We start from the raw sequence: 49,321 nt of genomic DNA on the forward strand, positions 1-49,321 counted from the left end.
ATACCACGCCGGCGCGTTCGATCGCCGGCATGGGCGATCATCCCTGCGCCATGGCGCTGTATGGCGCCATCGTCACCGCGCTGTACCAGCGCGAACGCACCGGCAAGGGCTGCCAGGTCAAATCGAACCTGATGGCGAACGGCGTCTGGGCCTCCAGCGTGCTCGGGCAGGCAAAGCTGGTCGGCGCCACATTCGAAAAGCGCCGGCCGCGCGAGCGCGCGCTGAACGCCATGACCAATCACTACAAGTGCCGCGATGGCCGCTGGATCATGCTGTCGCTGCTCGCCGAGGAGCGGCAATGGCCGGCCTTCACCAAATGCATCGGCCGCGACGACCTGCGCGACGACCCGCGCTTCGCCACAAAGCCGGACCGCCACGCCCGTTCAATGGAGTTGATCGGCATTCTCGACGAGGTGTTCGCGACCCGCGACTTCGCGGAATGGCGTGCGCGGCTCGACGGCAACGGTCTGGTGTTTGGCTTTGTCGGCATTCTCGACGACATTCCGAACGACCAGCAGATGAAGGACAACGACGTGCTGATCCCGTTCGAGGACAGCGACCTCATGACCATCAACAGCCCGATCTGGGTCGGCGATGGCGCCAAGAAAAAGCCGCGCCTGCCGCCGGGCATCGGCCAGCACAGCGACGAGATTCTTCGCGACGCCGGGTTCGACGCCGCGGCCATCGCGACGCTGCGGGCATCCGGCACGGTGGCGTAGCGAGCATATACGACGGCCGTATCAAAGAGTTTCAGTTGCCAAAAATATGGTAATGGCCGGCACCATCGGTCATGATTCTGAAACCGTTCTTCCGAGATTGCGTAGCTGGTCCTGACAACGCGAAACGCATTTTCCGATGCGCGTTGCCGAGGGATCAGAATGCCCACGAATTATCGCTGGGCGTGCGAACATCAAACGGGAGACGATCAGATGTCCAAACGTATTGCACTGCTCTCATTCGCGGCTTTCAGCACGCTGATGATTTCCGCAAGCTTCCTGGAGCCCGCCACCGCCAAGATGATGAAGGGCGAGAGCACCGTGATGGTCGGCGGCGCGGCGATGTATCCGTCGAAGAATATCGTCGAGAACGCCGTCAACTCCAAGGATCACACCACGCTGGTCGCTGCCGTGAAGGCCGCCGGCCTCGTCGATACCTTGGCAAGCTCGGGTCCGTTCACCGTGTTCGCGCCGACCAACGCCGCGTTCGGCAAGCTGCCAAAGGGCACCGTCGCCACGCTGGTGAAGCCGGAAAACAAGGCGACCCTGACCAAAATCCTTACCTATCATGTAGTGCCCGGCAGGCTGGAAGCCGCCGACCTCACCGATGGCAAGCAGTTGACTACCGTCGAAGGCGAACAACTGACGGTCAAGCGTTCCGGCGGCAGGGTCATGATCGTCGATACCAAGGGCGGCATGTCGACGGTCACGATTCCGAACGTCAATCAGTCCAACGGCGTAATCCACGTGGTTAACACCGTGCTGATGCCCGGCTAGCGATCTTCATTCGCAAGGTAACAATGGCGCGCCCCCGTTAAGGGCGCGCCCTTTAGCGCGCCAGCATCCAGCCGAACACCGCGAGGCCGATCAGCACCGCGGCTGCGATGGCCCAGGTGCTGACGCGGATATCGCCCGTGGTCTGCCGCTCGCTTTCGTTCTCCGCGATGGTGCGGTCGCGTTCCTTGAGGTCCTTGTCAGCTTCGCTCATGCATGGTCCCCGTCATTTCACAAAACACATGCCGATGCGCGACGCCTTGTCAGCATCGACCGGCTGGCACGAGAGCCCCTCCGCGCAGTTCCACGACGCAAAACTCCTGTCCGCCATCTTCGCTGGTGTCCGATAGCAGGTCGCGCCCCAGCCATCGAGATATCCGGTGCCGGCGAGTGCAGCACTGCCGCGCATCTGCGGCCGATCGGAAAAACCGCGGGAATAGTCCGCTGCCACAGCATCGCGCATCGCCGCGACAATAGCGCGACGGCGCGGCTGATCGCCAACAAAATGCGGCGAGGCCGGCACCGTCGTCGTATTCGAGGGTTTCTCCGCTATCCAGTCCACACCGGGAAAATGGAAGCCGCCGATACCGCGGACCTGATGGCAGCCGCCGCAGGTGATGTCGTTAAGCCGCCGCGCAAAGCCGGCGGGCGTGCGGACGTTTTGCAGCACGACGCCGTTCGCCATCGCGGCTTTCAGGGCGGACACCACGTCGCCGTCGGTGAACACTGCCTTGCCGCCGGCGTGGTCGGACTGCATCAGGCCGTATTCAGGCTGTAGCACCGAGCGTTCAAAACCCGCCGGCGTCGCGGCGACCGAGCTCGTCGCCAGAAACTTTTCTGGGATCAGGATAGTACCGCGATCGAACTCACCGAGATGGGCGGGATCGAGCAGCCACGACTTGAAATCGCGCGCGAGACCGGCATCGGCCAGCAGCCGATCGCGGTCGATCTGGTTCTCCATCGGCGCCTCGATGAACGTCTTCGACGCGGCGTCGTAGCGAAACACCTTTTGCAGATAGTCGGTGCGGAAATCGCGGGTCGCCGATTTCGGCGCATGCGCGATCTGCAGGTTGGTCTCGATGCGATCGATGTTGTCAGGCTTGATGGAGCTGAACGCGCCATCCGACGCGAGCAGGCGTTCCGTCAGCTCTGCGCCGGTCTGCGGCAGATCCGAGGCGGCAAGCCAGCGCCGCGCAAGCTCCGCGCAGGTGATCGTGCTGTCCGACGGCTCCTTTGCCCGTAACACAAGATTCAGTGTCATCGGCAGCCGCGGCCGCGCGGCATCCTCGCCGATCCGCGTCAGCCGGTAGATCAGCCTGATCTCGCCACAGGTCTCGGGCGCCACATAGGCGCGGTCCATGCGGTTGACGATCCCCACCAGCACGAAGCGGGTATCGCCGGACCAGAGCAGGCCTTGCTCGAACAACTGAAAGTCATGGGGCGGGCCGACGCCGATGGTCTCGCGTGGCAGCAGCATCTTGTGCCGCGACACATAGCGCTCGAACTCGGCCTCGAACACCTGCCGCACCGGAGCGATCGCCGGCAGCGCGAACAGTTCGGCATTGTTGAGCGAAGTGCTGCGCGCGGGATCGAGCATCCGGCCAAGGCCGAATCCGGTCGATCCCGCGCGATCGATTTCGCGCAACGCCAGTGGATCGATGACCGCCAGGCTGCGCTGCAAGGCATCACCACGCGCCGCGTTCACCACGAGGCTGCACAGCAAGACGATGAGGACAGAGCGAATCCGCACAACGGGTTCCCGGCGCGTACCGAAAAAGCCGGCACGTCACGCGGAATCTAGCGGAAAAGCGCGGCCGCTGCACCAGCGGCCGCGCGAAGAGATCAGCGGGCGACGATCAGGCCCTTGCTGGTGACCACGGTCCAGCGGCCGTCCTGCTTGCGGATCGCATCGACGCGACCGAGCCCCGGGACCGGATCGCCGGCATAGACCTCGAAGATGCCCTGACGGCCCTCGATGGTGGCGCCGCCATTGGCGACGTCATGCAGCACCCAGCCATCCAGCGTCGGCAGCCGGGCGATTTCCGGCTTTGGTGCGGGCATAGGTGTCGGCGCTGGCGCGTTGATGGAACCGGTGACTTCCTTGGCGGGCACGGAAGCTACGGGCGTCACCACCGGCGCCGGCGCGGGAGCCGGCGTGGCGCGCATCTTCTCGACAGTCTCGCTGAGTTTGGCGAGTTTCGCGGCCGGCTCGGCCTGCGCTTTTTCGAGCTTGTCGAAGCGATCGGTGCTCTTCGCCGACAGCGATGCGATCTGCTTGCCGGCGCGCTCCGCAGTGACCTTCAGCGCCGCAATGTCGGCGTCGATGCGCATGACCGATTCTTCCAGCGCGCGGGCCTGGCTGACCGTGGTCCGGCTGTCGTCGCCGCCGAACAGATGGCCGATGCCGGCAGTGGCCAGCGACCCGCCGATGGCGCCGGTGACGGCGGCCAGCGCGATCACCGCGGCGACCATGGAAATCCGGCGCTGGCGCGGCACTTCGGCGTGGGCCTCCGCCTCGGCATGCTGCTCGGCATCCACATAGTCTTCCCAAGTCCGCTCGCGCTGCGGCGACATGATCATGATCTTGCCGGCGGGCGGCTTGACCTTGGGAGCCTCGACCTTCGGAGTATCGTTCTGCCCCGGCGCCAGATCGGGCGAGTCGACCCGAACGGCCGCAGCATCGTCGGACGCGCCGGCCGATGCGGTCGATCCGGTCTCGCCGGCGTCGGCTTTGAGGTCACTGTTGAGGTCAGCCTTGGGCTCGGTCACGACAATTCTCCGGGTAAGATGAACTATTTGGTAACTTTCATTGCTTGCCAAATCCTTACCGGCCGCCGTGGTTACGAAAATTTCACCTCTGTTCCTCGCCGCGCCGCACGCCTTGACGCCCGCACTGCGTTCCCGCCAAAAGGCAACAAACAAGATCCCGGGGAGCGACCATGAAGCTGTACGATTCGATCGGCCCGAACCCCCGCGTCATCAGAATGTTTCTCGCCGAGAAGGGCCTCGGCCTGCCCGTACAGACCGTCGATCTCGCCGCCGGCGAAAACCGCGAGCCGCCGCACCTAGCGCGCAATCCGCACGGCCAGATGCCGACGCTGGAACTCGATGATGGCAGCCATATCTCCGAGACCGTCGCGATCTGCGAATATATCGAGGAGACCCACCCGACCCCGGCGCTGATCGGCACCACTCCGCAAGAGCGCGCGGAATCCCGGATGTGGCGGCAACGCATCGATCTCAATATCTGCCAGCACATCGCCAACGCCTATCGCTTCGGCCGGGGCCTCAAGCGATTCGAGACCCGGATCGTGTGCGTCCCGGAAGCGGTCGACGGCTTGAAGAAGATCGTCGCCGATCGGCTGCACTGGCTCGACGACCAGATCGCCGGCAAGGCGTTCATCTGCGGCGAGCGTTTTACGCTGGCAGATATCAAGCTGTACTGCTGGCTGGATTTCGCCGGCCAGGTCGGCCAGCCCTGGGATCAGGCAAATACAAACATCGTGGCGTGGTTCGCGCGGGTGACGGCGAGAGAATCCACGAAGGCGTAGTTCCGTTCTCGTGTCCCGCCGTCAGCTACATCACCACCGGTGCATCAGGCAGCTCGTTGATCGCCGCGCCATGCTTCGGAAAGTGGGTCGCCAGATGCTGCGTCACGGCGTTGATGCCCGCGATCACGCCGCGCTCGAAATGGCCGGCGCGGAACTCGGCTTCCATCGCCTGGCAGATCGTCTCCCAGCCTTGGGTGCCGACGTGGGCGTCGATGCCGCGATCGACGACGATCTCGACGTCGCGGTCGGCTAGCAGCAGATAGATCAGCACGCCGTTGTTGTGCTGGGTGTCCCAGATCCGGAGTTGCGAAAACACGTCGATGGCGCGTTGCCGCGCCGATTGGCCGCGAAACAACGGTGCACCGTCGAGTGCGCCTTCGACCACGAAGCGGATTTGCCCGGCGTGGCTGGCCTCGGAAGCCTTGATCGCCTGCTCGATGGCGGCGAGCGCCTGCGGCGGAAACGCCTTGCGGACCCGCGACTGGTTGCCGAGCAGATGCTTGCCGATCCGTGCGATGCCCATCACCAACTCCCCGACGCGCCGCCGCCACCAAAATTGCCGCCGCCGCCGCTGAAACCGCCGCTATCGCTGGATGAACTGCCAGACGACCACGATCCGCCGCTGCCGCCGATATAGCCCCCGCTGCGCCGGCCGCCGCCGCCGGACGTGAAGGCGTCGCCGATCAGCGTCACGACAAAACCGATCACGCCGGCTAGGCCCGCCAGCAACGCCGTGCCGACGATCAGCCAGACCGCCACGGCGGCTAGCCCGCCAGTGGCCAGCGAGCCGAACAGACGGCCGAACATCCCCCGCAGGATGCCGCCGCCGATGATGACGCCGAACAGCAGGAAGGGCGCGAACTGCTCGAGCTGGTCGGCGAAATTGGAGCTTGGCTCGCGTTCTGCCGGTGCCGGCAGCGGCTCGCCGTCGATCACCTTCAGAATCCGCTCGATTCCGGCCGTGATACCCCCGGCGAAATCGCCGGCCTTGAAGCGCGGCGTGATGACCTCGTCGATGATGCGCTTGGTTGTCACGTCGGTAAGCGCGCCTTCGAGGCCGTAGCCGACTTCGATGCGCAGCTTGCGGTCGTCCTTGGCGATGACGAGGATGGCGCCGTCGTCAACCTTGCTGCGGCCGATCTTCCAGGCTTCCGCCACCCGGATGGAAAACTGTTCGATGGATTCCGGCGCCGTTGTCGGGACGATCAGCACCGCGACCTGACTGCCCTTGCGCGCCTCGAAATCTTTCAGCGTGCCATCGAGTGCGGCCTGCTGATCCTGGCTCAGGGTCATGGTCTGATCGACCACACGGCCGCTGAGCCGGGGCACCGCGACGTCCGCCAGGGCGGCGACGCCCCAGCACAGCAACAATGCGACAAGACAGGCCCTGGCGGCCTTCACGGCAAACACCGGCGGACGCCGGCTACTTGGCCGGAGCCGCGGGCGCCGGCGCGTTGAAATCGACCTTCGGCGCGGTGGAGATCTCGCCCTCGTTCGCCACCGAGAAGTTCGGCTTTTCCTTGTAGCCGAACAGCATCGCAGTCAGGTTGTTCGGGAAGGTGCGCACCCCGACGTTGTAGTCCTGCACCGTCTTGATGTAACGATTGCGCGCGACGGTGATGCGGTTTTCGGTGCCTTCGAGCTGCGCCATCAGGTTGGTGAACAGCGCATCCGATTTTAGCTGCGGATAATTCTCGGTGACCACCAGCAGGCGCGACAGCGCGCCGGACAGTTCGCCCTGTGCGGCTTGGAATTTTTGGAAGGCCGCCGGATCGTTCAGCACTTCCGGCGTGGCCTGGATGCCGCCGACCTTCGCGCGCGCGTTGGTGACGCCGAGCAGCACGTCCTTCTCCTGCTGCGCGAAGCCCTTCACCGAATTCACCAGGTTCGGCACCAGATCGGCGCGACGCTGATACTGGTTGACGACCTCGGACCAAGCAGACTTGACCTGCTCGTCCGTGCTCTGGATCGCGTTGTAGCCGCAATTGGTCAGGCTGAGGGTCGCCAGCGCTGCCAGCACGGTCCAAAGTTTACGCATGAAAGTCTCCTGTGACGCGGCCCATCGACTGGCCCGCTTCTAGCACACAGGAACTCGGGAAACGCCAAGAAGTTCAATTTAGGGAACCCGCTATCTTCTGTCGGCCCTTGGCGCCAGCACGCAGCGGGTAAGATTCAGATGAGCCCCAGTCGTCGCCACAGCGGCAGGCTTTCCGCTATTATGTACTGCATCGGCGCGGCCAGAAAATCAGTTGCCTCGGTGTCGTCCGCGATGGCCACGCCATCGCGGATCGGACGCCGGCCCAGCGCGGCGATGATGGCCAGGCTTCGCTGCGCCAGGCTTGCAGGATCGAGCGCCACGCCGTCCGCGGCGGCGGCCAGCGCGAGCAGGTCGACATCGCTGACCGCAAGGCCGGTGCCACTGACCGGCGAGGCCAGATGGCTGTAGACCACGCCACGCCGCGCCGCTTCCACGACCATCGTGTTGAAGCGCCGGGCCGGCGCGACATCGATATGGTGAGATGGCGGCACCGCATGAACCTGCCGCGAGTCGACCAGCAGCACCAGGCAGTGCAACAGCCGTTCCAGCGGCGCGCCAGCGAAGGCCGGCAACCGAGCGAGGTCCTGAAAGCCCGCGCCTTCCGCCAGGCGATCCGCCAAAGGACCGTACAGATCGGCCGCGCCGGTCAACGGGCCGGCGGGCCCGTGAAAGTCGAGGCGGAGCTGCGTCCTCGGCACCGCGAGCATGAAACGGAATTTTTCCAAAGCCTCGCGCTGCTGGTCCGGCGTCAAGAGCTGGATATCGCGCGAAAACAGGTCGCGACGAAAGAAGCGGTTCGCGGCAAAATCGCGCAGCGTCTCGCGCAGCACTGGATCGTTGGTCTGTGCCAGCAACGGCAGTGCAGCGGCGGGCACGCCGAGGGCGTCGAAGTTCTCGATGGGGTTCGCCGATGCGGCAAAGCGAAGCCCGGCGCCGTCGAGTAGCGACGCGGTCTCGGCAAAATTCAGTGGCCGTGCGGCGCCGGCAAGATATTCATGGGCGAGATAGGCCGGGTCCAGCGCCAGCATGTCATCGAGATGCTGCGCCGCGGCGGGATTCCTGGCGAACAGCGGCGCATTGGCGCGGCGCAGCCGCTGCAGCCAGTCCAGTGCCATCGCCATCTGCGCCTGCGATCCGCCCGGCCCAAGGCGCTTGATCTCCAGGATGAGGTCGCGGATTGGCGACAGCGCGGCCCACGCCACCGCGGAATTGTAGGAGACATACAATACGCCGTCGTCGCGCAGCCGTCGCTTCAGAAACGCGACGATCTGGTGCTGCACGTCGGGTGCGACCCAGCTTACGATGCCATGCGCCAGGACGATATCGATATCCGGGTCACCAGCCAGCTGCGCAGCGGCAGCGAAGTCCATCTCGTGGACGGCAGCATTCTGCAGTCCCGCATCGGCGATGAATCGCCGCGCCTGTGCTACATGCTCGGAATTGAAGTCGCAGCCTTCGAAGTACACGTCGGGATTGGCCGCGGCCAGCAAAGCGATGCCGAAGCCCTGTCCCGCACCGAGTTCGAAGACGCGCTTCGGCTGCAGCGCACCACCTGCCGCGCACCCCGCCGCCAATGCGCTAAACGCCATCCAGTGCGGCGCCGTCTGCGGATAGAAGCCAGCCGTGTAGCCGACGTCACAAATGTAGTTGCCCTGCCGCACGACGTCTCACCATATTCCACATTGTAGTTGGCGTCGGGCGGCGCTGCGGCATCAAACTTTGGCAGCCAGACGTCTTGCCTTTGTTATTATTATCAACGTAAGATTGCATCAGCAATCGTCGTGACTTCATTGCGAGGGTGGAATGGCGCAGCCTTATATCGGCCAGATACTGACGTTCGCCGGCAATTTTGCACCCCTGGGATACTTGCTCTGTAACGGCCAATCGCTGTCTATCTCGCAAAATGACGTGCTCTTTCAATTGATCGGCACGACCTATGGCGGCGATGGCGTCAACACTTTCAACCTCCCCAACCTTCAGGGACGAACGCCAATCCACATGGGCCAGGGGCCCGGCTTGGGTAATTACGTTATCGGACAGATCGCGGGCACCGAGGGCGTTACCCTGATCAGCCAGCAACTCCCCCAGCACAATCATTTCGTCGCGGTTGTCACCGGCATACGATCCAGCAGCGCGCAACCCGCCACGAATGCGGTGCTCGGTGACATGGGGCCTTCCCAGACGACCTCGACGAACACCTATTTGCCATATGCCGCCAGTGGTCAGACCGCGTTGGCGCCGCAGAGCATCACGATAACGGGACAGGGTAACGCGCACGAAAATCGCCAGCCTTACCTAGCCATTACCTATGCCATTGCGGTCCAGGGAATGTATCCGGCACAGCAATGAAGTCGGTAGAGAGCGGCGGGCGCGGCATCATATTCTGGGGAGACAAGCATGACCGAGTCATATGTCGGACAAATCCAGCCTTTCGGATTTGCCTTCGCGCCGAGAAACTGGGCCACGTGTGCGGGCCAGATTTTGCCTATCCAGCAGAACACAGCGCTCTTTTCCATCCTTGGCGTCAACTATGGCGGCAACGGCTCGAGCAATTTTGGGCTGCCTAATTTGCTGGGTAGCGTGGCGATCGGCGCCGGTCAGGGCGCCGGGCTCTCGAATTACGTTATCGGAGAGACTGGGGGCACGCCTCAAGTCACTCTCACCATCAACGACCTTGCACCCCATACGCATGCATTGAATGCCACCACTTCGTCTGCACAGAGTTTCACCGCAGCGGCCAATCAACTAGCCAGCGGTGGCGGCGGCAAAGGCGGCGGCGACAAGGCGTTGATCTACAGCACGAACGTCAACAAGGCGACCACGGGACTGGCCCCATCGACGATCGGCCCGGCGGGCAGGAGCACCCCCCATAACAACATGCAACCTTATCTTGCGGTCAATTTCTGCATTTGCCTGGCCGGCAACTTCCCACCCCGAGGCTAGGCTCCCGGAGCGCATCCCATGTCCGAATATTTTATTGGTACCATTCAATTGTTCGCCTTCGGTTACCCCCCGAAAAACTGGGCGCTCTGCAATGGCCAGATCATGGCTATCAATACCAATCAGGCGCTGTTTTCGCTGCTAGGCACGGCGTATGGCGGCGACGGCGTCAGAACGTTTGCCTTGCCGGACCTGCGTGGCAGAACGCTGACCAGTGCGCAGCTGAGTGCGATCGGCCAGCGCGGCGGCGAAGAAATGCACACGCTGTCGCTCGACGAGATGGCCGGCCATAACCATACGCTGATGACCGACTCGACGACGCCTGGCTCCGCCAACAACAATACGCCGTCGTCCGCTTCGGTGCTCGGGGCCAGCGCCGGGACGGGAAGCGCAGCCACCGTTTACATCTACAACCCCGGCGGCACGCCGAATAACGCATTGGCGACACAGAGCCTCGGCAACGCCGGGAATTCCCAGGCGCACGACAACCGCATGCCGTATCTGGTGATGAATTACTGCATAGCGCTCAACGGCGTATTTCCGTCGCGCAGTTGACGCTGCAGTTCAATTGAAAACGGCTTGGTAGTCCTGAAACTCCGGTTCCAGCGTCTGGATCGGCGCCACATAGATCGAGTAGGTCGGACCGTCCTCAATGCTGCAGCGATAGGATCCTTCCGCCAGCCATTCGCGTTGACGCGCATCGCGGAAGATCAGCGTGAACGGCCGTCGCTTGACACGTTCGGGAAGCGGCCGGTCGTCGCTGACGATCGTCAGCAATGGCAGCACGTAGGCGGTGTCCTGGAAACGAAAGGCTTTTCCCACATGCGGCAGGAAGTGTTCGATCAGCAGGAATTCGGGCGGCGCTCCGGTGGGGACATCTGCTTGCAGTCTCATCGCACCTGCGCTCCCTGTTTGTGTAGCAGCACAATGCCCGATGCCGCGACGGATTTCCAGAGCCGGGCATCATGAGCAAGGAAGTTCGTCACATCGACGCGGCGGGCAGCCGGATATCGGTGCGCGAACAGACCCCGGAAGACGAAGCATTCCTCTATTCACTGTTTCGTGCCAACAACCTGCGTACGCTCGAACTCTCCGGGCTGCCGCTGGCGTTTCTCGACGATCTCGTCGCCATGCAGCATCGTTCGCGGATGCAGACCTATCAGAAGATGTTTCCGTCGGCCGCCTGGTCGGTGATGGAGCGCGAGGGCAAGCCGGTCGGCGAGATCGTCGAGCACGACGAAGACGACTGCATCTATGTGGTCGATATCGCGCTGCTGCCGGAGTGGCAGGCGAAAGGCATCGGCACGGCGCTGATGCGCGAGGTGATGGATCGCTGCGCGGCGCGCGGCATCGGCGTCCGCGCCAAGGTCATGATCGCCAACGAGCCCTCGCTCGAGATGTTTCGCAAGCTCGGCTTCGTAGCCTCTCCGCCCGACGACATGTCCTTCATCGAATGGCGCCTTCCGGCCCCAGCCCGCTGATTTCGCATACCAGAACATCAGTCACTTTGGGTCGCTACACGGTCTAGTGACTTGCATCATAATAGTCACTTCATTACGCTTTGTTGATGCAGCGCAAAAGCTTTGGAAATATGGAGTGTCCGATCGCCCGCAGCCTTGAGCGCGTCGGCGAGTGGTGGAGCATTTTGGTCCTGCGCGACGCCATCTACGGCTTGACGCGGTTCGATCAGTTTCAGAAGAACCTGAATATCGCGCCGAATATCCTGACCCGGCGCCTTGCGGCCCTGGTCGAGGCCGGGCTTCTGGAGCGGCGGCTGTATTGCGAGAAGCCGCCCCGTTACGAATACATCCTTACCCCCCGAGGGAGAGATTTTCGTCCTATCTTGTTCTCGCTGCAGGCCTGGGGCAACAGATATTTCGCCCCTGAAGGCGCCAGCGTCGTGCTGATCGACAAGAGCACCGGCAAGGCCGCCGACCCCATTCTCGTCGATCGCCTGACCGGCAAGCCCATCACCGACGCGACCCACGCCAACGCCGCGGGCCCGGCCGCCGGCCCTCGGGTGCAGAAGCGCCTCGCCAAATCCGGCAAGATTGCTACCCCCTCTCAGGACGCGCCATGAAACTCGATCCGCCGCAGGCCATCATCGCCGCTACCGCCGTTCACGAGATGAATCCGCGCACCCGCATCCTGCTGCATGCGCCGATCGTGCCGACGCTGCTGAAGATGGCATGGCCGAACCTGCTGGTGATGCTCGCGCAGGCTTCCACCGGCCTGATCGAGACCTGGTGGGTATCGCATCTCGGCGCCGACGCGCTGACCGGCATGGCCGTGGTGTTTCCCGGCTTCATGATGATGCAGATGCTGTCGGCCGGCGCGATGGGCGGCGGCATTTCCTCGGCGATCGCGCGTGCGCTGGGCGCCCGTCGCCATCATGACGCCGAGGCGCTCGTGATGCACGCCGCCGGGCTCAATATCGCGATCGGCCTGTTCGGCGCCGCGATCTTCCTGATCTGGGGCCGCCCCCTCTATCACGCCATGGGCGTCGAAGGCGGCGCGCTCGAAGCCGCCATGGCGTATTCCAACGTCGTATTCGGCGGCAGCGTGCTGGTCTGGCTGATGAACGCGCTGGCCAGCATCATCCGCGGCACCGGCAACATGCTGGTGCCGTCGCTCGCAGTCTGCATCGGCGTGGTGCTGCTGATTCCGCTGTCGCCGCTGCTGATCTTCGGCTGGGGCCCGATCCCGGCGCTGGGCATCGCCGGCGGAGGCTGGGCCGTCGTGATCACGACGGCTATCGTGACCGCGGTCCTTGGAGGCTACATTCTGGCGGGCCTCAGTGTCGTGCGCTTCAAGCTGGCGCGGCCGCGCTGGGACCTGACCGCGGACATTTTGCGCGTCGGCGCCATTGCTGCCGTGGTCTCGTTGCAGACCAGCCTGACGGTGCTGTTGACGACCGCGCTGGTCGGCGCCGCCGCCGGCGGCGATGCCGTGGCCGGCTTCGGCACCGGCGTCCGGCTGGAATATCTGATGGTGCCGCTGGCATTCGGCTTCGGCGGACCTTTGGTCGCCCTGGTCGGCACCAACATCGGCGCCGGCCAGGAGGCCCGCGCGCTGCGGGTCGCGCTGATCGGCGGCGCCATGGTGTTCGTATTGACCGAAAGCGTCGGACTTGCCGCCGCGATCTGGCCGGCGGCCTGGCTCGGCCTGTTCGGGACAGACCCGCAGATGATCGAAACCGGCAGCGCCTATCTGCGCATCGTTGGTCCGGCCTACGGCTTCTTCGGCCTCGGCCTGTCGCTGTATTTCGCCTCGCAAGGCGCCGGAAAAATGATCTGGCCGCTGATGGCCGGCGTGCTTCGGCTGATCATTTCGATCGGCGGCGGCTGGCTGGCGCTGCGGCTGACGGGATCGCTGACTTGGCTCTTTGTCGCGCTGGCTGTAGCGCTGGTCGTCTACGGCACGATCATCGCCACCGCGGTGGCATCCGGTGTCTGGTTCAAGCCGGCCAGGTCCGCAAAGGTCATCTGATCCCTGGGATTGCTTGTCGCGACGGGTGACGGCATGCATATGCCTCATGCACATCGACGCCTGCAGGGCGCCGGCGATCTGTCCTAGAAGGCAGGCTCTGGCGGCCATCTTGGGCGCCGTCCGAGGAATTCCCCGATGGCCGATGGACTTGCGATGCCCGAACCCTCGCCTGCTGACGGACTGTCCGGCGAGCAACGGCGCTGGGCCACGCTGGCGATCTTCACCGCGCTCGCCATGGCCTCGCTCGACACCGCGATCGCCAATATCGCGCTGCCCGCCATCGCCGCCGACCTGCACGCCACGCCGGCCGACGTGATCTGGGTCGTCAACGTCTACCAGATCGCCATGGTGGCGACGCTGCTGCCGCTGGCCGCGCTCGGCGAGATCGTCGGTCACCAGCGCATCTATCTCGGCGGACTGCTGCTGTTCACCATCGCCTCAGTGGCCTGCGCGCTGGCCTGGTCGCTGCCGACCTTGCTGATTGCCCGCGTCCTGCAAGGCCTCGGCGCGGCCGGCATCATGAGCGTGAACACCGCGCTCGTCCGTTTCGTCTATCCGCAACGCATGCTCGGCCGCGGCTTCGGCCACAATGCGCTGGTGGTCGCCATTTCGTTTACGCTCGGGCCGACCATCGCGTCGGCCATACTGTCGGTGGCGACTTGGCCTTGGCTGTTCGCCATCAACCTGCCGTTCGGCCTGCTGGCGATCGCCATCGGCATGAAGACGCTGCCGAAGACCTCGCGCGCGACCCATGCCTTCGACTTTCCCGGCGCCGCGCTGGCGGCGGGCTGTCTCGGCCTGCTGATCCTCGGCATCGGCAGCGCCGCGCATCACACGGCGCCGTCGGTGGTTGTCGGCGAACTCGTCGCCGGCGTCCTGTTCGGCTGGCTGCTGATCCGCCGTCAGGCCGACCATCCGGCGCCGATGCTGCCGATCGACCTGTTCCGCCGGCCGGTGTTCGCGCTCTCCGCCGCCACTGCGGTGTGCTCATTCTCGGTGCAGGGCCTCGCCTTCGTCTCGCTGCCGTTCTACTTCGAGGACATCCTGCACCGCTCGCAAGTGGAAACCGGATTTTTGCTGACGCCGTGGCCGCTCGTCGTCGCCGTCATGGCGCCGATCGCCGGTGGATTGTCGGACCGCTATCCCGCCGGCATTCTTGGCGGCATCGGCCTGGCGATTCTCGGTGTCGGGATGGCGTTGCTGGCGATGCTGCCGGCGGAACCGAGTATCGCCGATATCGTCTGGCGCATGGTGATCTGTGGCGCCGGCTTCGGCTTCTTCCAGGCGCCGAACATGAAGGCGCTGATGGCAAGCGCGCCGGCGGGCCGCAGCGGCGGCGCGAGCGGTATCGTCGCCACCGCCCGGCTGACTGGCCAAACCACCGGCGCCGCGCTTGCTGCGTTCTGCTTTGGCCTGGCTGGGCAAGAAGGCGCCACCCTGGCGCTGGCGCTCGGCGCCGGATTTGCCGCCATCGGCTGCATCATGAGCTTCCTGCGCCTGATCGTCCGGCCCTCGCCCGCCGTGTAGCTTTTGTGAAAGAATCTTCGGACTTACGTTTCTATTTCGCAATGCTGTATTAAGTGATGTGCTATACTGCAGTGCAGAGAGAGCTTTTCTGCACTGCAAGTATCAAACCGAGGTTCCCGTTTTTCAACCCCGGTTCCATTGCTGGCTGAACGTGGAACTATTTCGTATATTTGCAGTAGCCGCTGCTACGAGGGCACTTCTTGAGGGTTCTATTCGTCACCCCAGAGATTGACGACTTCATTCGGGTGGGAGGCCTAGCAGCCGTCTCCGCCGCCCTGCCCCGGGCATTGCGCATCTGGACCGACGTCAGGGTGATGCTGCCCGGCTACCGCGGCGTGGTCGCCCAGTTTGAAACCATCGACGTGGTGGGCCACTGCCCGGCGCTGGCCGAGATGCCGGCCTGCCAGTTGGGACTGGCTTCGACCAAGGACGGCATGCCGGTCTACATCCTGCTCTGCCCGGAACTCTACGACCGCCCCGGCAATCCCTATGGCGACGATTGCGGTCGCGACTGGCCGGACAACGACATCCGTTTCGCACGCTTTGCCTCCGCCGCCGCCCTGCTGGCGGCCGGCAGACTGGACAGCAACTGGGCTGCCGATCTGGTCCATGCCAATGACTGGCAATCCGCCATGGTGCCGGCCTATCTGGCCTGGAGCGGCGTCAAGATCCCGACCATCCTGACCATTCACAACCTTGCCTATCAGGGCCTGTTTCCCAAGGAGTCGCTGCGCCGGATCGGCGCGCCGGTGGAATCCTTCCACATCGACGGGCTCGAATTCTACGACAAGCTGTCCTTTCTCAAGGGCGGGCTGATCTATTCCTCGCACCTGACCACGGTCAGCGAGACCTACGCCCAGGAGATTACCACGCCGGAACTTGGCTGTGGCCTGGAGGGCCTGCTGCGTACCCGCTCCAACAAGGCGCAACTCACCGGCATCCTCAACGGCATCGACGAGAGTTGGGATCCGCGCGTCTGCGCGGAACTGATGCGACCATTCGGCGCCGGCGACTGGGAAGCCAAACGCGCCAATGCCGATGGCGTTCGTCAGCAATTCGGGCTCGCGCTATCACGCGGGCCTATTTTCGGTCTGGTCGCCCGCCTCGTGCACCAGAAGGGCGTCGATCTCGTGCTGTCGGCCGCCGACGCCATCGTCTCGGCGGGCGGACAGATCGTCGTCACCGGCACCGGCGAGCCGGAAATCGAGCAGGCCCTGATGGCCGCGCATCGCCGCCGCCCCGACGCCATCGGCGTCGCGATCGGCTTCAACGACCGCGAAGCGCGGCGAATCTTCGCCGGCAGCGACTTCACTCTGATGCCGTCGCGGTTCGAGCCCTGCGGGCTGAGCCAGATGTATGCGCAGCGTTTCGGCTCGCTGCCGATCGGGCATCAGACCGGCGGCCTCGCCGAAACCATCGTCGATGGCGAGACCGGCTTCCTGTTCAGCAAGCCTTCCACGGAATCGCTGCTCGGGGGCATTTTGCGCGCGTTCGCGACGTTCGGCTCGAAAGACCGGCTCAACTCGATGCGCCGCAGCGCGATGTCGAAATCGTTTAGCTGGAATATCTCGGCGGCGAGCTACAGCGCGCTATACCGCAAGACGGTGCTCGCCGGCGTGTGAACCTCGTCCCCCGGACGCGCGATTGGTGCTCCAGCTTCTCCACGTCATGGCCGGGTCTTTCCCGGCCATCCACGGCAACATGCGCATCCGCGCGTGGGAACGTGGATACCCGGCATGCGCCGGGCATGACGGAGTCTGTGGGACGGCCTGTCGCCGAACATTCTGGATCGATGAGGAATGCTGCCAGAGATGACAAGAGATCAATTTGAGACATAGGCACGGTGGCGCGACTGCATCTTCCCTTCTCCTCGCGCGCGACGAGCAGCGACTGGCAAAAACATTGCCATGGCTATTGCCCCCGAAAGGGCGCACCGTGAAATTCACCCAAAGGAAATTGCATGCAGAACCTGTTGTCGCGCCACGTCCAGACCGAAGAATCGCTCCGTCTCGGCGTCGCCTCGGGCTGGTACAGCACCAAGGTCAGCGGTACTTTCGTCACCGGCCCGCATGCCTCCGAAAAAGAATGCCTGAGCAAGATCGCCGAGCTCAACCCGCCCGTGAAGCGCAAATAAGCGGAACGGGAGATTTTCGATGGCGCTGACCGACGCAGGCTTCACCGATTACGATATCGACCGCTCGGTCGTGCTGTTCACGATGATGGACGACACGACCCGCGTCCCCTGTGCCATCAGCACCGATGCGATGGACCAGCTTGAGGGCGCCAAGCGGACGCCGCCGGGACAGCGCGAGCAGCAGTTTCTGCGGCTGCGCGACAAGATCGGCGAACGCGCGTCGCAAAAATTCATCGCGGTCGAGCTGGAAGGCAAGCCGCCCGGCATCATTCTGCGGGCGATCGATTTTCGCGGGTAGCGGTTCTTACCTCTCCCCGCAAGCGGGGAGAGGTAAGAAAAGCTTCACCCACAAATCGTCTGGGCCAGCGCGCGAAACCGCGTGAGCTGGTCCTGCTTCAAGGCCCGCGTCTCGTCGCGGCCGACGAACACCTTGAACATCACGCCACCATCGACGTTGAGAAATGCCGCGAAGGCCGACGACTTGCCCATGAACGGGCGCTCGACAAAGGCGATGCCGGCGCAGCGTTCATGGCGCAGATGGCCGTGCAGGCCGGTTGGATGGCTCAGATTAAAGTAACCACGGCCGATTGAGCCCGGCGCCACCGGATCGGTGATCTCGAAGATCCCGTCGTCGGTATGCACGATCAAGGTCACCACGCCCCAGGTGGCGATGTCCTGCATCGCCGCCACGAAGGCATCGGCGCCGCCGCCGATCTTCACCATCTCTGCGGGCAATGCCTCGATCACGGCGCGCGGCGTGACTTTTCGATCCCGCGCCACGTCTTCGATGACAGCCCCCGGGTTGTCACGCATATAAGTGGTGAGATCGTCGAGCATGGCGGTAGTCATGATGAAATCCTTGAAGTCCGGTGCGACATTCTGCAATTGGCCCCTCCTCCTTCATTGCGAGGAGCCGTTGCGACGAAGCAATCCAGTTCTTTCGGTGCCGGACTGCTGGATTGCTTCGCTGCGCTCGAAATGACGAACGAGACGCCTGCGTTTCAGGCTGCGGCGCTGGTCTTGCGCTCGGACTGGATCACTTCAAAACCCTCGAACTTCGGATGACCGAGATACAGGCTCTCTCCGGTCTTGTTGTCGGCGCGGGCGTGGGCCTTTCGGAACTGCTCGGACTTGGTCCAGGCCTCGAAATCGGCCTTGCTGGCCCAGGTGGTGTGCGACGAATACAGCGTGTGGTCTTCGGCGACGGGGCCCTTCAGCAGATGGAATTCGACGAAGCCCGACAGTTCGCTGAGGTAGGATTCACGGGTCGCCCAGACGGTTTCGAACGCCTGCTCGGAGCCGGTCTTGACCTGAAAACGGTTCATCGCGATGAACATGGAATATCTCCTGTTGAGTGTTGGCAGTCACCATAATGGAAATCGCGCCCGGACATGAGCGCGATTTCTTGACGTGTGGGTCGTTTTCAGGACGCGATCATGCGCCGCCGAAATGGATCTTCAGGCCGCCCTTGTAGACGATACCCGGGCCGGCGCTGGTCCACAGCGCGTCGTTCTGGGTAGTGCCGTCCACGGAGTTACCGGGAATGGCATAGGGACGATAATACTGGTTGAGCAGGTTATCGACCGAGAAGTTCAGCGTGACGTCCCGGGTCGGCTGGTAGGCGACGTTGAGGTTGACCAGGTCATAGGCCGTCGAGGGCGAATAGCCGACCGGGATGTCGTTGTTCGCTGCCACCGAGGCCCACTGCGCCGAGATCGTCAGCTTGCGATCCAGCAGGCGGACGCCGCCGGTGGTCGTCACCTTGCGCGGCTGCACGGTGGCGAGGCCAATCCCGGTATCGGTGTTCTTGCCGCGCTGAACCGTGGCGCCGACGCCAGCGAACCACAGGCCGGCGTCGTAAGACGTTTCCGCTTCGAAGCCTTCGATCTTCGCCGACGCGATGTTCTGGTACTGATAGTTGCGGCTGAAGGGTCCGAATGGTGTCGCCTCCGGCGTGGAAGCGACCAGATCGATGTAGTCGGTGACGTCGTTACGGAAGAAGTTGAACTTGGCGCGGAAGCTGTCGCCCGACGCGAAGATGTCGTTGTACTTCAGGTTGACGCCGATTTCCTTGGTCTTGCCGACCTCCGCCCGCAGGTTCGGATTGGGCAGGAAGCAGAACAGGCCGCCAGTGCCGTCGGCACAGGTGAAGAAGTTCGGGCCGCCACCGGCTGCATGGCTGCCGGCGATCAGCGTCTCGGTGATCGACGGCGCACGGTAGCCCTCGGCATAGCTCACATAGGGCGTGAACCCTGCGACCGGCGTGACGCCAACCGTGATCTTCGGCGACAGCCGGTCGCCGCTGGACGAGGTGTTGCCGCCCGCCAGGCCGCTGGAGTTGAGTTCGTAATGGTCATAACGCAGCGCGCTGACGACTTCGAGCCAGGACGAATAATTGTTCTTCAACTGGATAAAGCCGCCCGAAACCGTGCGCTCACCGCCCGGCGTGGTGATGTTGGAGTTGCCGCGCGTATCGAAGGTGGTGACCTTGTCGTTGAAGGCGTCGAAGCCATAGGTCACGGCGTTGCGCCAGTCACCGATATTGAAGCGCGAGGTATTGTTGACGTCGATGCCGATGGTGTCGATCAGATAACCGCGCGGATCGCCGACACAGCCGGAAATGTTGTTGCCGGCGCTCCCGGCGCCGCACAGCGCCGCGCCCGAAGTGGAATAATGGTACGTCTTGGTCTGGTCGTTATCGGTGCGGTTGCCGTACAGCGACACGTTGAAGTCGAACAGCATGTCGTCCGGCCGCGAATATTTCCAGCTCACCGTACCCGTGTAGTTCTTGGCATTCGAATCGTAGACCGACGAGCCCTGGTTCAGCGCCTGCTGGGCGCGGGTGACGACCGGCCCCCGATTGAGCTGGCCGATGGTGTACTGATAGTCCTGAAACACGCCGCCGAACTTGACCTCGTGGCCGTCCGCGGGCCGCACGGTGAGCTTCATCAGGCCGGCTGCGATCTCGTTGCCGGTATTGCCGATCGTGGTGCCGGCGCCGTCCTGGTAGTTGCCCTGGGTGCGGTACACGGCGCCACCGAACACATCGACGGTCGGATCGACACGGACGCCGCCAAACACCGAGCCGAGGCCGCGATTGTTGTTGGAGCCGTAGGAGCCGCTCATATCGACGCCCCAGCGTTCGCCGGGCCGCAGCACGTCCTGGATGTCCTTGGTGCGGAACGAGGCCACGCCGCCGATCGCGCCGGAGCCGTAGATGTTGGCGGTCGGGCCGCGCACCACATCGACGCTGCCAATCAACTCGGGATCGAGGAAGAACGAGCCGTTGGCATTGTGGCCGGTGCGCTGATAGTTCTGCCGCGCGCCATCGACGATCACAGCGACGCGGCCGAAATCCTGCAGGCCGCGGATATTGACCGCGGTCGAGGCGTCGTCGCCGCGATCCTGCATCCAGACGCCGGGCATGTTGTAGAACAGGTCACTGAGCCGCTTGGGCTGCTGCAACTGGATCTGTTCCAGCGTCACAACGCTGACCGGAGCCAGCGCATCGATCGCGCGCTCTTCGGTCTTGGTCGCGGAAACGGTAATGGTATCAAGCGACTGGGCGCCGTTGGCGCGACCGATCTGGGCATTGGCCTGACGCACCTGCGCGGGGACGTCGGCCTGCGCGGCGCGCTTCTTCTTGGTGGGTTTGGGCTTCTGCGGCTGCACGGCAGCGGCTGCATCTTGCGCCTGCGCCTGCGCCAAACCGGACTGGGCGAGCAACATCGCCATCGACAGGATCGACGCCCCCAGCAACGACGCACGCGTATTCAAAGCCCCAAAAGCCATTCTAGTCCCCAGCTCACTATTTGATCAATGCGTGGCTGGCTGGCGCTGCGCGGGGGCAGTTGGCTTGCTGGCTCCTGTATCAATACGTGGTGATGCCACCGTATCGCCATTTTCGATTACGTCGCCGGCGCGAGGGGGTCAAGCAGCGCCGGCGCTCTTTATACCAATTGTAGACTGCGACGCTTGGCGATTTCGCCTGAGCAAAACTATAACGGCGACAGAGACTTTCATGGACGGGACTTTTTAAAACGCAATGGACACAGGCCCTAACGACGCAGCCGGCGATGCTGCCGCAGCGTCTCACGCCAAATCTGCACCGGAGCGCAACGTCGTTGTCGCCGGCAATCGGATCAACAGCCGCGAATTGTTCGCGGACGAGCGTGAGCTGCTGATCACCCACGGCGAGGACACCTACCGTCTCAGGCTGACATTCCAGAACAAGTTGATCCTCACCAAATGAGCCTGGCCATGCCCTCTTGCCGCCGTATCGCGATTCGGCTTGCTGCCGCGACCTGCTGTCTCGCGATGACGGCGGTCGCGAGCGCCGAAGATATCATCGTGCATGACGCCCGCGGTCACGACGTCACCATCGGCCGTCCGACGCGCATCGTCTCGGTGGGCGGTGCAGTGACCGAGATCCTCTATGCACTCGGCGTCGAGGATCGCATCGTCGCGGTCGATACCACCAGCCTGTATCCACCCAGCGCAATGGCCGACAAGCCCAATGTCGGCTACATGCGCCAGCTCTCGGCGGAAGGCGTGCTCGGCCTCCATCCACAGCTGGTGCTGGTGATCGCCGGTTCCGGCCCGAAGGAGACCATCGACGTCATCGATGCCGCCAAGGTGCCGCTGATCATGGTGCCCGAGACTTTTACCGAAGACGGCATGCTCGCGAAGATCCGGCTGGTGGCGCGGGTCGCCGGCGTCGAAGCGCGCGGCGAATGCCTGGCTGCCGCCGTATCGAGCGACTTGACGTGGCTGCGCGACCTGCGCGGCAAGGTGAAGACCCCGCCACGGGTGATGTTCGTGATGTCGTTCCTCGATGGCCGCGCCATGGTCGCCGGGCAGAAGACCGCCGCCAACGAGATCATCCAGATGGCCGGCGGCGTCAACGTGGCCGATAGCTTCGACGGTTACAAGATCATGAATGACGAGGCGATCGTCGCGGCGCGGCCCGACCATGTGCTGTCGATGGACCGCGGCAAGGAATCGATCAAGGCCGCCGACGTGTTCGCCAGCCCGACTTTCGCGCTGACCCCGGCGGCGCAGAGCAAGAGCTTCATCGCCATGGACGGGCTCTATCTGCTCGGCTTCGGCCCGCGCACCGCCGCGGCGGCGCGCGACCTCGCCGCAAGGCTCGATCCGGCGCTGGCCGCGGAAGCGGCGAACTTCAAGCCGGCGTCGCTGACCGTCAACTGCCGTTCATGAGATGAGCGGCACCGACGTCAAGGTGAATGCATTCGTCAGGACGATCGGCCGAGTGCGACGGCCGCCCGCGCCGGTCGTGCTGTGCGGCCTGCTGCTGGCGCTGCTACTGACGGTGCTGCTGGCGGCGACAGTGGGCGCCGCCGGGATTCCGCTGGCGCGGCTGCCCGCGGCATTGGGGCTGGTCGCGTCCGAGCCCGGCCAGGCCATGGCGTCGCGCGACCAGTTGATCCTGTGGTCGATCCGGATCCCGCGCATTGCGGTAGCGGCGATGATCGGCGGGCTGCTCGGCGCATCCGGCGCGATCATGCAGGGGTTATTCCGCAACCCGCTGGCCGATCCCGCTTTGGTCGGCGTCTCCAGCGGCGGCGCATTGGCAGCCGCCGGCGCCATCGTGATCAGCGACAGCCGGTTCGCGACGCACCTTCAGTTTCTGCAGCCATGGCTGCTGCCGCTCGCCGCCTTCGCCGGATCGCTGGCGACCACCATGCTGCTGTACCGCATCTCCAGCCGCAGCGGGCGGACCTCGATCGCAATCTTCCTGCTCGCCGGCATCGCCATTGCGGCCATCGCCAATGCCGGCATCGGCCTGCTGGTGTTCATCGCCGACGACCGGCAGCTGCGCGACATCACCTTCTGGCTGCTGGGCTCGCTGAGCGGCGCGACCTGGAGCAAGGCCGCCACCCTGACGCCGGTGCTAGGATTGTCGCTGGCCGCGATGGTGTTCGTTCACCGCGGACTGGATGTGCTGATCCTCGGCGAATCCGAAGCGTTTCATTCCGGCGTCGATGTCGAGCGGCTGAAGCGTATCTGCATCGTGCTGGTTTCCGCGATGACCGGAGCCGCGGTGTCGGTATGCGGCGTGGTGGGATTCGTCGGCATCGTGGTGCCGCATCTGCTGCGGCTGGTGATCGGCCCCGGCCACCGGCTGCTGCTGCCGGCCTCGGTCGGGCTCGGCGCGGTGCTGCTGGTCGGCGCCGATACGCTGGCGCGTACCATCGTGTCGCCGGCGGAAATGCCGATCGGCATCCTCACCGCCGCCGTCGGCGCCCCGGTGTTCCTGCTGATCCTGCTGCGCCAGCGCGGGCTGGTGGGGCTGTGAACGCCGTGCTCGAAGCCGCCGGCGTCCATGTCAGCATCGGCCAGACGACACTGATCGATGGCATCGACCTGCGCATCGACGACGGCGAGATGGTTGCCATTGTCGGCCCCAACGGCGCCGGCAAATCGACGCTGCTGCGGCTGCTGTCCGCCGACCTGCGCGCCAGCCATGGCGTGGTACGATTGAAGGACCAGGACATTCACGCCTATGCACCGCATGCGCTGGCGCTGCGCCGCGCGATGCTGTCGCAGCATGTCAGCGTCAGCTTTCCCTTCACGGTGGAGGAGATCGTGCGGATGGGCCGCGGCAGCCAGGCCGTCGCGGCGGCGCAGCCGCTCATAGATGCCGCCATCGACGAAGTCGGCCTCAACGACTTCCGCCACCGCGAACTGCCGACGTTGTCCGGCGGCGAACAGCAGCGCGCGCATTTCGCGCGGGTGCTGGTGCAGCTCGCCTGCGGCGAGGCGGTGCAGGGTCCCGGCGTTCTGCTCCTCGACGAGCCGACCTCGAGCCTCGATCTGAAGCACCAGATCGCGCTGGTCGAGATCGCGCGCCGGCGCGCACGCCGCGGCACCGCCGTCGTCGCGGTGCTGCACGATCTCAACCTCGCGGTCCGCTTCGCCGACCGCATCATCGTGCTGCGCCACGGCGCCATTGCCGCAGAAGGCACGCCGGCGGAGACGATCACCAGCGAGGTAATCCGGCAGGTGTTCGAGATCGACGTCGCGGTGGAACGTAGCAGCGACGGCTCCCCGTTCCTGCTGCCGCAAGCGATGCGACAGATTTTAGGCGAATAGTTCCGTCGTAGCGAGAGTTCCGCGTTCAACGTTGCAATATCATTGTGCGAGGGAATCTCACATTTATATGAACCCTCGATGAACTGCCGCATTGCCTCTATGTCGCAACATCACGGAGGTTCCGCATGGGATATGCGCACAGGTCGACCGCTCTGGTTGTCGAGAATGATGAAATGCAGCGCACGCTGGTCAGCCTGCTACTGGAAGAAAGCGAGATGAATGTCATCGAGTGCGACAGCGCCGAGGCGGCTGTGCTGGTACTCGAAGAGTCCGGCGACACCGTCTCGATGGTCTTTACCGACGTGGAACTGGCGGGGAATATGGACGGCATCGAACTGGCCTACCTCGCCAAGGAGCGCTACCCTCAGATGCATGTGGTCGTCACTTCCGGCGCACCGCGGGTACGCCGCCTGCCCGACGGCACGCTGTTCATGGCCAAGCCGTGGAGCCCGATCGATTTGCTGCGCGTGGCGCAACGGCCGCACTGATTGCCATGCCTATCGTTTCCCGAAAGCGACGCAGCGTTCTTACGCTGCTCCGCAGATCCGGGGAACAATCCTGGCACATCGACAAACTACCGGCGCGGTTCTTGCACGTCCTTTTTCGGACGATAGCAAGCGAGGTCCGCGGTGCGTTACAAACTGGGTTGCAGCCTGTCCTACCAACTGGCGTTCGACACCACCTTCATCTTCAATCTGGAAGTTGCCCAAATTCCCAGCCAGACCATCGTGAGTGAAGCCCTCAGCTTCACGCCGGCGGTGCAGCCGCGGGTCTATGCCGATCCGATGGCGGCCAACCGCTATTTCGGGATTGAAGTTCCCGCCGGCGACTTCGCGCTGGAATACAATGCCGAGGTGGACCTCCACGCTTTCCATGCCGATCCGGCGACGATCGATGAAATACCGGTCAATCAGATCCCGCTCGACATCCTGCCCTATCTGTTGCCGAGCCGCTTCGTGTCGTCCGACCGGCTGGCGCCCTATGCGCTGGCGGAATTCGGCGCGTTGCCGCGCGGACATCAGCGCGTCAATGCTATCTGCGGCTGGATCAACGAGCATCTCGTGTACCAGCCCGGCGCCAGCAACGAGCAGACCACCGCCGACGAGACGCTGATGAAGCGCGCCGGAGTCTGCCGCGACTTCGCACATCTCGGGATCGCGTTCTGCCGCGCGCTTGGCATCCCCGCGCGCTTCGTCAGTTGCTACGCCTATGGGCTGGTGCCGAGCGATTTTCACGCCGTGTTCGAGGCCTATCTGGGCGGTCGTTGGTGGCTGTTCGACGCCACACGGCAGGCGCAGCTCGATGGGCTAGTGCGAATCGGCATCGGCCGCGACGCCGCCGAAATCGCGTTCTCGACGCCATTCGGCAACTTTGCCGCCACCGGCATGGAGGTCCGCATCGCCCGCGCCGACGGCGTGCAGGATCCGGGACCGCGAACGGTGGATGCGATTTCGACAGATGACGGGCGGGCGCTGTAGTTTTCACCTCTCCTCGCCCTTTTGCGGGGAGAGGTCGGAGCCGAGCGTGAGCTCGGCTCCGGGTGAGGGGCTGCCAGAGTTCTACTCGCTAACTCCCCTCACCCGGCTCGAACGACCTGCGGTCCTTCGAGCCACCCTCTCCCGCCTAGCGAAGCTTCGCTTCGCCGGGCGGGGCGAGGGAAGAAGGCCCCACCTTGCATTGCCGCACCGCAGCGTCGATAATTCGGCTTCACGATTTAAAGGGCCGCATGCCGTTCGATCTGCTCATTCGCAATGCCAACCTGCCGGACGGCCGCCGCGGCCAGGATATTGCCATCGCCGACGGCCGCATCGTCGCGGTGCAGCCGCAGCTCGAAGGCGAAGCCGGCCGCGTGATCGACGCCGCCGGCCAATTGGTGTCGCCGCCGTTCATCGACATCCATTTCCACATGGACGCGACCCTGTCGCTCGGCCTTCCCCGCCTCAATATCTCCGGCACGCTGCTGGAAGGCATCGCGCTGTGGGGCGAATTGAAGCCGCTGCTGACCTATGAGGCGCTCGTCGAGCGCGCGCTGGCCTATTGCGACCTCGCGGTGTCGCAGGGCGTGCTGGCGGTGCGCAGCCATGTCGATATCTGCGACGACCGGCTGCTCGCGGTCGATGCGCTGCTCGACGTTAAGAAGCAGGTGGCGCCGTATCTCGATCTTGAACTGGTGGCGTTTCCGCAGGACGGCTATTTCCGATCGCCAACCGCGGCGGCCAATCTGGCGCGTGCGCTCGACAAGGGCGTCAGCATCGTCGGCGGTATCCCGCATTTCGAACGCACCATGGCCGATGGCGCCGCCTCGGTGAAGGCGCTATGCGAAATCGCAGCGCAACGCGGCCTGCGCGTCGATATGCATTGCGACGAGAGCGACGACCCCCTCTCGCGGCACATCGAGACGCTGGCCTGCGAGACGCAGCGGCTCGGCCTGCAAAACCGCGTCGCCGGCTCACACCTCACCTCGATGCATTCGATGGACAATTACTACGTTTCCAAGCTGCTGCCACTGATGGCTGAAGCCGGGGTCGCGGCCATCGCCAATCCGCTGATCAACATCGTGCTGCAGGGCCGCCACGACGCCTATCCGAAACGCCGCGGCATGACGCGCGTACCGGAAATGCGGCCGCATGGCATCAACGTCGCGTTCGGCCAGGATTGCTGCATGGACCCGTGGTATTCGATGGGCTCCGCCGACATGCTGGAAGTCGCGCATATGGGACTGCACGTGGCGCAGATGACCAGCCGCGAGGCGATGCGCTACTGCTTCGACACGGTCACCGCCAATCCGGCCAAGATCATGGGACTCGAAGGCTACGGGCTCGACGTCGGCAGCAACGGCGATCTGGTGCTGCTGCAGGCGCGCGATCCGATCGAGGCAATCCGGTTGAAGGCGACACGGCTGGCGGTGGTCCGGCGCGGTCGCGTCATCTGCGAGACGCCGGCGCGGATTGGCCGGCTGGCACTAGAGGGACGGCCGGGCTCGGTCGATCCCGCCGCCTACGCGCCGCCGGAATGACCGGCCCGCTTTCAGAATTCATCCCCGCATGACATCGCACATCCCAACACCCCTCACCGTCGCCATCATCGGCGGCGGCGCCGCCGGTACGCTGGCGACGGTGATCCTTGCGAAGCTGTCGAACATCGGCCGCATCACGCTGCTCGACCGCGACGGCCGCTTCGGCCGCGGCCTGGCCTATTCGGCCAAAGAAAAATGGCACCGCATCAACGTGCCGGCCTTCAAGATGGGCGGCGTCGGCGCCGACGATCAAGAAGCCTTTGTCGATTGGCTGGCGGCCAACAACCATGTCACCGGCCCTGACTATTCGACATCGTTCGTGCCGCGCTTCGTTTATGGCGATTTCCTGTGTGCGCAACTCGCCGACGTCGAGGCCGGCGGCCGGCTGGACAAACGCCACGACAGCGCGCTGGGCGTCGAGAGATGCGGCGCCTCCTATCGCGTGGCCACGGTATCGGGCGACGTCATCGAGGCCGATCTGGTCTTCCTGTGCATCGGCAACCATCCGCCGTCGGGGTTTGCTGGCGTCGAGCCCTCCTTGCGTTCGATCTCCAATGTCTGGGCGGCCGGCGCGCTCGATCCGATCGGCGCCGACGACCGCGTGCTGGTGATCGGCACCGGCGCGACCGCCGTGGACGTGGTGATCGACCTCGTGCATCGCGGCGTCCGCAGCGAAATCACCATGGTGTCGCGGCGCGGGCTGCTGCCGCAGGTGGACGTCGTGACACCGGTCGACCCCGATCCGGTCACGGTGTGGCCGGTGCGGACGGTGCGCGGGCTGTTTCGTTCGCTGCGCGAAGACATCCGCCGCAAGGCCGCCGCCGGGATTCCGTGGCAGACGGCGATCGACAGCTTCCGGCTGCAGACCAAGGCGTTCTGGACCGGCTTTTCGCAGGCCGAACAGGCGCGGTTCTCGCGGCACATGCGCTCGATCTGGCTGGCACACCGGCATCGGCTGGCACCGGACGTGGCCGAACGGCTGGCACGATGGCAGCGCGACGGGCAGGTGCGCGTGATTCCTGGCCGCATCCTGTCCGCAGCAGCGACGTCGTCCGGCTATGACCTCACGATCCGGGCGCGCGGCAACAAGACCATCGCGCTGGCGCCCAACTGGGTCCTGAACTGCACCGGTCCCGAAGAGCGCTACGATCGGCTCGACGATCCCCTGGTGAAATCGCTGCTGGCGACCGGGCGCGTGCGACCGGGGCCGCAGGGCCTCGGACTCGACGTCGATCCCGGCTGCCGGCTGATCGACGCTTCCGGCCATCCGCAGCCCGGCTTCTTTGCGATCGGCCCGGCGACCCGCGGCACGTTCTGGGAAGTCACTTCGGCAACCAATATCCGGCAGCAGCTGGTGGGTGTGGCGGAGACGCTGGTGAAGCCCGCATCGCGGGATAGTTGAGCGCGACGGCGCCTTCAGCTCGCCGGCAGGTTTCCAAGAATCCCGTTGCAAACCATTTTTCTCAATTGCTGAGAACATCGTCTTATTTTATACAACCTACGGGCGGCCCTTCCCGTTCTCGTGAAATCGATGTCCCGTCGCCGCTCTGTCGGACGGCGCTGGTCCTGCCGGAGGTTGCGTTGGCTTACAAGAGAACCGCACTGGCACTGGGGCACAAGGCAGAACCGCCGCGGGCCGTAGCCGCCGATGGCAGCTCGCGAAAAATCCTGCGCGCTTTGCTGGCCTTCTCGGTCGATAAGCCCCGACATTCGGCCGAAAGCCTGGCCGACCAGATCGGCCTGCCGCTATCGTCGACCTATCGCTACATCGGCATTCTGCGCGAAGCCGAACTGATCGACGAGGACGGCCGCGGCTCGTTCGTGCTGGCGCCCCGCGTCATCGGCCTGGCACAAGCCGCCCGCGCTGGCACCGACCTTGCCTCAATCGCACGCCCGCATATGAAGCGGGCCGCGCAGGAAGCTGGGGAGACAGTGATCCTGGTCCGACGATCCGGCGACCGCGCGGTGTGCATCGAACGCGTCGAATCCTCGTCGCGGATCCGGCTAACCTTCGAGGTCGGCACCGCCCTGCCGCTGCATCGCGGCGCCGGGCCGAAGCTGCTGCTCGCCCATCTGCCGGCCGAGGAATGCGACACCGTGCTGGACGATGCGCTCGCACGCGATCCGGCCCTGGCGGGGCAGCGCAAGAGCCTGCAGCGCGAACTTGCCGTGATCCGCGAACAAGGCTGGTCGGAATCCCGCGGCGAAATCACCCCGCATGTCTATTCCGCCGCGGTCGGCATCCGCGACGCCAATGGCGTCGTAGCCGCGGTTTCCTTCGTCGCGCCGGCGTTCCGGATGCCGAAGGCCAGCCAGATCAAGCTGCGCGAGCATTTGCAGCAAACCGCGGTCGATATCACGCGCGCCTATGCGGCGGTGACGTTCTGATCGCTACGGCCGCTATCGCAGCACCCGCAACATGTACGTCTCGTCGCCGCTGAGGCCTTTGACGATGGCCTTGCCGCCGCTGACGGCGATCTCGCGGCGCTTGCCGTCCCAGGCCCAGAGTTCGGCCTCGCGCGCCCAGGGCGGCAGTTGCACTTCCCAGACCGCGCCCGGCGTCCCGGTCCAGCCTGGAAGATTTTGCCAGACCAGCACCTGGCCGGCCTCGCCTTCCAGCGTGTACTTGCCGGCCTTCGGATCGAGCGCGGTCAGCTTCATGTCGCCGGCGATCTGCAGCACGCTGCGTAGCGTCCGGGCGCGCAGGTCCGGCCGCCACGGCGCTTCCGAAACCGCCATCGCATAGGCAGGCCCATCAACGCGGTCGGTGTCGCCGAGATTCCACGGAAATGCCAGCACCGTCGCCGGGCGGCCGTCGGCATGAACGACGCCGAGATTGTCCCACAGCGCCGTCAGAAACAGCTTTGCAGCGAGCTTCGGATCTTCCCAGGCGCTCTCGCGCGCGACGTTGAATTCGGTGGCATAGAAACGGATGTCGCGCTTCACGCCCATCACCGCCTTGACGCGATCGAAGCAGGTCTGCACCGAGAACTCGCGACCTTTCGTCAGCGGGTACCATCTGGCATTGTAGTAGGTATGCAGGTCGATGCCGTCGAGGCGGCCATCCTCCAGCAGTCCGGCGATCGCCGGACCGTAACCGCGCAAGGTGGCATCGCCGTGGGAATTGCAGGTGGCAAACCCGCCCGGCACCACTCGCAAGGCGCGGTCGACGCTGTGAACGCCATCCGCCAGCCCCGCCAATGCGTCCCTGTATACGTCACGCGGAATGGTCGCCTGCACGTCCGGCTCGTTGATGGCGGTATATACTTCCGCGCCCCAGTTCTTGATCCCGTTAGCAAGCGCCCATTCACCATTCGGCCGAAAACGTCTGGCAAATGCCTGTCCCGCCGCAAACCAATCGTCGTACGATCCGGTAGGCTGTGGCGGCTGCAGGTTTTGATAGCTGCCTTCATACTCGAGCAGAATGACCGGGGTGATGCCTTGCTGGTAAGCTTCCAGCATGGCGGCATCGAAATTGTCGGGGATCGGCTTGCGGTCGAGATCGCGCCAGCCATAGGAGTCCATGCGTCCCAGCTTCGCGCCGACGCCACGAAGCGCGGAGTACAATTGAGCGGCGGGCGCGCCCGTCAAATGTGTCACGATGTTTCCGCCGCCGATGCGGTACCGCAAGGTTGCATCGGCCGATATTGTTTCGGCCTTCGAAGCCTGCGATAGCAAAGCAGACATTAAGACCGCGGTTACCATTAGATTGCGAAATTGTTTCATTCACCTCTTATATAGCGTTCGGCCATGACAATCGAGATCGTCCAAATTGTCCAGGAGTTGAGTACGACCGGCGGCGTCGAAAGCGTTGCCTACGAGTTGGCGCGCGCCTTCAGCCGCGCCAAGATCGTCAACACCGTGCTGGCCAGCGCGGTCGGCGGGCCGGTCAGCCCGGGCACCGCTATCGAGCGTATCGGCCCCTGGCTGTCGCGCGTTCCGACCCGCGGCATCTTTCGCTATCTCGGCCGTTTCCTGGTGGTTCCGACCTTCACGATTCTGGCGACGCGAGCCGTGCTGCGCTACCCCAAGGCGGTGGTCATCAGCCACGGCGACAGCCTGAAGGGCGACGTGCTGATAGTGCACGCGGTCAATGCGCAGAGCCTCGCAGAGAAGCGGAGCGCTCATCTGTGGTTGTGGCTGCTCAACCCTATGCACCTGTGGGTCGGCTTGCGCGATCGCTGGATGATCGGCGGCTTGCGCTATCGCATGTATGTCGCGGTTTCGCCGCGCGTCGCCACCGAATTGCAGGAAATCTACCACGTGCCGCCGACGCGAATCCGCGTAATTCCGAACGGTATCGACCTCGACCGCTTTGCCCGCGACACTGCGGCCGGTTTGGCTATCCGCAGGGAGTTCGGCATTCCAGCCGATGCCAAGTTGCTGCTGTTCGCCGGCCACGAATTCCGCCGCAAGGGGCTGGCTCATGCGATCGGCGCGCTGGAGCGCCTCGGCCCCGACGTATGGCTGCTAGTGGTCGGCTCCGACAATCCCGCGCCGTACCGCAAGATGGCGGCGACCTCCGCCGGCCGGCTGGTGTTCGCGGGATCGCGCACCGATATGCCTGCGTTGTACGCGGCTGCCGATGGCCTCGTGCTGCCGACGTCCTATGAGACATTTTCGCTGGTGTGCATGGAAGCGATGGCGTGTTCGCTACCCGTATTCGCCACGCCGGTCGGCGGCATCGAGGACTATCTGGTGAACGATGTGAACGGCTACCAGATCAGGCCCGACGCCGACGATATCGCCAGCAGGGTCGCGCAAGCTTTTGCCGATCCCGAGCTGACCATCCGCCTGCGCGAGGGCGCGCGCGCCACCGCGCTGAACTACGGCTGGGACCATGTCGGCTCGCGCTATATCGAACTACTTGAGCAGGTGCAGGCATCGAAGGATGAATTTGCCCACGGCGCGATGACCGTCGGCGCCTGAACGACAGCATTCAGGCGTTGCGGCTTTGTACCGCTGCCATACAGGCCGCCAGCAGATCGTCGGCTACAGCACCATAGGTGAAACGGTTCTTGACGTTGGACTGCGCGGCGAATCCGTGGGCCTGCAACGACTGCGGCTGGGACATGATGACGTCGAGCTGTTTCGCCAGCGCCGCTGGATCGCGCTCCGGGACTATCCAACCGCCGTCGCCGACCACGTCGGGAATGGCGCCGCTCTGCGACCCGATCACCGGCACGCCACAGGCCTGGGATTCCACGATGACGCGGCCGAACTGCTCGCGCACCGATCTGGTGGTGCGGGTCAGCAACACCGTGGCATCGAGGCTGCGCAGGAACGCCGCGACGTCGGCCGGCGTGCCCCAACCGCGGAAGCTTACCCGATCGGATAGCCCAAGCTCGGCCACGCGCTGCCGCAGGCGCTCTGCGTAGGGCCCCTCGCCCATAATGGCGAGCGATACCGGCATCGCCGTCAGCATCATCGCCTCGAGCGCATCGTCAAGGCCCTTTTCCTCGACCAGCCGTCCGACATATCCGATGCGAAAATCTGGCCAAGTGGTGCGCGGGATCGCCGGCTCGACGCCGGGATGAAAGTTCGACAGATCGACGCCGTAACCGATCCGGCTAACCGGTCCGAGATAACCTCTGGCGCGCACCACCGCCGTGGCATCCGGGCTGCGCGACAGCACGTGATCGGTGTTGCGCAACACCTGTTTGCGGATCCATTCGAACGGTGGCGGCAGCCGCTTCAGAATATTCTGGTCGACCTCCATCACCAGCGCTGCTCTGCCTTTCAGCACCCGAGCCTGCAACGCCACCACGCCCCAAGGCTCTTCCCAGAGATGAATGACGTCGGGCTGCAGCTCGCGAATGAGCCGACCCAGCCCGGGATAGAAATGCAGATACCAGCTCAGCGGGCCGGCGCGCGCCAACCGGATCGGCAGCACGTGCAGCGTCAACCGCGGGTCGCTGGACGGCGCGGCCACCATGGTCCGGCCGAACTCGTGCCAGACCGCGGGTATGACAAGATGCACGTCGACGTCGTCGCGCGCGGCCATCTGGTAATAGCGAAGCCGGCCGCCATCGCTACTGACCGCCGGATGCGCTATCGACAGCAGCTTCAATCGTCGTGGGTCAGACACGCCCCATCATCCTCGCCGCGGCACCGGTCACCCCCGTGAGATGCAGTTCCATGGCCGCGAGGCTGCGGTGCGCGCCGTTGATGGTGTTGCGCGGCAGGCTGTAGTCTTGGTGGTCTCGCCGCACCAGACCCTTGCGGGTGGTCGCCGCGCTGGCAAAGCCGGCGGCGCGTGCGATGTCGAAATCGCGCGGACCGCAGTCGCCGGAGCGGCCGAAGGGAAATGCGAAATGCTTCGCGGCGACGCCAAGCCGCTCGATCAGCCGGTCGCGGCTACCCTGCAGTTCGGCGCGAGCATGTTCCGGCGATAGCGACGAGATCCGCGGATGGCTCACGGTATGGGCACCGATTTCCACCAGCGGATCGTCGCGCAGCGCTTCCAGCATCTGCCAGCTGATCGCGTGCTTCCAGTGCATGGCCTCAATATCGACGCCATTGAGCTTGCAGAACGTTGCGTAACGCGCCGCGGCCTGGGGACCGTCCCACGACGAGGCGATGCGATGAAACGCCTCCCGCTTGGCTTCCGCAGTGGGCACGTCGATGGCGCCGTTTTCCAGCGTCACGCGATCGTTATTGAGCAGCACGTCTTCCAGCCCGGCAGCCCATAGCGACAGCGTGCCGTCGGGAATTCCGGTGGTGACGAACAGCGTAACCGGCGCATGATGACGGCGGAACAACGGCACTACCTGCTCATAAGTGTCGCGATAGCAGTCATCGACGGAGAAGTTGATGAAGCGGTCTTTGGGACTGCCGAGCTTGGAACGGCGCAGCGCCTCTTCCATCGTCACTATGCTCCAGCCGCGCTCGGCCAGATAGGTCAGGAACTGATCGAGGAAACCGAGATCGAGATAAAAATCGCGGTTCGGTAGCCGCTCCCAATCCTGCGACGACGCTCCCCGATGAAATGTCGTCAGGCAACCGCGCGAGCTCATGAGTAAATCGGCGGCCATGGCGATCGGCCGGACCAACGTCTCGGACGTAGCCACTCTTTTAGCGACTCCCAGCAATAAATTCTTCATCAAAATCCTCGTGCGACAATCTGCTTTCTACGAGAAGAATAAAAGATTCAAACCTGCAAAACCCCACGTACGCGCGCATATGCCGCAACATAAAGACCTGGCATCAGCAGCGCGACCGCAAGGGCGATACATGCCATATAGGCGACGCCGCCGGCGAACAGCCGCTGAAAGGTTCCATCGAAGTGCTGGTGAACTTGCCAGCCCAGTAACGCCATCAGCGCTGCCGGAAAACTTGCGATGAAAATCAGAAACAGCAGCTTGCGCCGCGAATCGAGTGCGATAACGACGCCGGCGAGCAGAATGATACCACGGACGGTTTCACCCAGTCCAAGTAGCAATGTGCCGGAACCGCCCGCATCGAGAATATAAAATGTCAGAAGGTTAACCGCGATATTAACCGTATAGGCCGTGACAATGATGACGGCCGCCGCAAAGTTGCGGCCCGCGCCATTGAGGATGCGGATCAGGATCCAGCCGAGCGTCGCCGCCCACAGGCCGACCGCGATGCCGCGCAGCGCCCCACTCGTCAGCAACAACGCCTGCTCGTTGAAGGCGCCGCGAAAGAACACCAGCCGGACGATCTCCGGCGCAAACATCACCAGGAACATCGAGGCCGGCAACGCCAGCGCGAGGATCGGTCGGGCGATCGACTCGATCTGCGCGGCCGGATCTTTCGGCGGGTGGCTCGACAGCACCGCGAGCCCAACCGGCTGGCTGATCAGTAGCAGTGCGCTTTCGGTCAGTGTTCGTGCATAATCGAGCGAGGCGACCGCGCCGGTGGTGATGCGGGACGCCAGCGCGCGCTCCATCCAGACGTTGCCCTGCTCCGCCAAAGGCAGCGCCAGCAGCGGGCGCAGACGGCGCAGGAACTCGCGGCCGGCGGCCCACACCGATGCCCACGTCAGTCCGCGGAAACTCAGCACGCCCTCGCGCCACATGGTGAAGAGACCCCAGACGCCGAGCGCGTTGAAGGCGATTGCGAACGACCAGGCGAGGGTGTGCGAGTTGCCCGACATCGCCAGCAAGGCGATCCCCATCAGCACCGCGATATTGAGCAGGCTGGCGCGGATATTGGTGAGCCGCGTGCGCCCCAACGCTATTTCGCCGGCGGCGAGCACGTTGATCATGGCGGAGGCCGGCATGCCGAGCGCCATGATGCGCACGAAATCCAGCGTCAGGTTGCGACCCTCGGGCGTGAAGCCGCCGACGAAAACGTGGATCCATCGTTCGCCGAGTGCTTCGATGATCAGCGTCAGAATCACCGCGATGCCAGTCAGTGCCACGGTGAGCGCGGCCAGACGCCGCGGGCCGTCGCCGTCCTTGAGCGCGTCGCGATGCATCGGGATCATGATCGCCGGCACGCTTTCGTTCTGCAGGAACGCCAGCGGCAGCATCACTGCCGTGGCCGCACCACGGAAACCGTCGGCCACCAGCGAGGCGCCAAGCACCTGCGCCATCAGGATCTCGCGGCCGAACCCGAGTACCTTGCTGGCCAGGGCGCCGCTGATCAGGGCCGCCGTGAAGCGGTGCATCGAAGTCTGGGCCAAGGCTATTCCGCCGCTGCTGGGAGGATCGGGGCGTCGCCGGCCAGGCGACGGCGACCTTCCGGCCCCGCGCCGGCCAGACGCTCAGCCTGAGACTGGAGCACCTCGGTATTCACGACACGTCTCCTGCTGTCGTATCAATGATAGCAGAAATCGTCTGCAGCATCTGCGCCTTGCCGTAGTGCGCGCGTGCCCGCGCGTCGGCATAGGTCAATTGCGCCGCCAGTTCGGGCGGATGCGACATGACGGTACGGATGGCGGCAGCCAGCGCACCGGCATCGCCCGGCGGCACCAGCGTTCCGGCGCGGCCGGCTTCCAGAATATCGGAGGCGGCGCCGGCGTCGGTGGCAATCACCGGCACGCCGGCCAGCATCGCTTCCACCAGCGTGCGGCCGAACGGTTCGGGATCAATCGAGGGATGGATCACCGCATCGACGGCGCTCATCAGCCGCGGCACGTCGCTGCGCTGGCCGAGAAAATGCACGCGGTCGCCGAGACCGAGATCATCGATCATCTGGTGCAGCCTGGTTGCATAGGCCTGTTCGCCAAACAGCGCGTCGCCGGCGATGATGCAACTGACGCCCGGCGCCTGGGCCAGCGCCTGCAGCACCACATGCTGGCCCTTCCAGGCGGCGAGCCGGCTGAACACGCCGACCAGCGGGCCGGCGGGCAATTTCAATTCCTGGCGAACTTCGGCCGGAGACTTCGCCTCCCGCGCAATATCGAGGCCATTGGGAACGACGGCGATCAGATCCGGTTTGCCGCCTTCGGCGATGAAGGCATCGGCGCAGGCCTGCGACGGCACTACCGCCCTGCTCGCGCAGAGGTTCGCCAGGGTGACTTGCACGCGACGCTGCATGGCGCCGAAATGCGCGCCGCTGATGATATCGTGCAGGTGCCAGATCAGCGGTCGGCGCGCGATTTTTGCAGCGATCGCCGACAGCACGAAGGCCTTCTGCGAATTGGCATAGACCACGTCATGGCGGCGCGCGGCGCGGATCACTTCGACCACGATGGCCAGCAGCCGTCCTATCAGCGGAATGACTTTCAGCACCGAACTGTCGCGGCGGACCTGAGCCAGCCCCTGCCCCCAACGCGACACTGCGACCTTGAGGCCGCGGCCGGCCAGCGCCGCCGCCAGCGGTCCATCCTCGAAAAGGAAGGCGGATTGCCCGGCGAAGGGCTCGACGATATCGAGCAGGACCAGTTCAGCGCCGGAAATCGAGCCGGTGTGACAGACGAACAGCACCCGAGGCGCAGCCATCAGATCGCCCCGGCATAGGCATTCTGGCCGATCGGTGATGACGCCGGGCCAGCTTCCGCGGCCATGGTGATGGCAATGCCGAACACCTCGCCGCCGGCCTTCCGGATCGCGCTGCAGGCGGCAACCGCCTGCCCCATCGAGGAACGGCCCGAGCGCATGCATAGCAGCACGCCATCCACCTGCCGCGCCAGCACGCCGATGTCGGTCTCGATGCCCGGCGACGGGCCGTCGATCAGCACCACGTCATACGACTGGCCCCACAGCAGCAGATCGGCCAGCGGCTTGCGCATCAGCAGATCGGACGTCGCCGCCAATGGGCCGGCTGCGATGGCATCCAGGTTCGGCGTTGCGGTCTTGACCATGGCGTCGCGCGGCAGAATGTCGCCGCGAAGGATGCCCTGCAGACCGAGGCTGGGACGTAGCCCGAGCGCGGTCTCGAACTTCGGCGTGCCGATATCGCATTCGACCACCAGCACGCTGCGGCCCGTTGCGGCCAGGTGCTGCGCCAGCGCCAGGGTCAGGAACGTCTTGCCCTCGGCAGTCGCCGGCGAGGCGACGAGAATCTTGCGCCGGCTACGCGAGCTGCCCGCGACGAACAGCGCCGCTGCCAGGTTGCGTAGACCGTCCTGATAGGCGCTGTCCTGCTGTGCGAGCGCCAGCGCCTTCGCCAGCGACGAACCGGATTGCGCGGTCAGAATCGCGCCGATCGGCGATTCAGAGGCATCCTTCTTCACCGCCGGAAGCCGCGCCAGAATCGGCGCACCGGTGACGACAGACAATTCCGATGACGAGCCGGCCATCGGTGGCGCCGCGCGTTCGGGCACCGTGACCGGCCGGGCTACGGCGGCGGCCACCGGGACCACCGGCGGCGCACTTGGAGGCGTTGGGGCTTTCGTCCGCGCCGGCATCGCGATCTGCATCCGCGGCAGCTTGCCGAGGTTGACGCGGTCACCGAACAACGCCGCGGCCAGCCCCAGCAGCAGGCCGATGGTGGCGCCGGCCGCCAGGAACGGCGCCTTCTTCGGGAAGAACGGCTTGATCGGCATTTCGGCCAGGCTGACCAGCCGGGTGCTGCCGATCAGCACGCGGCGCTCGGTTTCCAGCTCGCTGGCGCGCTTGTAGAGGTCGGCATATTGCTGCCGCTTGATTTCGGTGCTGCGCACCATGCTCTCGATCGAGGCTTCGTCCGAGGTCGCGGACCCGACTTCCGCCTTGACCGCCTCCATCTGCTTCTTCAGCGACGTCACCAGCAGATCATTGGCGTCGTAAGCCTTCTGCGCGCTGATCGCGATGCTCGACACTTCGGTCGCCATGCGCTCCTTGATCGAAGCCGCCTCCTGCTCGAGCGCGCGCAGCGATGGATGTCGCGGCCCCAGCACATTGGCCTGGCTGGCGAGCTGCGCGCTGACCACGGTAAGCTGCTGCTTGAGATCGGCGATCGAGCGGTTCGACAGCACCGACGGCGCGTCGCTGGCGCCACGCGACTGGTTGGCCTTGATTTCCTGCAGCCGCGCCGCGGCTTCCGCACGCGCGGTCTCCGCCGTCGAAAGCTGCTGGCTGATGCTGGTGAGGCGTTCCGAGCTGATCGGCGCCAGCGACCCGCGCATCAGGCCCTTGGCGCGGCGGAACGCCTGGATCTTGGCGTCGGCCTCGCGCAGCTCGCCGTCGAGCTGGCGGGCTTCCTTCCAGAGATAGGACGCGGCGGTCTCGCGGCTGTCGGAACCGGCGGTGCGCTGGTCGTCGAGAAACGCGTTGGTCAGCGCGTTGGCCATCCTCTGCGCCACTTCGGGTAGCGGCGACTGGTAGGAGATGTTGATGACGCGGGAACGGCCGACCGCGCCGATCGAATAGTTGGTCTGGGCATAATCGACGAAGGCGCCGCTATCGGACTTCAGCTTGTCGCAGCCGGACCCGCCGCGGACGTGACATTCCTCTGTTGCCGCTTCGAGCACGCCGGGCACCGCCATCGCCAGCCGCATCACCCGCGGCGATCGCACCACCAGCAGCTGGCTTTCGAGATCGGCGGGATCGCCGATCTTCTGTGCCCACGCGGCCGAAGCATTGCTGTTCGCAGGTTCCTGTTCGGCGACGATCACCGAACCCGTGGCAAGATAACGCACCGGCAGCACCACGAGGGCGACTACCGTCAGCACCATCACGCCGCAGAACACCCCCGCGAACAATTGCCGATGCCGCCATACGTTCTGTAGCGGCCCTCGTCCCTCGACGGTCTCGGCGGTTGCAGTGCTATCAATGGTCGGGCGTTGGCTGAACATGCGCGTCAGACTGTCTTGTTCAAAGGGGCGGACGCGTTGCAGCGCCGATGCACGCCACCGCCGACCGACCACCCGTGAACTGGCGCAACACGCATCTTAAACCCCTTGCGAGCCGGCCTGAGCAATAGGAAAGGACCACCGCATGCACGGGTCAGCTGTCCGCCGATTTACCGATGTTTTGGTTAAGAGCAGGTTTAGAATGGAATTTGCAGGTAACCGCTTGCCTAATTGATAGGCTCCGACGTCGCGTTTTGCCGGTGCGCATCACTCATAGGCGGGCCTTTTACGCCGGAAACCAAATTGCGGAGCTTCGGGAAACGTATCCCCGCCAACTAGTGGATCCCGACGCCGACGAGCCGATCGACGAGCGCACGGTCCGAGATCAACTCCGCCGGCGCTCCGGTCCAGCTGGTGCGGCCGCGCTCCATCACCATCACACTGTCGGCGAAATCCAGCGCGCGCTCGATCTGTTGCTCGACCAGGATAATGGTGACCTCCTTGGTGGCGGCAAGCCGCGCCAGCAGTGCCATCAACTCGTCGCAGATCACCGGCGCGAGACCCTCGAGCGGCTCATCCAGCAGCAAAACCTGCGGCTTGCCGAGCAATGTGCGGGCCATCGACAGCATCTGCTGCTCGCCGCCTGACAATTGCTTGCCATAGTTGCCGCGGCGCTCGCGCAGCCGCGGAAACATCTCGTAGGCCTCGCCCAGCGCCGACGCCGGCCGGCCTTTCAACCCGGTGCGCAGGTTTTCCTCGACGGTCAGCGACGCAAAGATATCGCGCGTCTGCGGCACGTAGCCGATTCCGCGATCGGCACGCGCCGAGGTGCGCTTTCCAGTGACATCTTCATCGCCGATCCTGATCTGGCCGCCATGGCGCGTCGACAGGCCCATCAGGGTCGCCAGCAGCGTGGTCTTGCCCATGCCATTGCGGCCGAGCACGGCGAGACGGTCGCCGGCCTGCACCGCAAACGAGATGTCCTCGATGATCCGCGTCGGGCCATAGCCGGCGCAGAGGCCGGTGACTTCAAGGGACGCGGCGGGCATCGGCATAGCTCCCGAGATAGGCACGGCGCACTTCGTGGTCGGCGGTGACGTCCTTCGGCGATCCCTCGAAGATCAGCCGGCCGGCCGCCAGCACCAGCACGCGAGTGGCGAACTTGAACACCAGATCCATGTCGTGCTCGATCATCAGCACGGCGATATCCGCAGGCAACTGGTTGATCGCGTCGAGAATCTTCGGCGCCTCGTCGTGCGGCACGCCGGCGGCCGGTTCGTCCAGCAGCAGCACCTTGGGGCGCAAGGCGAGGCCGATGGCCAGCTCGATCAGCCGTTGCTGGCCGTAGGCGAGCTCTACCACCTTGCGATAGGCCAGACGATCGAGGCCGAGATTGGCCAGGATCTCGCTCCACTCGGCGCGCACGTCGGGCCGCTCCGTCGAAACCGAAAAGAACCGCTTGCTGATGCGCCTGCGCTGCATGATCGCCAGCGCGACGTTGTCGGCCACGGTGAGATTCTGGAACAGCCGCGTGGTCTGGAAGGTGCGCACCAGGCCACGCTGCACGCGCTCGGGGATGCTGAGGCCATTGATCTCCTCGCCCGATATCAGGAACTGGCCGGCGCTCGGCGCGATGTCGCCGGTGATCAGATTGACCAAGGTGGTCTTCCCGGCGCCGTTCGGCCCGATCAGCGCGACGCGGTCGCCGGCGCCGAGTGTGAAGCTGACGTCGTCGGTGACCCGCAGGCCGCCGAACGACCGCGAGATGTTGCGCGCTTCGAGCAAGGCGGTCATGACGCCCTCCCCTTGGTGAGCCGGCGCGCCAGCGACAGCGCTGGCTCGATCAGGCCCTTGGGCGCGAACACCACGATCAGGATCAGCAACAGCCCGACCAGCGTCATCCAGTGGAATGGGTTGGCGGCGGCGACGATGTGCTCGAAGATCATGAAGATTATTGTGCCAGCCAGCGCGCCCCACAGATGCCCCGCGCCGCCGAGCACCAGCATCACCAGCACCTCGGCGGAGCGCTCGAAGGCGACGCCGTCGAGCCCGACCACGCCGGTGCTCATGGCGGTGAGCGCGCCGCCGACGCCGGCCACCGCGCCGGATACGCCATACATGAGCACGAGGCGCGGATAGACCGCGACGCCGATCATTTTGGCGCGCAGGTCGTCATCCTTGATGGCGCGGCACATCAGCCCGAACGGCGAGCGCACGAAGCGCGTCAGCGCCACGAAAACGATGATCAGGATGGCTAGCGAAAACAGATAAGCGGTGCGGCTGTACATGTCGAAATTGTAGATGCCAAACACCTTGCCGGGCGTGATGCCCGACAGACCGTCACTGCCACCGGTTAGCCATTGCAGCTTGTTGGCGAGCGCCGCGACCAACTGCCCGACGGCGATAGACAGCACGAGTTGCGGCAGCCCGCGAAACCGGGCGATCAGCGCGCCGGAGATCAGCCCCATCAGCGTGCCAGCAAAGATGCCGATCGCCAGCAGCGCGAGCGGATCGGTGACGCCTCGCACGCAGGCGATGCCGGCGGCATAGGCGGCTACGCCGAACTGAGCGGCGTGGCCGAGCGTGGCGATGCCGCAATAGCCGGTGACCAGATCCAGCGACAGCACCAGGAAGGAGATGCCGATCAACCGCGTCAGGAACGCGAGGTCGTCGGGAAACAGATAGTAACCGATGGCGCCAATCACAGCGATAGCCAGCGCGCTGCCGGCTTCCTGCAGCAGCGGAAGGCGGCGTCTGGCGGGCACGTCGTTGGTCGCAATGCCGGTCATGCGTGCGACCTGCCGAACAGGCCGTGCGGGAACAGGAACACGATGCAGATCACCGCAAGATAGAAGAAGAACTCGCCGAATTCCGGCGCCAGATATTTGCCGGTGGTGTCGGCAAGGCCGAGCAGCATCGACGCCGATAGCGCGCCCATGATCGAGCCCGCGCCGCCGACCGAGACCACCACCAGGAACGTCACCATGTAGCGCAGCGCATAAAACGGCTCGATCGGCAGGATTTCGGCGCCGACCACGCCGCCGAACGCGCCGAGCCCGATGGCCAGCGCGAAGGTCGCGGCGTAGATGATCTCGGTGCGGATGCCCAGGGCATCGGCCATGCCGCTGTGATCGACGGAGGCGCGCAGCTTGATGCCGAATTCGGTCTTCTCGATCAGCCACCACAGCGACAGCGCGGTCACGAGGCCGCAGGCGATCACGAACAGCCGGTGCGTTGGGACCGAGCGGAAGCCGATGTCTAGCGGGCCGCTCAACAGCGGCGGCAGCGGGATCGTCTTCAGCGACGGTCCGAAGATGAAATTGACTACGCCGATGATCAGGAAGGTGATGCCGATGGTCATCAGCACCTGGATCAGCGGATCGGATTTGCGATAGATGCGTCGATACAGCAGCAGTTCGAACGGGATCGAGACCAGGATGGTGCCGACCACCGCCAGCAGGATCGCGACGCTGTAATGCACGTGCAGGTCGCGAATCGCGTAGGAGGCAAGATAGCCGCCGATCATGGCGAAGGCGCCGTGCGCCAGGTTCACCACACGCATAAGCCCCATCATGATCGACAGGCCAATCGAGATGATGAACAGCACCATGCCGTAAGCGACGGCGTCGGTGAGGATGCTGAGAGCGAGGCGCATGGTCACCCTATGCCGTAGGCACGGCGGATTGCCAAGCCGGCTGTCGCGCGAGGACATTGTGAACGACTTCGCCGCGTACCATGGTCAGCAGCACCTTGGTCTCGCGCAGCGGCGGCATCGTTGCGGCGAAGATGTCGCGGTCGATGACGATGAGGTCGGCAGCCATGCCGGGCTCCAGCGTGCCGCGCCAAGACTCCTGCTTCATGGCGAAGGCTCCGCCGACGGTATGACTGTGGATTGCCTCGCGGATGCCGATGGCCTGGTTCGGCCCGATCGGCGCGCCGCTGTCGGACGCGCGCAGCACGGCGTCGGCGATGCCGTCCCACGGCGACCACGCGCCGGTCGGCGCATCCGAAGTGGCGACGTAAGCGACGCCGGCGTCGATCACGCTGCGGCCGGGGTAGCACGCATCGCCGCGCGGCCCGAAGGCACCGGCGATGGAGCGCCGCATCCTCGTGAGAAAGCTCGGCTGCGTCACGACGAGCGCACCAAGCGCCTTCATCCGCGCTAGGCCACCGGCGGGCGGCACGAAGTAATGCTCGATGCGATGGCGGGCATCGGCGCGCGGTTGCGCCACATTGGCTATCTCATAGGCCGAGATCACGCAGTTGATGGCGCGGTCGCCGCAGCAATGCACGGCGACCTGCCAGCCGGCGCAATGCGCCTCGACGATCGCGCGCTGCAATTCCGCCTCGTTGCGCATGAAGAGACCGCGCGACGACGTATCGAAATAATCCTCGCTCACCGCCGCGGTGCGGGCGCCGACGATGCCGTCCGCGAAATATTTCAGGGTCATCGACTGCCAGTCGGGATCCTCGGCCGGCATGAGGCCGCGCTCGACGGCCTCAGCGGGATCGAGCTGGTTCATGAAGCCGAGCCGCATCGGCAAGCGGCCGCCCTGGCGCAGTTCGTTCCAGATCGCGAATTCGTCGTCGAAGCCGACGGTGAAGCCGACCGCGGCCTCCACGGCCGCGACGAGGCCGAGCCGTGCGCTGTCGTCGATGGTGGCGCGCAAGGCCGCGATCAGTTCGGCGCGGTCCATCGGCGGCGCGGCGCGAAAGAACAGTTCGGCGGCGCTTTCCTTGGCGCTGCCATCGAGGCGGCCGTCGGGCGTGCGACCAAAACTGCCGCCGTCGGGATCGGCGATGGTGTCATCGATGTCGAAGAACGTCAGCGCCGCGCTGTTGGCGACCGCGACATGCCCGCAGAAGCGCCGGATCATCACCGGATGGCCGGGGATCGCCGCGTCGATTTCGGCCCGCGTCGGCAGCCGGTGTTCGGCCAGGCCGTTCTCGTCGAGACCGGCGCCATAGACCCACTGGCCGGCCGGAATTTGTTGCGCGCGGGCAACCAGCAACTGCAGCACGGCATCGATGGTAGCGGCATCGCGCGGCGTCACCGGGACCTGCAGCCGCGCATGCGCGATGGCGAACAGGTGAATATGCGCGTCGGTGAGGCCGGGCAGCACGGTGACGCCGTGCAGATCGATGGTCTGGTCGGCCGCTGGTGCATCAGCACGCACGCCGGTCCACAGCACACGGCCGTCGCGCACGACGATGCTGTCCGCCGGTGCCTCGTCCCACGCGGAGCGATAGACGCGGCCGTTGGTGAGGAGGATAGAAGGCGTGCGGGCGGCGGACATGGGTGTATGTGGTCTCTGGAGTGGATTCAGTGCACAAAATCGTGTCCCGGACGCAGTGCAACGCGCTGCCCTTTGGCGGCGTGGTGCGCTGCAGAGCCGGGACCGTCCCAAGCGCCGGAGTTTGGGACGTTCCGGGCTCTGCGGAGCAGCATTTCACGCTGCACCGCCTCCGGGACAACTATCAGATAGCGGCTTCTTACTTCTTGCTCAGCGCCCAGTCCGGCTGATCGAGAAACACCGTGTCGCTCTCCTTGTTGATCAGCTTGCCATCGACCTTGGTGACGGTGCGCAGATAGACGTTCTGGCGGATGTGGCGGGTGTCGGGATCGATCGACACCGGGCCGCGCGGGCTGACCCACTTCATGCCCTTGACCGCCGCAACGGCTTTCTCCGGATCGCGCTGGCCGTTGGTGGCCTCGATCATCTTGAAGATCACCCGCGCGCCGTCATAGGCGGCGACTCCGGTCATGGCGACGTCCTCGACCTTGCCGCCGTTCTTGACGATGGAAGCGAGGAACGCCTTGTTCTCCGGGCTGTCGTGCGACACCGCGTAGTGATAGGTCGACAGCATGCCGAGCGCGCTGTCGCCGATCCCCGGCAGATCGATCTCGGTGACCACGTCGCCGGTCGACATCAGCTTGACACCGTCGGCCTTCAGGCCGTTGTCCACATAGGCCTTGATGAAGCCGAGCGTCGGCGGGCCCGACGGCAGGAAGGTGAAGATGGTGTCGGCGCCGGACGACTTGATCCGCTGCATGATAGGGCTGAAGTCGGTGGTGTTGAGCGGGATGCGGATGGCTTCGACCACGGCGCCGCCGTCGGTCTCGAAGGTCTTCTTGAAGGCGGCTTCGGCGTCGATACCCGGGCCGTAATCGCTGACGGCGATGGCGACCTTCTTCGAGCCGTTCTTGAAGGCGATATTGGCGGCCGGTACAGTGTTCTGCCACATGGTGAACGAGGTGCGGACGATGTAGGGGCTCTTCTCGACGATCGACGAAGTCGCGGCGTTCAGCACCACCAGCGGCGTCTTGGATTCCTCCAGCAACGGCGCGACCGCCATCGCATTCGGCGTGAAATAGATGCCGGCGAGATACTGCACCTTGTCCTTGACGATCAGTTCCTGCGCCAGCGCTTTCGACTTGGCGGGGTTCGGGCCTTCCTCGTCCTTGTAGATGAATTCGACGGTGTGGTTGCCCACCTTGTTGCCATGCTCGGCGATGTAAGCGTCGATGCCCATTTTATAATTGGCGCCGAACAGCGCGTAGGGACCGGACATCGTGCCGATCACGCCGACCTTGATGACATCGGCGGAAGCCGTGTCCGTCATCAAGCCAAGAAGTGCCACGGCCAGAATGGAATTCGTGCGCCTGATCATACCCGTCGTCCTCGTTGCAATGTTGAACTCATTCAGAAGGAAGCTCGTTCGCAAAACTGTATTCAATAAACGTGCCGGAATGCCGCGTCAGAACATCTCGAAATATTCGCGCTGCTCCCAGTCGGAGACCTCCGCCTGGAAGCGCTCGATCTCGGCCAGTTTGATATGGGTGTAATAGTTCACCATGGTCGAGCCCATGGCATCGCGGAAGAAGGGATCGTCCTTCAGCGCGAACACCGCCTCGCGCAGCGACTTCGGCAGCAGCGGCGCATCGCTCTCATACGGCGTATCGGCCGACGGGCCGGGATCGAGCGCACGATCGACGCCGTCGAGGCCGGCGAGAATCTGCGACGACATATAGAGATAGGGATTGGCGGCGGGCTCGCCGACGCGGTTTTCCAGCCGCGTCGCGGAATCGCCGGCGCCGCCAAGCACGCGGATCATGGCGCCGCGGTTGTCTCGGCCCCAGATCGCGCGGTCCGGTGCCAGCGAATAGGAGCGATAGCGCTTGTAGCCGTTGATGGTCGGCGTAGTGAACACGGTGGCCGCGCGGGCATGTGCCAAAATCCCGCCGAGATAGCCGCGGCCAAACGGCGACAGCGGCTCGCCCTTGTCGTCCGACATGAATGCGTTCCTGCCGGTGTCGCGCGCCACGATCGACTGGTGCAGATGCCAGCCCGACGATACCACATTGGGAATCTTCGGCCGGCACATGAAGGTGGCGTGATAGCCGCGGCGATGGCAGATCTGCTTCACTGCCGAACGAAACAGCACCATCGAGTCAGCGGGCGTGAGGCCTACGGTCGGCGCAAAGGTGAATTCGCACTGGCTCGGGCCGTATTCGACTTCCACCGAGCGCAGCGGCAGGCCGAGCGCCATCACGTCGCGCCGGATGAATTCGAGCACCGGCTCCATCTGGTCGTAGCGCTGCTCGGTGAGATACTGGTAACCGTGCGACAGCAGGCTGACCTCGGGCGGGCGGCCGGGCTGCCCTGCGTCTTCGGGCGCCATCCGGGTCTCTTCGCTCTTGAAGATGTGGCACTCGACCTCGAGACCGGCGACGAAATCGTAGCCGCGCTTGTTGAGGTCGGCGAGCACCCCCTTGTAGAGGTTGCGGGTGGCGAACGGCACCGGGCGGCCATCGGCGAAATGCACGTCGCACAACAGCCAGCCGGTGGCGGAAGCCCACGGCAGCACGCGGAAGGTCAGGGGGTCGGGAATCATCAGGGCGTCGGCGGCGCCCTGCATTTCCGGAATGCCGAACCCGCCGCCGGCGGTGAACACCGGAAACACCGACTTGTGCGAGGTGTCCTTGGCGAACATCGTGGTGGTGATGTTGCAGCCGTTTTCCAGACAGCGCAGCGCCTCGCTGGCGATCAGCGTCTTGCCGCGCAAAATGCCGTGCTGGTCGGGAAACGACAGCCGGATCACTTCCAGCTTCCGCTCCTCGACGATGCGCCGCAGCCGGACGGCGGCGTCCTTCTGTTCTGCGGACCACAGGCCGTGGCGTTCGACGAAACTCAACGCACTCTCCTCAACCCGTAGGGTGGGCAAAGGCGCTCTTGCGCCGTGCCCACCATTTCACGCTGCGCGTTACATTGGCGGGCACGCTTCGCTTTGCACACCCTAAAAGAAAACGGCATGCTCATTCCGCAGCCGTCATGCGCGTGACCGTGGCCGGCGTTTCGTTCGGCACCGGCGCCGCCCATGGCGCGCCGCGACGGCGGGCGACATCGACTTCCATCCAGTAGGTTTCCCAGCCGCGGGTCGGGCCGATGCCGTCCATGGTGCCGGGACCCTGGATGCTGCGCGCATTGTCGGCATCTAGGAACATCATCGGCTTCAGGCCGCCGGCGACCTTCTCGATCTCCGCGCGCAGCAGCTTGCGGTAGGCGATGATCGCCTTGTCGCTTGATCCCAGATGCTCGCGGGTGCGGTCCTGGATCTTGCCCATCGACTCTACGGCCCACTGGTCGTGCACGTTAATGTCGGCGCCCATGCCGGTATAGGTCTCGTGGGCCTGCTCGTGCGGATCGAAGCCGTAATCGTTGCTGCGGTTCTTTCGCGAGGTGTAGTGCGGTAGCTCGTAGAGTTCGAGGCGCTGGTCGCGCATCTTCTGCTTGTCCACCGGCTGGGTATAGCTGGTGAAGATTGCATACCAATAGCAATTCTCGTCATCCACCGGCACGTGCCACTGGGTGATGGTCATCTCCGTGCTCATGGGAATCACGAAACCATTCGGAAACAGCTGGTTGGTGACGCGCACATGGGTTCGCTCGTCATCGAGCTGGCGCAACGCGATCAGGCGCAGGCCGTATTCGGTCGACTCGACGTTGATGATCGGCCGATCGTATTCGCGCAAGATCTTGGTCATCGGCAGCTCAGAGCCGGCCGAGGCGCCGCGGAACTGCTTGCCGTAGGCGGCCGAGGTATCCTCGTCCTCGAAGAAGCGATGCAGGAACGAGGCATGGGCGGGATCGATGCCGACTTCCAGCGCCTGCAGCCAGTTGCATTCGAACAGGCCCTTGAAGGCGAAAGTGTACTGGCCGGGCGCGGCAAAACAATCCAGCTCCGGAAACGCCGGGGGCTCGCCCTCGCCGAGATACGCCCATAGCATGCCGCCCTTTTCGACGACCGGATAAGCGCGCTGCCTGATGCCAGCGCAGAGCTTCGAGGTCGCGGGTTCGGCAGGCGTCTCCAGGCACTTGCCGTTGACGTCAAACAGCCAGCCATGAAACGCGCAACGCACGCCGCCGCCTTCGAGCCGGCCGAACGCCAGATCGGCGCCCCGGTGCGGACAGTCGCGGTCGAGCAGGCCATAACGGCCCTGCTCGTCGCGGAACAGCACGAAATCTTCGCCGAGCAGCTTGACCGGTTTGATCGGCCGCTCGCCTTCGAGCTCATCGACCAGCGCCGCCGGCTGCCAGTACATGCGCATCAATTTGCCGCCCGGCGCCTTCGGCCCGACGCGGGTGATCAGGTCATTTTGCTCTTGGCTCATCATGGGCAAGGTTCCCCTTCAAACAGGACCGTGGTGGTACGGCTCAACGCTGAAATACGACTTTACCGCCAACCAACGTCATATCGGTCGTGATATTCTTGATCTGGTCTTCCGGAACGCTCATGAAGTCGGCGGAAAGAACGGCAAGATCGGCCAGCTTTCC

Annotated in this window: 49 protein-coding genes; 23 read left to right on the forward strand and 26 right to left on the reverse strand. The window is 64.6% G+C overall.

Annotation, left to right across the window (positions count from 1 at the left end; translation table 11 throughout):
• A partial coding sequence (locus tag JWR89_RS00925; protein WP_299710570.1) for a CoA transferase occupies positions 1-719 on the forward strand: 719 nt, incomplete at its 5' end.
• Between the two features lie 210 nt (positions 720-929).
• Positions 930-1,493, forward strand: coding sequence for a fasciclin domain-containing protein (locus JWR89_RS00930; RefSeq protein WP_299710573.1), 564 nt, complete (start codon positions 930-932; stop codon positions 1,491-1,493).
• Between the two features lie 52 nt (positions 1,494-1,545).
• Here JWR89_RS00930 and JWR89_RS00935 read toward each other — a convergent pair whose 3' ends face one another.
• The 3 genes from JWR89_RS00935 to JWR89_RS00945 all read right to left on the reverse strand — a co-directional run bounded on the left by JWR89_RS00935 (position 1,546) and on the right by JWR89_RS00945 (position 4,259).
• On the reverse strand, positions 1,546-1,704 hold the full coding sequence (locus JWR89_RS00935; protein ID WP_299710576.1) for a hypothetical protein: 159 nt from the start codon (positions 1,702-1,704) through the stop codon (positions 1,546-1,548).
• 12 nt (positions 1,705-1,716) lie between these two features.
• Positions 1,717-3,240 carry a hypothetical protein gene (locus JWR89_RS00940; RefSeq protein WP_299710579.1) on the reverse strand — a complete coding sequence of 508 codons (1,524 nt, stop codon included), beginning with the start codon at positions 3,238-3,240 and terminating at the stop codon, positions 1,717-1,719.
• 92 nt (positions 3,241-3,332) lie between these two features.
• Positions 3,333-4,259: a hypothetical protein gene (locus JWR89_RS00945; RefSeq protein ID WP_299710582.1), complete on the reverse strand. Its 927-nt coding sequence runs from the start codon at positions 4,257-4,259 to the stop codon at positions 3,333-3,335.
• 170 nt (positions 4,260-4,429) lie between these two features.
• Between JWR89_RS00945 and JWR89_RS00950 the strand changes: the two genes are divergently transcribed.
• Positions 4,430-5,041: a glutathione S-transferase family protein gene (locus JWR89_RS00950; protein WP_299710585.1), complete on the forward strand. Its 612-nt coding sequence runs from the start codon at positions 4,430-4,432 to the stop codon at positions 5,039-5,041.
• 25 nt (positions 5,042-5,066) lie between these two features.
• Here the strand turns inward: JWR89_RS00950 and JWR89_RS00955 are convergent, their stop codons facing one another.
• From JWR89_RS00955 to JWR89_RS00970, 4 genes are all read right to left on the reverse strand, one after another.
• On the reverse strand, positions 5,067-5,564 hold the full coding sequence (locus tag JWR89_RS00955; RefSeq protein ID WP_299710588.1) for a TPM domain-containing protein: 498 nt from the start codon (positions 5,562-5,564) through the stop codon (positions 5,067-5,069).
• Positions 5,564-6,442 carry a YgcG family protein gene (locus tag JWR89_RS00960; RefSeq protein WP_299710591.1) on the reverse strand — a complete coding sequence of 293 codons (879 nt, stop codon included), beginning with the start codon at positions 6,440-6,442 and terminating at the stop codon, positions 5,564-5,566. The genes JWR89_RS00955 and JWR89_RS00960 overlap by 1 nt, the downstream gene beginning before the upstream one ends.
• 22 nt (positions 6,443-6,464) lie before the next feature.
• Complete coding sequence (locus JWR89_RS00965; RefSeq protein WP_299710594.1) at positions 6,465-7,079, reverse strand: LemA family protein; 615 nt, start codon at positions 7,077-7,079, stop codon at positions 6,465-6,467.
• Positions 7,080-7,213: 134 nt separating this feature from the next.
• Entirely contained in the window at positions 7,214-8,740 is a 1,527-nt protein-coding gene (locus JWR89_RS00970) for a class I SAM-dependent methyltransferase (protein ID WP_299710597.1), read from the reverse strand.
• Between the two features lie 142 nt (positions 8,741-8,882).
• Here JWR89_RS00970 and JWR89_RS00975 point away from each other — a divergent pair, with 142 nt between their 5' ends.
• From JWR89_RS00975 to JWR89_RS00985, 3 genes are read left to right on the forward strand one after another with little or no spacing between them, the layout of a single operon-like run.
• Positions 8,883-9,428 carry a tail fiber protein gene (locus tag JWR89_RS00975; RefSeq protein ID WP_299710599.1) on the forward strand — a complete coding sequence of 182 codons (546 nt, stop codon included), beginning with the start codon at positions 8,883-8,885 and terminating at the stop codon, positions 9,426-9,428.
• Positions 9,429-9,476: 48 nt separating this feature from the next.
• Complete coding sequence (locus JWR89_RS00980; RefSeq protein WP_299710601.1) at positions 9,477-10,022, forward strand: tail fiber protein; 546 nt, start codon at positions 9,477-9,479, stop codon at positions 10,020-10,022.
• 18 nt (positions 10,023-10,040) lie between these two features.
• Entirely contained in the window at positions 10,041-10,574 is a 534-nt protein-coding gene (locus JWR89_RS00985) for a tail fiber protein (RefSeq protein ID WP_299710603.1), read from the forward strand.
• A gap of 9 nt (positions 10,575-10,583) precedes the next feature.
• Here JWR89_RS00985 and JWR89_RS00990 read toward each other — a convergent pair whose 3' ends face one another.
• Positions 10,584-10,913 carry a hypothetical protein gene (locus JWR89_RS00990; RefSeq protein ID WP_299710605.1) on the reverse strand — a complete coding sequence of 110 codons (330 nt, stop codon included), beginning with the start codon at positions 10,911-10,913 and terminating at the stop codon, positions 10,584-10,586.
• Positions 10,914-10,984: 71 nt separating this feature from the next.
• Here JWR89_RS00990 and JWR89_RS00995 point away from each other — a divergent pair, with 71 nt between their 5' ends.
• From JWR89_RS00995 to JWR89_RS01025, 7 genes are all read left to right on the forward strand, one after another.
• Entirely contained in the window at positions 10,985-11,500 is a 516-nt protein-coding gene (locus JWR89_RS00995; protein WP_299710607.1) for a GNAT family N-acetyltransferase, read from the forward strand.
• An 86-nt stretch (positions 11,501-11,586) separates the two neighbouring features.
• On the forward strand, positions 11,587-12,099 hold the full coding sequence (locus JWR89_RS01000) for a helix-turn-helix domain-containing protein (protein WP_299710609.1): 513 nt from the start codon (positions 11,587-11,589) through the stop codon (positions 12,097-12,099).
• Positions 12,096-13,508, forward strand: coding sequence for an MATE family efflux transporter (locus tag JWR89_RS01005; RefSeq protein WP_299710610.1), 1,413 nt, complete (start codon positions 12,096-12,098; stop codon positions 13,506-13,508). Before JWR89_RS01000 ends, JWR89_RS01005 begins: the two co-directional genes overlap by 4 nt.
• A 135-nt stretch (positions 13,509-13,643) precedes the next feature.
• A complete protein-coding gene (locus tag JWR89_RS01010) occupies positions 13,644-15,035 on the forward strand; it encodes an MFS transporter (RefSeq protein ID WP_299710612.1) in 1,392 nt (463 codons plus the stop codon).
• Between the two features lie 200 nt (positions 15,036-15,235).
• Entirely contained in the window at positions 15,236-16,657 is a 1,422-nt protein-coding gene (glgA, locus tag JWR89_RS01015; protein ID WP_299710616.1) for a glycogen synthase GlgA, read from the forward strand.
• Between the two features lie 338 nt (positions 16,658-16,995).
• The gene (locus JWR89_RS01020; protein ID WP_299710619.1) at positions 16,996-17,169 is read left to right on the forward strand and encodes a hypothetical protein; all 174 of its coding nucleotides are present in this window, start codon (positions 16,996-16,998) and stop codon (positions 17,167-17,169) included.
• 19 nt (positions 17,170-17,188) lie between these two features.
• A complete protein-coding gene (locus JWR89_RS01025) occupies positions 17,189-17,467 on the forward strand; it encodes a DUF1488 family protein (RefSeq protein ID WP_299710622.1) in 279 nt (92 codons plus the stop codon).
• A 44-nt stretch (positions 17,468-17,511) separates the two neighbouring features.
• On the opposite strand, the gene hutX is transcribed toward JWR89_RS01025, so the two are convergent.
• From hutX to JWR89_RS01040, 3 genes are all read right to left on the reverse strand, one after another.
• Entirely contained in the window at positions 17,512-18,018 is a 507-nt protein-coding gene (hutX, locus tag JWR89_RS01030; protein WP_299710688.1) for a heme utilization cystosolic carrier protein HutX, read from the reverse strand.
• Positions 18,019-18,170: 152 nt separating this feature from the next.
• Positions 18,171-18,506 carry an antibiotic biosynthesis monooxygenase gene (locus tag JWR89_RS01035; RefSeq protein ID WP_299710625.1) on the reverse strand — a complete coding sequence of 112 codons (336 nt, stop codon included), beginning with the start codon at positions 18,504-18,506 and terminating at the stop codon, positions 18,171-18,173.
• A gap of 97 nt (positions 18,507-18,603) precedes the next feature.
• Positions 18,604-20,961: a TonB-dependent hemoglobin/transferrin/lactoferrin family receptor gene (locus JWR89_RS01040; RefSeq protein ID WP_299710628.1), complete on the reverse strand. Its 2,358-nt coding sequence runs from the start codon at positions 20,959-20,961 to the stop codon at positions 18,604-18,606.
• 253 nt (positions 20,962-21,214) lie between these two features.
• On the opposite strand from JWR89_RS01040, the gene JWR89_RS01045 reads away from it, so the two are divergent.
• From JWR89_RS01045 to JWR89_RS01085, 9 genes are all read left to right on the forward strand, one after another.
• On the forward strand, positions 21,215-21,421 hold the full coding sequence (locus tag JWR89_RS01045) for a hemin uptake protein HemP (RefSeq protein ID WP_299710631.1): 207 nt from the start codon (positions 21,215-21,217) through the stop codon (positions 21,419-21,421).
• 8 nt (positions 21,422-21,429) lie between these two features.
• Positions 21,430-22,389, forward strand: a complete 960-nt coding sequence (locus tag JWR89_RS01050; protein ID WP_299710634.1) for a hemin ABC transporter substrate-binding protein — start codon at positions 21,430-21,432, stop codon at positions 22,387-22,389.
• A gap of 1 nt (position 22,390) precedes the next feature.
• A complete protein-coding gene (locus JWR89_RS01055; RefSeq protein ID WP_299710636.1) occupies positions 22,391-23,488 on the forward strand; it encodes an iron chelate uptake ABC transporter family permease subunit in 1,098 nt (365 codons plus the stop codon).
• Positions 23,485-24,285 (forward strand): heme ABC transporter ATP-binding protein, encoded by an 801-nt coding sequence (locus JWR89_RS01060; RefSeq protein WP_299710639.1) that lies wholly within the window; start codon positions 23,485-23,487, stop codon positions 24,283-24,285. Before JWR89_RS01055 ends, JWR89_RS01060 begins: the two co-directional genes overlap by 4 nt.
• 125 nt (positions 24,286-24,410) lie before the next feature.
• The gene (locus JWR89_RS01065; protein WP_299710642.1) at positions 24,411-24,773 is read left to right on the forward strand and encodes a response regulator; all 363 of its coding nucleotides are present in this window, start codon (positions 24,411-24,413) and stop codon (positions 24,771-24,773) included.
• A 141-nt stretch (positions 24,774-24,914) separates the two neighbouring features.
• The gene (locus JWR89_RS01070; RefSeq protein WP_299710644.1) at positions 24,915-25,763 is read left to right on the forward strand and encodes a transglutaminase family protein; all 849 of its coding nucleotides are present in this window, start codon (positions 24,915-24,917) and stop codon (positions 25,761-25,763) included.
• 248 nt (positions 25,764-26,011) lie between these two features.
• Positions 26,012-27,301 (forward strand): amidohydrolase family protein, encoded by a 1,290-nt coding sequence (locus JWR89_RS01075; RefSeq protein ID WP_299710647.1) that lies wholly within the window; start codon positions 26,012-26,014, stop codon positions 27,299-27,301.
• 28 nt (positions 27,302-27,329) lie between these two features.
• On the forward strand, positions 27,330-28,703 hold the full coding sequence (locus tag JWR89_RS01080) for an FAD/NAD(P)-binding protein (protein WP_299710650.1): 1,374 nt from the start codon (positions 27,330-27,332) through the stop codon (positions 28,701-28,703).
• A gap of 179 nt (positions 28,704-28,882) precedes the next feature.
• Complete coding sequence (locus tag JWR89_RS01085; protein ID WP_299710652.1) at positions 28,883-29,689, forward strand: IclR family transcriptional regulator; 807 nt, start codon at positions 28,883-28,885, stop codon at positions 29,687-29,689.
• A 12-nt stretch (positions 29,690-29,701) separates the two neighbouring features.
• Here JWR89_RS01085 and JWR89_RS01090 read toward each other — a convergent pair whose 3' ends face one another.
• Positions 29,702-30,901, reverse strand: a complete 1,200-nt coding sequence (locus tag JWR89_RS01090) for a hypothetical protein (RefSeq protein ID WP_299710654.1) — start codon at positions 30,899-30,901, stop codon at positions 29,702-29,704.
• A 150-nt stretch (positions 30,902-31,051) separates the two neighbouring features.
• Between JWR89_RS01090 and JWR89_RS01095 the strand changes: the two genes are divergently transcribed.
• Positions 31,052-32,230: a glycosyltransferase family 4 protein gene (locus JWR89_RS01095; RefSeq protein WP_299710656.1), complete on the forward strand. Its 1,179-nt coding sequence runs from the start codon at positions 31,052-31,054 to the stop codon at positions 32,228-32,230.
• Positions 32,231-32,240: 10 nt separating this feature from the next.
• Here JWR89_RS01095 and JWR89_RS01100 read toward each other — a convergent pair whose 3' ends face one another.
• The 14 genes from JWR89_RS01100 to JWR89_RS01165 all read right to left on the reverse strand — a co-directional run bounded on the left by JWR89_RS01100 (position 32,241) and on the right by JWR89_RS01165 (position 49,315).
• Entirely contained in the window at positions 32,241-33,389 is a 1,149-nt protein-coding gene (locus JWR89_RS01100; RefSeq protein ID WP_299710658.1) for a glycosyltransferase, read from the reverse strand.
• On the reverse strand, positions 33,382-34,317 hold the full coding sequence (locus tag JWR89_RS01105; RefSeq protein ID WP_299710660.1) for a polysaccharide deacetylase family protein: 936 nt from the start codon (positions 34,315-34,317) through the stop codon (positions 33,382-33,384). The genes JWR89_RS01100 and JWR89_RS01105 overlap by 8 nt, the downstream gene beginning before the upstream one ends.
• A 134-nt stretch (positions 34,318-34,451) precedes the next feature.
• A complete protein-coding gene (locus JWR89_RS01110) occupies positions 34,452-35,951 on the reverse strand; it encodes a lipid II flippase MurJ (protein WP_299710662.1) in 1,500 nt (499 codons plus the stop codon).
• Between the two features lie 109 nt (positions 35,952-36,060).
• Positions 36,061-37,212 (reverse strand): glycosyltransferase, encoded by a 1,152-nt coding sequence (locus tag JWR89_RS01115; RefSeq protein WP_299710664.1) that lies wholly within the window; start codon positions 37,210-37,212, stop codon positions 36,061-36,063.
• Entirely contained in the window at positions 37,212-39,488 is a 2,277-nt protein-coding gene (locus JWR89_RS01120; RefSeq protein ID WP_299710666.1) for a tyrosine-protein kinase domain-containing protein, read from the reverse strand. The genes JWR89_RS01115 and JWR89_RS01120 overlap by 1 nt, the downstream gene beginning before the upstream one ends.
• 332 nt (positions 39,489-39,820) lie before the next feature.
• On the reverse strand, positions 39,821-40,534 hold the full coding sequence (locus tag JWR89_RS01125; protein WP_299710668.1) for an ABC transporter ATP-binding protein: 714 nt from the start codon (positions 40,532-40,534) through the stop codon (positions 39,821-39,823).
• A complete protein-coding gene (locus tag JWR89_RS01130) occupies positions 40,515-41,279 on the reverse strand; it encodes an ABC transporter ATP-binding protein (protein WP_299710671.1) in 765 nt (254 codons plus the stop codon). The genes JWR89_RS01125 and JWR89_RS01130 overlap by 20 nt, the downstream gene beginning before the upstream one ends.
• Positions 41,276-42,274, reverse strand: coding sequence for a branched-chain amino acid ABC transporter permease (locus JWR89_RS01135; RefSeq protein WP_299710672.1), 999 nt, complete (start codon positions 42,272-42,274; stop codon positions 41,276-41,278). The genes JWR89_RS01130 and JWR89_RS01135 overlap by 4 nt, the downstream gene beginning before the upstream one ends.
• Positions 42,271-43,140, reverse strand: a complete 870-nt coding sequence (locus JWR89_RS01140) for a branched-chain amino acid ABC transporter permease (protein ID WP_299710674.1) — start codon at positions 43,138-43,140, stop codon at positions 42,271-42,273. Before JWR89_RS01140 ends, JWR89_RS01135 begins: the two co-directional genes overlap by 4 nt.
• A 7-nt stretch (positions 43,141-43,147) precedes the next feature.
• On the reverse strand, positions 43,148-44,782 hold the full coding sequence (locus JWR89_RS01145) for an amidohydrolase (RefSeq protein ID WP_299710676.1): 1,635 nt from the start codon (positions 44,780-44,782) through the stop codon (positions 43,148-43,150).
• Positions 44,783-44,978: 196 nt separating this feature from the next.
• Positions 44,979-46,157: an ABC transporter substrate-binding protein gene (locus JWR89_RS01150; protein ID WP_299710679.1), complete on the reverse strand. Its 1,179-nt coding sequence runs from the start codon at positions 46,155-46,157 to the stop codon at positions 44,979-44,981.
• Between the two features lie 87 nt (positions 46,158-46,244).
• Positions 46,245-47,681: a glutamine synthetase family protein gene (locus tag JWR89_RS01155; protein WP_299710682.1), complete on the reverse strand. Its 1,437-nt coding sequence runs from the start codon at positions 47,679-47,681 to the stop codon at positions 46,245-46,247.
• 121 nt (positions 47,682-47,802) lie between these two features.
• Positions 47,803-49,161 (reverse strand): aromatic ring-hydroxylating dioxygenase subunit alpha, encoded by a 1,359-nt coding sequence (locus JWR89_RS01160; RefSeq protein ID WP_299710685.1) that lies wholly within the window; start codon positions 49,159-49,161, stop codon positions 47,803-47,805.
• A 40-nt stretch (positions 49,162-49,201) separates the two neighbouring features.
• Positions 49,202-49,315 carry a hypothetical protein gene (locus JWR89_RS01165; protein ID WP_366142957.1) on the reverse strand — a complete coding sequence of 38 codons (114 nt, stop codon included), beginning with the start codon at positions 49,313-49,315 and terminating at the stop codon, positions 49,202-49,204.
• Between the last annotated feature and the right edge of the window lie 6 nt (positions 49,316-49,321).

Origin of the sequence: Tardiphaga sp. (genome assembly GCF_028290785.1) — a bacterium.
In the GTDB taxonomy this organism is placed as follows: Bacteria; Pseudomonadota; Alphaproteobacteria; order Rhizobiales; family Xanthobacteraceae; genus Tardiphaga.

What these genes read in the sequence shown, in the direction of transcription:
- JWR89_RS00930 (WP_299710573.1), top strand. Translation starts at nt 930, where the DNA reads ATGTCCAAACGTATTGCACTGCTCTCATTCGCGGCTTTCAGCACGCTG.
- JWR89_RS00935 (WP_299710576.1), bottom strand. Translation starts at nt 1,704, where the DNA reads ATGAGCGAAGCTGACAAGGACCTCAAGGAACGCGACCGCACCATCGCG.
- JWR89_RS00950 (WP_299710585.1), top strand. Translation starts at nt 4,430, where the DNA reads ATGAAGCTGTACGATTCGATCGGCCCGAACCCCCGCGTCATCAGAATG.
- JWR89_RS00955 (WP_299710588.1), bottom strand. Translation starts at nt 5,564, where the DNA reads ATGGGCATCGCACGGATCGGCAAGCATCTGCTCGGCAACCAGTCGCGG.
- JWR89_RS00965 (WP_299710594.1), bottom strand. Translation starts at nt 7,079, where the DNA reads ATGCGTAAACTTTGGACCGTGCTGGCAGCGCTGGCGACCCTCAGCCTG.
- JWR89_RS00975 (WP_299710599.1), top strand. Translation starts at nt 8,883, where the DNA reads ATGGCGCAGCCTTATATCGGCCAGATACTGACGTTCGCCGGCAATTTT.
- JWR89_RS00980 (WP_299710601.1), top strand. Translation starts at nt 9,477, where the DNA reads ATGACCGAGTCATATGTCGGACAAATCCAGCCTTTCGGATTTGCCTTC.
- JWR89_RS00985 (WP_299710603.1), top strand. Translation starts at nt 10,041, where the DNA reads ATGTCCGAATATTTTATTGGTACCATTCAATTGTTCGCCTTCGGTTAC.
- JWR89_RS00990 (WP_299710605.1), bottom strand. Translation starts at nt 10,913, where the DNA reads ATGAGACTGCAAGCAGATGTCCCCACCGGAGCGCCGCCCGAATTCCTG.
- JWR89_RS00995 (WP_299710607.1), top strand. Translation starts at nt 10,985, where the DNA reads ATGAGCAAGGAAGTTCGTCACATCGACGCGGCGGGCAGCCGGATATCG.
- JWR89_RS01000 (WP_299710609.1), top strand. Translation starts at nt 11,587, where the DNA reads ATGCAGCGCAAAAGCTTTGGAAATATGGAGTGTCCGATCGCCCGCAGC.
- JWR89_RS01005 (WP_299710610.1), top strand. Translation starts at nt 12,096, where the DNA reads ATGAAACTCGATCCGCCGCAGGCCATCATCGCCGCTACCGCCGTTCAC.
- JWR89_RS01010 (WP_299710612.1), top strand. Translation starts at nt 13,644, where the DNA reads ATGGCCGATGGACTTGCGATGCCCGAACCCTCGCCTGCTGACGGACTG.
- JWR89_RS01020 (WP_299710619.1), top strand. Translation starts at nt 16,996, where the DNA reads ATGCAGAACCTGTTGTCGCGCCACGTCCAGACCGAAGAATCGCTCCGT.
- JWR89_RS01025 (WP_299710622.1), top strand. Translation starts at nt 17,189, where the DNA reads ATGGCGCTGACCGACGCAGGCTTCACCGATTACGATATCGACCGCTCG.
- hutX (WP_299710688.1), bottom strand. Translation starts at nt 18,018, where the DNA reads ATGACTACCGCCATGCTCGACGATCTCACCACTTATATGCGTGACAAC.
- JWR89_RS01035 (WP_299710625.1), bottom strand. Translation starts at nt 18,506, where the DNA reads ATGTTCATCGCGATGAACCGTTTTCAGGTCAAGACCGGCTCCGAGCAG.
- JWR89_RS01040 (WP_299710628.1), bottom strand. Translation starts at nt 20,961, where the DNA reads ATGGCTTTTGGGGCTTTGAATACGCGTGCGTCGTTGCTGGGGGCGTCG.
- JWR89_RS01045 (WP_299710631.1), top strand. Translation starts at nt 21,215, where the DNA reads ATGGACACAGGCCCTAACGACGCAGCCGGCGATGCTGCCGCAGCGTCT.
- JWR89_RS01050 (WP_299710634.1), top strand. Translation starts at nt 21,430, where the DNA reads ATGCCCTCTTGCCGCCGTATCGCGATTCGGCTTGCTGCCGCGACCTGC.
- JWR89_RS01055 (WP_299710636.1), top strand. Translation starts at nt 22,391, where the DNA reads ATGAGCGGCACCGACGTCAAGGTGAATGCATTCGTCAGGACGATCGGC.
- JWR89_RS01065 (WP_299710642.1), top strand. Translation starts at nt 24,411, where the DNA reads ATGGGATATGCGCACAGGTCGACCGCTCTGGTTGTCGAGAATGATGAA.
- JWR89_RS01075 (WP_299710647.1), top strand. Translation starts at nt 26,012, where the DNA reads ATGCCGTTCGATCTGCTCATTCGCAATGCCAACCTGCCGGACGGCCGC.
- JWR89_RS01080 (WP_299710650.1), top strand. Translation starts at nt 27,330, where the DNA reads ATGACATCGCACATCCCAACACCCCTCACCGTCGCCATCATCGGCGGC.
- JWR89_RS01095 (WP_299710656.1), top strand. Translation starts at nt 31,052, where the DNA reads ATGACAATCGAGATCGTCCAAATTGTCCAGGAGTTGAGTACGACCGGC.
- JWR89_RS01105 (WP_299710660.1), bottom strand. Translation starts at nt 34,317, where the DNA reads ATGAGCTCGCGCGGTTGCCTGACGACATTTCATCGGGGAGCGTCGTCG.
- JWR89_RS01115 (WP_299710664.1), bottom strand. Translation starts at nt 37,212, where the DNA reads ATGGCTGCGCCTCGGGTGCTGTTCGTCTGTCACACCGGCTCGATTTCC.
- JWR89_RS01120 (WP_299710666.1), bottom strand. Translation starts at nt 39,488, where the DNA reads ATGTTCAGCCAACGCCCGACCATTGATAGCACTGCAACCGCCGAGACC.
- JWR89_RS01125 (WP_299710668.1), bottom strand. Translation starts at nt 40,534, where the DNA reads ATGCCCGCCGCGTCCCTTGAAGTCACCGGCCTCTGCGCCGGCTATGGC.
- JWR89_RS01130 (WP_299710671.1), bottom strand. Translation starts at nt 41,279, where the DNA reads ATGACCGCCTTGCTCGAAGCGCGCAACATCTCGCGGTCGTTCGGCGGC.
- JWR89_RS01135 (WP_299710672.1), bottom strand. Translation starts at nt 42,274, where the DNA reads ATGACCGGCATTGCGACCAACGACGTGCCCGCCAGACGCCGCCTTCCG.
- JWR89_RS01140 (WP_299710674.1), bottom strand. Translation starts at nt 43,140, where the DNA reads ATGCGCCTCGCTCTCAGCATCCTCACCGACGCCGTCGCTTACGGCATG.
- JWR89_RS01145 (WP_299710676.1), bottom strand. Translation starts at nt 44,782, where the DNA reads ATGTCCGCCGCCCGCACGCCTTCTATCCTCCTCACCAACGGCCGCGTC.
- JWR89_RS01150 (WP_299710679.1), bottom strand. Translation starts at nt 46,157, where the DNA reads ATGATCAGGCGCACGAATTCCATTCTGGCCGTGGCACTTCTTGGCTTG.
- JWR89_RS01160 (WP_299710685.1), bottom strand. Translation starts at nt 49,161, where the DNA reads ATGATGAGCCAAGAGCAAAATGACCTGATCACCCGCGTCGGGCCGAAG.